This is a genomic window from Peribacillus sp. ACCC06369 (genome assembly GCF_030348945.1).
Lineage (GTDB): Bacteria > Bacillota > Bacilli > Bacillales > DSM-1321 > Peribacillus.
In genome coordinates this window covers 115,344-158,228 of the sequence record NZ_JAUCEN010000001.1, presented here as the reverse complement: position 1 = coordinate 158,228, position 42,885 = coordinate 115,344, and the positions used below count along the sequence as shown (strand labels likewise).

29 protein-coding genes and 3 pseudogenes (1 of these 32 cut by a window edge) are annotated in these 42,885 nt (G+C 38.1%); 25 read left to right on the top strand and 7 right to left on the bottom strand.

The features are described 5' to 3' along the window. A pseudogene (locus QUF78_RS00730) lies at positions 1 to 1,894 on the top strand (hypothetical protein); the annotation flags it as partial. A 23-nt stretch (positions 1,895 to 1,917) separates the two neighbouring features. After that, positions 1,918 to 2,430: an exosporium glycoprotein BclB-related protein gene (locus tag QUF78_RS00725; protein WP_289323250.1), complete on the top strand. Its 513-nt coding sequence runs from the start codon at positions 1,918 to 1,920 to the stop codon at positions 2,428 to 2,430. 1,185 nt (positions 2,431 to 3,615) lie between these two features. Here QUF78_RS00725 and QUF78_RS00720 read toward each other — a convergent pair. From QUF78_RS00720 to QUF78_RS00710, 3 genes are all read right to left on the bottom strand, one after another. Further along, entirely contained in the window at positions 3,616 to 4,212 is a 597-nt protein-coding gene (locus tag QUF78_RS00720) for a class I SAM-dependent methyltransferase (RefSeq protein ID WP_289323249.1), read from the bottom strand. A 90-nt stretch (positions 4,213 to 4,302) separates the two neighbouring features. After that, positions 4,303 to 5,358: a glycosyltransferase WbsX family protein gene (locus QUF78_RS00715; RefSeq protein WP_289323262.1), complete on the bottom strand. Its 1,056-nt coding sequence runs from the start codon at positions 5,356 to 5,358 to the stop codon at positions 4,303 to 4,305. Between the two features lie 906 nt (positions 5,359 to 6,264). After that, positions 6,265 to 7,128 carry a glycosyltransferase family 2 protein gene (locus QUF78_RS00710; RefSeq protein ID WP_289323248.1) on the bottom strand — a complete coding sequence of 288 codons (864 nt, stop codon included), beginning with the start codon at positions 7,126 to 7,128 and terminating at the stop codon, positions 6,265 to 6,267. 1,105 nt (positions 7,129 to 8,233) lie between these two features. Here QUF78_RS00710 and QUF78_RS00705 point away from each other — a divergent pair. The 11 genes from QUF78_RS00705 (at position 8,234) to QUF78_RS00655 (ending at position 23,044) form a co-directional block, all read left to right on the top strand. Beyond that, a complete protein-coding gene (locus tag QUF78_RS00705; RefSeq protein ID WP_289323247.1) occupies positions 8,234 to 9,244 on the top strand; it encodes a CgeB family protein in 1,011 nt (336 codons plus the stop codon). A gap of 214 nt (positions 9,245 to 9,458) precedes the next feature. Further along, on the top strand, positions 9,459 to 10,997 hold the full coding sequence (locus tag QUF78_RS00700; RefSeq protein WP_289323246.1) for a glycosyltransferase: 1,539 nt from the start codon (positions 9,459 to 9,461) through the stop codon (positions 10,995 to 10,997). A gap of 901 nt (positions 10,998 to 11,898) precedes the next feature. After that, the gene (galU, locus tag QUF78_RS00695; RefSeq protein ID WP_148358073.1) at positions 11,899 to 12,801 is read left to right on the top strand and encodes a UTP--glucose-1-phosphate uridylyltransferase GalU; all 903 of its coding nucleotides are present in this window, start codon (positions 11,899 to 11,901) and stop codon (positions 12,799 to 12,801) included. A gap of 1 nt (position 12,802) precedes the next feature. Next, positions 12,803 to 14,125, top strand: coding sequence for a UDP-glucose dehydrogenase family protein (locus tag QUF78_RS00690; RefSeq protein ID WP_289323245.1), 1,323 nt, complete (start codon positions 12,803 to 12,805; stop codon positions 14,123 to 14,125). Positions 14,126 to 14,594: 469 nt separating this feature from the next. After that, positions 14,595 to 16,073, top strand: a complete 1,479-nt coding sequence (locus QUF78_RS00685; RefSeq protein WP_289323244.1) for a glycosyltransferase — start codon at positions 14,595 to 14,597, stop codon at positions 16,071 to 16,073. Next, positions 16,060 to 17,247: a hypothetical protein gene (locus QUF78_RS00680; RefSeq protein ID WP_289323243.1), complete on the top strand. Its 1,188-nt coding sequence runs from the start codon at positions 16,060 to 16,062 to the stop codon at positions 17,245 to 17,247. The genes QUF78_RS00685 and QUF78_RS00680 overlap by 14 nt, the downstream gene beginning before the upstream one ends. 379 nt (positions 17,248 to 17,626) lie before the next feature. Next, entirely contained in the window at positions 17,627 to 18,631 is a 1,005-nt protein-coding gene (locus tag QUF78_RS00675) for an NAD-dependent epimerase (protein WP_289323242.1), read from the top strand. 283 nt (positions 18,632 to 18,914) lie between these two features. After that, a complete protein-coding gene (locus QUF78_RS00670) occupies positions 18,915 to 19,295 on the top strand; it encodes a hypothetical protein (RefSeq protein WP_289323241.1) in 381 nt (126 codons plus the stop codon). After that, positions 19,292 to 20,476, top strand: a complete 1,185-nt coding sequence (locus QUF78_RS00665; protein WP_289323240.1) for a glycosyltransferase — start codon at positions 19,292 to 19,294, stop codon at positions 20,474 to 20,476. The genes QUF78_RS00670 and QUF78_RS00665 overlap by 4 nt, the downstream gene beginning before the upstream one ends. A 93-nt stretch (positions 20,477 to 20,569) precedes the next feature. Next, positions 20,570 to 21,025, top strand: a complete 456-nt coding sequence (locus QUF78_RS00660) for an NUDIX hydrolase (RefSeq protein ID WP_289323239.1) — start codon at positions 20,570 to 20,572, stop codon at positions 21,023 to 21,025. 288 nt (positions 21,026 to 21,313) lie between these two features. After that, positions 21,314 to 23,044: a phospho-sugar mutase gene (locus tag QUF78_RS00655; protein WP_289323238.1), complete on the top strand. Its 1,731-nt coding sequence runs from the start codon at positions 21,314 to 21,316 to the stop codon at positions 23,042 to 23,044. 1,490 nt (positions 23,045 to 24,534) lie between these two features. On the opposite strand, the gene QUF78_RS00650 is transcribed toward QUF78_RS00655, so the two are convergent. Together QUF78_RS00650 and QUF78_RS00640 are read right to left on the bottom strand one after the other, a co-directional pair. Further along, positions 24,535 to 24,915: a hypothetical protein gene (locus QUF78_RS00650; protein ID WP_289323237.1), complete on the bottom strand. Its 381-nt coding sequence runs from the start codon at positions 24,913 to 24,915 to the stop codon at positions 24,535 to 24,537. Between the two features lie 1,029 nt (positions 24,916 to 25,944). Continuing rightward, positions 25,945 to 26,856, bottom strand: a complete 912-nt coding sequence (locus QUF78_RS00640; RefSeq protein ID WP_289323260.1) for a DMT family transporter — start codon at positions 26,854 to 26,856, stop codon at positions 25,945 to 25,947. Between the two features lie 251 nt (positions 26,857 to 27,107). Between QUF78_RS00640 and QUF78_RS00635 the strand changes: the two genes are divergently transcribed. Next, complete coding sequence (locus QUF78_RS00635; protein ID WP_289323236.1) at positions 27,108 to 27,599, top strand: Lrp/AsnC family transcriptional regulator; 492 nt, start codon at positions 27,108 to 27,110, stop codon at positions 27,597 to 27,599. 601 nt (positions 27,600 to 28,200) lie between these two features. Here the strand turns inward: QUF78_RS00635 and QUF78_RS00630 are convergent. Continuing rightward, on the bottom strand, positions 28,201 to 29,175 hold the full coding sequence (locus tag QUF78_RS00630; RefSeq protein ID WP_289323235.1) for a LacI family DNA-binding transcriptional regulator: 975 nt from the start codon (positions 29,173 to 29,175) through the stop codon (positions 28,201 to 28,203). Between the two features lie 462 nt (positions 29,176 to 29,637). Between QUF78_RS00630 and QUF78_RS00625 the strand changes: the two genes are divergently transcribed. From QUF78_RS00625 to ltrA, 8 genes and pseudogenes are all read left to right on the top strand, one after another. Then, positions 29,638 to 30,936 carry an ABC transporter substrate-binding protein gene (locus QUF78_RS00625; protein WP_289323234.1) on the top strand — a complete coding sequence of 433 codons (1,299 nt, stop codon included), beginning with the start codon at positions 29,638 to 29,640 and terminating at the stop codon, positions 30,934 to 30,936. 11 nt (positions 30,937 to 30,947) lie between these two features. Next, positions 30,948 to 31,892, top strand: a complete 945-nt coding sequence (locus QUF78_RS00620; RefSeq protein WP_289323233.1) for a carbohydrate ABC transporter permease — start codon at positions 30,948 to 30,950, stop codon at positions 31,890 to 31,892. Beyond that, the gene (locus tag QUF78_RS00615) at positions 31,892 to 32,740 is read left to right on the top strand and encodes a carbohydrate ABC transporter permease (protein WP_289323232.1); all 849 of its coding nucleotides are present in this window, start codon (positions 31,892 to 31,894) and stop codon (positions 32,738 to 32,740) included. The genes QUF78_RS00620 and QUF78_RS00615 overlap by 1 nt, the downstream gene beginning before the upstream one ends. 120 nt (positions 32,741 to 32,860) lie before the next feature. Further along, a complete protein-coding gene (locus QUF78_RS00610; protein WP_289323231.1) occupies positions 32,861 to 34,102 on the top strand; it encodes an MFS transporter in 1,242 nt (413 codons plus the stop codon). A 21-nt stretch (positions 34,103 to 34,123) separates the two neighbouring features. Continuing rightward, positions 34,124 to 35,587: a glycoside hydrolase family 32 protein gene (locus tag QUF78_RS00605; RefSeq protein WP_289323259.1), complete on the top strand. Its 1,464-nt coding sequence runs from the start codon at positions 34,124 to 34,126 to the stop codon at positions 35,585 to 35,587. Positions 35,588 to 35,647: 60 nt separating this feature from the next. Next, positions 35,648 to 36,658 (top strand): carbohydrate kinase family protein, encoded by a 1,011-nt coding sequence (locus tag QUF78_RS00600; protein ID WP_289323230.1) that lies wholly within the window; start codon positions 35,648 to 35,650, stop codon positions 36,656 to 36,658. A 46-nt stretch (positions 36,659 to 36,704) separates the two neighbouring features. Further along, positions 36,705 to 36,853 (top strand): annotated as a pseudogene (locus QUF78_RS27945) (ROK family transcriptional regulator); the annotation flags it as partial. A gap of 751 nt (positions 36,854 to 37,604) precedes the next feature. After that, on the top strand, positions 37,605 to 38,867 hold the full coding sequence (ltrA, locus tag QUF78_RS00595) for a group II intron reverse transcriptase/maturase (RefSeq protein ID WP_289323229.1): 1,263 nt from the start codon (positions 37,605 to 37,607) through the stop codon (positions 38,865 to 38,867). Between the two features lie 207 nt (positions 38,868 to 39,074). Here ltrA and QUF78_RS00590 read toward each other — a convergent pair. Next, positions 39,075 to 40,434 (bottom strand): annotated as a pseudogene (locus QUF78_RS00590) (IS3 family transposase). A 705-nt stretch (positions 40,435 to 41,139) separates the two neighbouring features. Here QUF78_RS00590 and QUF78_RS00585 point away from each other — a divergent pair. From QUF78_RS00585 to QUF78_RS00575, 3 genes are all read left to right on the top strand, one after another. Next, complete coding sequence (locus QUF78_RS00585; RefSeq protein ID WP_289323228.1) at positions 41,140 to 42,078, top strand: hypothetical protein; 939 nt, start codon at positions 41,140 to 41,142, stop codon at positions 42,076 to 42,078. Positions 42,079 to 42,257: 179 nt separating this feature from the next. Further along, positions 42,258 to 42,518: a hypothetical protein gene (locus tag QUF78_RS00580; RefSeq protein WP_289323227.1), complete on the top strand. Its 261-nt coding sequence runs from the start codon at positions 42,258 to 42,260 to the stop codon at positions 42,516 to 42,518. A 150-nt stretch (positions 42,519 to 42,668) separates the two neighbouring features. Continuing rightward, positions 42,669 to 42,885 carry the 5' portion of a hypothetical protein gene (locus QUF78_RS00575; protein WP_289323226.1) on the top strand. 62 nt of this gene lie beyond the right edge of the window, so 217 of the gene's 279 nt are visible here — the first part of the coding sequence; it begins with the start codon at positions 42,669 to 42,671; its stop codon lies beyond the right edge, outside the window.

Sequence of the window (42,885 nt, the reverse complement as noted above, 5' to 3'; positions counted from 1 at the left end):
CAAGGGCCTCAAGGACCACAAGGCGATCAAGGACCACAAGGGCCTCAAGGACCACAAGGCGACCAAGGACCGCAAGGGCCTCAAGGTGACCAAGGACCACAAGGCGATCAAGGACCTCAAGGACCGCAAGGTGACCAAGGACCACAAGGCGACCAAGGACCGCAAGGGCCTCAAGGTGACCAAGGACCACAAGGCGATCAAGGACCTCAAGGACCGCAAGGGCCTCAAGGTGACCAAGGACCTCAAGGCGATCAAGGACCTCAAGGACCACAAGGCGATCAAGGACCGCAAGGGCCTCAAGGACCACAAGGGCCTCAAGGACCACAAGGCGATCAAGGACCACAAGGGCCTCAAGGACCACAAGGCGACCAAGGACCGCAAGGGCCTCAAGGTGACCAAGGACCACAAGGCGATCAAGGACCTCAAGGACCGCAAGGGCCTCAAGGTGACCAAGGACCTCAAGGCGATCAAGGACCTCAAGGACCACAAGGCGATCAAGGACCGCAAGGGCCTCAAGGTGACCAAGGACCACAAGGCGATCAAGGACCTCAAGGACCTCAAGGCGATCAAGGACCACAAGGCGATCAAGGACCTCAAGGACCACAAGGCGACCAAGGACCGCAAGGGCCTCAAGGTGACCAAGGACCACAAGGCGATCAAGGACCGCAAGGGCCTCAAGGACCACAAGGCGATCAAGGACCTCAAGGACCGCAAGGGCCTCAAGGACCACAAGGCGATCAAGGACCTCAAGGACCACAAGGTGACCAAGGACCGCAAGGGCCTCAAGGTGACCAAGGACCACAAGGCGACCAAGGACCTCAAGGACCGCAAGGGCCTCAAGGTGACCAAGGACCACAAGGCGATCAAGGACCGCAAGGACCGCAAGGTGACCAAGGACCACAAGGCGATCAAGGACCTCAAGGACCTCAAGGTGACCAAGGCCCACAAGGCCCACAAGGCGACCAAGGCCCGCAAGGTGACCAAGGCCCGCAAGGCGACCAAGGCCCGCAAGGGGATCAAGGCCCGCAAGGATTCCAAGGCCCGCAAGGCGACCAAGGCCCGCAAGGCGACCAAGGCCCGCAAGGATTCCAAGGCCCACAAGGTGACCAAGGCCCGCAAGGATTCCAAGGCCCACAAGGCGACCAAGGCCCGCAAGGATTCCAAGGCCCACAAGGCGACCAAGGCCCGCAAGGATTCCAAGGCCCACAAGGCGACCAAGGCCCGCAAGGATTCCAAGGCCCACAAGGCGACCAAGGCCCACAAGGATTCCAAGGCCCACAAGGCGACCAAGGCCCGCAAGGATTCCAAGGCCCACAAGGTGACCAAGGCCCGCAAGGATTCCAAGGCCCACAAGGCGACCAAGGCCCGCAAGGATTCCAAGGCCCACAAGGCGACCAAGGCCCGCAAGGATTCCAAGGCCCACAAGGCGACCAAGGCCCGCAAGGATTCCAAGGCCCACAAGGCGACCAAGGCCCACAAGGATTCCAAGGCCCACAAGGCGACCAAGGCCCGCAAGGATTCCAAGGCCCACAAGGTGACCAAGGCCCGCAAGGATTCCAAGGCCCACAAGGCGACCAAGGCCCGCAAGGATTCCAAGGCCCACAAGGCGACCAAGGCCCGCAAGGATTCCAAGGCCCACAAGGCGACCAAGGCCCGCAAGGATTCCAAGGCCCACAAGGAGACCAAGGCCCGCAAGGATTCCAAGGCCCACAAGGAGACCAAGGCCCGCAAGGATTCCAAGGCCCACAAGGCGACCAAGGCCCACAAGGATTCCAAGGCCCACAAGGCGACCAAGGCCCGCAAGGATTCCAAGGCCCACAAGGATTCCAAGGCCCACAAGGTGACCAAGGCCCGCAAGGCGACCAGGGCCCGCAAGGTAACCAAGGACCAGTAGTAATAACCGCAGCTACTGGTGCTATGATCCCATTCGCATCAGGTGTTGTTCCTATTGAACTGACTTCAGTTCTTGGATTAGCGGAAACTGGAGGTCTCATTGGATTCGGAAGTTCTGTTTCCGGTGTTACTATTGCTGGAGGATTAATAACGATAGCTGTCGGGGACTTCGCATTTGTTGTTCCTCGTGCCGGAACAATCGAATCAATATCTGCATTCTTTAGTGCTACAGTGGGAGTAATATTAAGTGAAGATGTAACTGTTAGAGCACAATTATGGAGGAGTACAACTGCAGGTGTACCTGATCCAAATAGCAGCACCTTTACTCCAATACCAGGCGCCTTTGTAGATTTAGCACCAGACTTTACTCCACTTGTAGCCCTTGGAGATAATGCATCTAATACTAATAATTTGATATCAATACCAGTAAGTGCAGGAGATAAACTATTAATGGTTTTTTCTTTAGAAGACTCAGGTATCTTGGTGCTTCTCGATAGCCTTACAGGTTTTGCAAGTGCAGGTATTGCAATCTCCTAATAAAAAACAGGAATTCTGAATACTCCAATTTTATCTAACAAATGAATTTCAGAAAAACAAAATGGAGCACAATCCTTTTGAAAATAAATTGGCTCAGATTGTAGAGAAAGTTATATTTTTCTCTACAATCTTTTTTTATTTCTGGCTTTAATCCTGACTACCTGACTGCCAAGTTCTTATGGGGTCAGGTATTTTTATTTAAAAATCGATTCCCATCCTGAATGTATAATAAATAGTAAAGATCAGATTCGTTAAATTAGAGGATCGTAAAGCAGCTATATAAAGTAGGGGAAAGTAAAATAAATCTTAACATATACTTTAAAGGTATCTATTCATTTCGGGACAAGTCTTGAGGCGGATTTGAAATAACCAAATCCAATTCATTATTGAGCTCTAACTCATGCTGATTATTTTGGTAAAAAACATTTAACAAATGAAAAATAAAAGCAATGGAATTTCATACTTTGATGATACCGCACTGCTTAAAAAATGCTTGTAATACTCGTATTTCCTTATGTGTTTCATCTACAGACGGGTATCTAGAAAAAACCATATGGGTAAAGTTCTTATTGCTTTCTTTGCCATTCATTTTATCGTAAAGTTCACTTGCTTCTTTAAATAAAGTTAAGAATCTTCTCATCGACTCGCTTCTGTTGCTTGTGTATAGAAAAACCATCATATACAATTTTGAAATTTGGGTATTTAATTCAATTGCAACATTTGCCTTTAATTGTTCAGGGTAAGTGGAGGTTTTAATTGTTACGCACCCACTTTTCGAATCGTGATTTAAATGAAGGATTTTGCATTAACACAGTGGGAGTTAGACCAAAAAGTAAATATAAAAAAAGCGTTGGAAGGAAGAAAGAAGAAAAATATATCAAAGAACAAAAAGAAATATCAAAATTAAAGGAAAAGACCTAAAGAGATGGAGGGAAAAAGATGCGGTTGCATTCGAATGAGATCCAATACGTAGAGGAAAGTTCATCATAAAAGCTAACGATATAACCAAGTGGTTCTTTTTCAGCTGTTCGAGTTTAGTGGAATCATGGCACGGTAAGGAGTAGTCAAAGGTTAATCTTGTACTACTAGTTATAAGATAACACCTTCAAAATTATTATTTAAAGGTGTTATTTATTCTCCTATACAAAGAGCGTAGTACTGCATGCATTGTATTATTTAAAGATTTTAGTTTAATTTACGGATTAGGCGCAAACTGTCGTAATCACAGACATATACGTATTCTTTACTCTCACAAAGTTCATCAACAGCTCTTTTGACATCTAGGTAAGTACTGTAGTCATGAAATGCAATCATGCCTCCGGTTACGACTCTTGGAGCATAAAGTTGTATATCCTGCTTTACGCTTAAATAGCTATGATTGCCATCAACAAAAAGTGCTGAAATAAGCTCAGGGCAATCAACAATTGCTTCATGACTGTAGTTCTTTATTGGAATTACATAGTTCTCTAATTGAAAACCTTTAATTGCTTTTTGAAAATCGTTAAAGTAATTTCCATGATAATCTTTATCAGGAATAAATGGATCAATTGCATATATCGAACGTTTGCGCTCACTAATCCACTTACTTCCGAGACCTAAGGCTGTTGTACTTTTTCCTTTATAAGAACCAATCTCAATGATGTCTCCTTTCAAATGGTCAACTAAAGCTGGTAGATGCAGAAGTGCCGTTTGTTCCAAATGTGTCAACCAGCCATCTACGCTTTCAATGAAACTATACAATTCACTAATCTTTAATTGAGGATAATCTCCTTGTGTATTCAATTTATTTAGTCACCTCTTTTATCGTAGTTTCATACATCCAATAATTATCTAAATAATTTGAAGAGTTACTAAGATTTATAGAAAAGTTTATCAAAATCCATTATTATTCAATGCATTTTTTACTGCTTCCAAATATTGATATCCATACTTCTTATCTGGCTCCAAATATGTTCCTTCCGCCCACTCATTCCAAGCATTGATAAACAAAAATTCACTATTATTTATGTTCACTGCTTTTTGAATTTGTTGGCTTAGATAGTAAGAGAATTTTTCAGGGGTTGACCCTTTAAAAATGAGTGCTCGATTTCCTACTCTGGCCGAGTTATCCCAATCAATAAATGCACCTGGAAATGTCTTTATATTTTTCTTTATATCAGATCTATCTAACATACGTGAACATACTTGATCATAGTCCATCACAATAAACTTTTGTTGATACCCATCCACAGCTCTCCGGAAAGTATAACCACCTCCATGATTCAAAGTGTAACCGGGTTCAAATTCTAGACAAGCATCGAACCCTGCAATTTCAGGAATCGTGAATGCCGCTAAGGTTTTAACAAAGTAAATACCCTCAAGTCCATTTTGTTTAGCTAGATTTTGCCAATATAGTAACATTTCTTCACATCTTGGTATGCTACCGGATCGATATATAGTAAATAAAGGTTTGTTGTCCACCCTGATATACCTTTCATCCTTAAATGCTGTTAGTAGGAAATCAAAGTGTTCTTTCCAATCCTCTTCATCACCATAATCTTGAGGCATTAAGACGTCGTGAATCCACCCATCCCACCTTCTAGTCCATGGTTCATTTGCCCATGAGAGACAGAAGGGAAGATCAGGTTCTCCTGTTCGAAGAACCTCATTAAATGGTTTTTCAAGTAACCTTTTCCCCTTGAACCAATAATGATAGTAGCAAAATCCATAGATACCGTATTTTTTGGCAATTTGTGCTTGCCATTTTCTTGCAGTTGCATCTGTCAAATCATAGTAATAATCTTGATAAGGTTCCCTCGGTTGATTATGTCCAGGAAACAACGTTTGACCTTTTTTTGTATTGGTCCATTCGGTAAATCCTTGTCCCCACCAAAGGTTATTTTCTGGAATTTGATGAAATTGGGGCAAATAGAAGGCTATAAGTTTCAAATTTTTGTCACTCCTATAATAATGTTTAACTAGAACACCTTGTTTCATTATTATTTAATTAATTGGATTGGGTTGACCCATTCAATTGATAATAATGATCTAAAGAGTCCAGTATAAAAGAAATAGGTTTTTTTAGTGATAAACTGAAGAGGATTCTTATTTTATTAATCGTATGGATTTCAGATTACGATATTGTAGTTATATTGGGTTTAAATTGAGATATTCAAAAGTGGAAGTATATACAAATCATTAACCACCATCCAAATAAAGGAGATGTCAAAAAAGATACCAGAAAGCTTCGATTAAAGCCATCCGGTTATATAAGCTTGGTATCATATCAACCTTGCTATCAATAATAGAAAATGGTTAATGGAGAATGCTGGCACAAAAAAAAACGGTGGGATATGAATGTCAAAGATACAAAACTTCAAGTACAAATCCTAGAGCCGCTTTGAAATTGGGCAAAATACATTTTATTAAGAAAACCATTCTTTATCACAAAGTTGGTCGAGTTTGTTCAGACGCCATTTTTGATGTTAGTGTTGTTATTCTTTTAAACCTCTATAATTTGGTTAGTGGATAGATCGTATTCCAAGAGGTTTGGCTCATGGCTTTTGCACACTTGTTTTTAATATGAATGTATTTATAAAGTAGACCAGTACTATTATTCTGAACATGAAATTTTTGGGACGACCCTAAAATTGGAGTTAATTGGTCTATTTCAAGACCATATTATCTGCAAAAGATAGTAAAGTAAGCTTCCTTTACTAACAAGTGTGAATTTAACTATTCTATAAAGGAGTGGAAACATTATTGAAATTCACTTAATAATATCCTCAATGCCTTTTTATCAAATAAATTGCCTTTACTAATTAATGAACAACTAAGCGTCACAAAGCTAGATTTTTAGTCAAGGGTTGTTAATATCATATCAATCTGCTTGATATCTTCTACAAATTCATGATAATTCTTTACACGTTCACGATAAGAGTGAAGAGCAGTTTTGAATAAATGGTTCGTATCAAGAAAACCATCTCCTCGTGAGGCAATCATAATATCTAACCATTCACTAAATGTTTTTAGTCCTAGTGTATTGTTATTTTGATTAGGATGTCTTCGAAAATAACTAAGAGCTTCGGGAATATATACAGCTTTCCCTTTGGAGAGCAATGACAACCAGGCTGCAAGATCATTGATAAGAGAATACTGTTTCCCTTTGTATACTCCATAAAGTTCGGTAAGATCTTTTTTTCTAAATAACACTGTTGTCGGTTCACCGATGACATTTTGACAACGAATTAATGCAAGGTTTCCCAACACCTTTCCGTCAAAGATTCTTGTTTCATCATATAACCTTGCCGTTGCACCAATAGGAGGGAGAAATTGACCTGATTCATCGATAGTTTGTCGATAAGATGTGACAAGTGTAATATTTTCGAATTCATTAAAAAAATAGATCATTTTCGCAATTTTTTCTTTTTGGAAAACGTCATCATCCATCAAGTAATTAATATATTCCCCTGATGCCAAATCATAGCATTTATGCCAATTTTTTAGAAATAAATTTTTTTCGTTTTTATAATACTTAATTTTAGGATTTGAACCTAAATAAGGTCCAAGCATTTCTTGTACTCGATCATCTGTACTATCATCACAAATAATAATTTCGATATTAGGGTAGGTTTGTTCTAATACACTGTCAATCGCTATTTTTAAAGTATCCGGTCGATTATACGCAGGAATGACTACACTAACTAAAGGATTTCCCACAATGACATCCCCCTTGTTTTGTTTTTGAAAGATACATGAAAACTTATTTTGAACTTTGCATGTACTCTGCGTACAATATTATTTCCGGTATGTCTTCATTAGTAAAAGTCCTCCCCAAAAGACCGACCAAGACCCCAATGGTATTTTTTTACCCAATGTGTTCAAATTATTCAGCCAATACTCGTTGTTCAAAACGTGAATGGAGAGGGTCAAAAATACTATATATTAAGATTATTCTATCTCAGATAAATGGGGGATTAACTTTTCTTTTTTTTCAAGGTTAGGACGTAAAAGTGGAGTTTTTTTCATGATTGTATGAATATTCAATTGCTTTCCTAACCTAAATATATTGCTAACGCCAGGGTAATAGACTTCAACTGATTCAAAATTTTATTGATTTTACTGGAAATTACATGCTTGCTTCGTAGCTTTTGCATACTCGATCTTTAATTCACGCCTTTTGTAGACACTTCAAGTCCTTTCAACATAGCGGCACAAGAAATTTACATCGCCATTTCGCTACAAAAGTATCCATTGATATTGTGGTGTTATTAAATTATGACAAGAAGGTTTGAGTTTTTCATTGAGTCATATTTTCTACTATTTCACATATTAATAAGGAAGAATAACGGTGATAAAGATAACCTTTTGTACCAATGGGATTTCTCACTTGCTTTATTTTTTCGTGATTAAGAAGACCTAAAATGTATTATATTTATTTATAAATAAAATGGAAATTGCTTTCCCGAGTTCCAATATGACTTTCATTTCATAATATAGCTAGCCATTGCCGATTCTTGTACGTGTGGAATATTATCTTCGTCCAACCTTGATAATGAATTAAAAACCAAAGATTTGTTGTACTAGCTTGAATGATTTATATAAAAGCATAAGACAAACAAGGCTTGTGTAAAGTTCTCAATTTTGAACTCATGGACTTAGATTTGCTTCAGTGGGAACTAGAAAAGGCAATATTTAAGTAGGAAAAGGAGATAAAAATAGAGATGCTCAAAGAAAATGATATTAAAAATGAATTTAATGACAAAAAAAAAACGGTTACACTGTTGAGCGGAAAGAAGCGGGGGAGGGTCAATCATCGGATTTAATGGTCAAAGATGAGATTGGACTTAATGACAGATTTGATTTCTGGAATAAAAGTGTACTTTATGTTCATTCTAGGCATGGAGATACCTATACAATTATCAATCAAGGAATTATTAAGGAGCTTAGAAATTTAGTGCGTGAAGTATATACAGCCAAAGCAGAGCAAGATGTGGTCAGTCTTGCTGCTGAATTTAGGCCGGACCTTGTACTTGTTTTACTGGGAGATACATTTCCTATTGACCAAGTGAATGCCATTAGGGAAATGGGGATTAAAACAGCGGTGTGGTTTACGGATGACCCATATTATACAGACGTAATGACAAACATTGCCCCCCATTATCATTATGTTTTTACACAAGAGTTAAGCTGTGTATCTTACTATCAACTTTTAGGTTGTCCCCAAGTTCATTATTTACCTCTCGCAGTCAATACAAAAATTTTTCATTATCAGAGAGAGAGGAAGGATAACTTTATAGACGTTTGTTTTATGGGGGCAGGTTGGAACAACAGAATCTCTTTGTTTGACGAAATTGCTCCCTTTCTATCAAAAAAAAATACACTTATCGTGGGGTCACGTTGGGACAGAATGCGGAATTATCATTTACTTTCCGATAAAATCCATTTTGGATTCCTATCTCCGAGTGCATCGGCTCGCCTTATGAATCAATCCAAAATTGTGATTAATAACCATCGTTTATACGATGATACTACGTTATTCAACCGCAACAGTAATAAACTACCGGCCCTTTCAATTAACCCTCGAACCTTCGAAATTTCTGCCTGCGGCGCATTTCAGCTTTCGGATATTCGACAAGAATTACCACGTTATTATGAAATAGGGAAGGAAATTGAAACTTACACATCTCCTTCGGAATTAACTGAAAAGATAGACTATTATTTAAACCATGACGAGGAGAGAAATACTATTGCTCAAAGTGGGTATATTCAAACATTAAAAAGTCATACTTACGCGAAAAGACTAGCAACTCTGTTGAAATTGATATATGGATAATTTCAATTTTTGATTAAGATGTAGGTGGTTCATTCTTGTTGATCATGTTTTAATGTTCAAATTAAATTTGTAACTATGGGATTAGTTTGTTTAAAACTATATATTCGGAAGGAACCTAAAAAATTTACTCGGTATATAATAACGGTAAATTTTCTATCTATAAGTATTCATGATAATTGATACTTAATTAGATATTTATTTTAGGAGGGCAAACATGACAACCAATCATACTCCACTTTTGACAGTCCATCTTTTTGTTTCCAAGAGGAATTCAGGGGATGGATTGGAAGAAATGCTCATGAGACTGGCTGAAAGTGGCATCACAGTGAAGGTGTATGGACCTGAAGATCCATTATTGGATATAAATCCTAAAAATCCTCGTGTTTATGTTTCATTGGGAACGGGGTGGGAGGAATTTAAGGCACTGTATTCCTTACCTGCTCACGAGAAAAAACGTTGGTTACATTTCAATTCTCCAGCAGAAATTCAACCATTCAATTTATTTTACTGCTGGCTCAAACATACCGATCCTCTCCCAGAAAATAAAACACTACCTTCGACTCATTTTTCTTCAGATACTCCCTTAGTGTCCGTGTTCACAGCAAGTTACAAGTCCAAAGAAAAAATTCAGCGACCTTATCGTTCTCTATTGAATCAGACGTACTCCAATTGGGAATGGGTTATTGTAGACGACTCCGGTGATGATGATGAGACATACAACGAAGACTTACTCCCTCTAGACGATCCCCGTGTGAGGAGGTATCGCCAAGATTCCCGTAATGGCTACATAGGGGCAATCAAACGGTATGCGGCAGGTCTATGTACAGGGGAAATTTTAGTGGAAGTAGATCATGATGATGACCTTACTCCTGACTGTCTAAAGAAAATCGTCGAGGCATTTCAACAACACCCTGAATGTGGCTTTGCTTATGGGGATTGTGCAGAGGTGCACGTAGGGAGCCATAATGCTCATTGGTATGGTTGGGATTGTGGTTTTGGATACAGTATACATTATCGAGTCTGGGTACATGAAATGAATCGATGGCAAAATGTGCAAAGACACACTACCATCAATGGGAACACCATCCGTCATTTGGTTGGTTTACCGAATCATCCTCGTGCGTGGAGGAGGGATTTTTACCATCTGATTGGAGGACACCGCGAAGAACTATTGGTTGCAGACGATTACGACATGCTAGTTCGGACGTTTCTTTGTACGAAGTATGTATCGATTCCCGATTTACTCTATATCCAATATCGAAATGAAAATGGGGATAACTCTACCTTTCAGAGAAATAGGCAGATTCAAATCCTCGTAAAAGAACTGAACAGTTATTATCATCAGAGAATCCGCACAAGGTTGGAAGAACTGGATTTACCCGAGGGTGTGCCGTATAGTCGTGTATGGGAGACAACTACAGATAATCCCGCACGAAAAACTGCTCATATCATTAATGAGGAATTATCTAGGGTTTCCATCCTATTTCCCATTCCTCACTCCTGTCCTACAAATGATCATACCCAGTTATTTAAGACTCTTCAAAAGGGAATTGATACCAATTTTAAAGATATCGAAGTCGTAGTTGTTGGCCGTATTCCTGCAGAACTTGAAACCTTTGCGTCGGTGGCTCCGATGGGAGCCATCCGATGGTGGCCGATGGAGGAGAATGATTCATTAGAAACGTGTATCCAATATGCTAAGTTTTGCTCTTCTTGTACGGAGAAAGTAGTAGTAATGCCTGAACCTCAATAAAGGATGATGAGCATTGCTACTATAGGATCTAGTTAATGAATTTGCCCAAACTTAACCATTTCAACATGGATCATACCCTTATTTATCACGCCTGATAACAATTTAATTAAAATGGGGAGGGTTAAATAAACCTTCCCATTTTTTTTGTCGTCTTAATTATTGGATTAAGAATTTATGAGTAAAAGTTCTCCCCTTAAAATCATCATACAGTCAATCATAAAGGGAAGGGAAAGGTGTTTATGAAAAAAAACCTCATTATATTTATCGCTTTTATTAAATGATTTCCCCCCCAATATCAAACTCGAGTCATTCATTCGATATACTTTGGCCCCATTTAAATGTTCTACAACTCCGTTTCTTATAAACCTACTTCATAAAGGTGTGGATCACAGGTTGAATAGGTCTTTTACGTAAATCCTTGGTTGTTATCTGACTCTTTTTCAAGAGCTATGCGATACCATACATGGGGAATTCTTTGTTTGCTTTATATAGATTACTACTATTCGAGAAGCATCTAGGAGTGGTACTTCATAAATAAATGACGTACAGTATTGTTTTTTAATTTAATTTCAATATCACTCTTCAACAAAGAAAAAAAAGGAAATCGTTTAGGCTACTGAACAGCCAAAAAAAAGCTCACACAGACTATCCATATGGTATATCGACCATTACTCCAAAATGATGATAACTCCATTGCATAAAAAGTGTAATGGAGTTTTTAATTTGTCACGTAACCAATTGGTTGTGAGGTGCTAGGCTCGGCCACAGCCGATGGGGATCCTTTCATGTATAGCCTACTAGTCCCATGTTAAATAAAAATGGACTAATAGGGCTACTAACTAGACCGGAAGTTGTCCTTTTGCATATAAAGGATTAATGAATGACGAAAGGGAGGCAGCTTATGAAAATCCGAAAGGCCATTATTCCGGCCGCAGGCCTCGGGACTCGATTTTTGCCTGCAACAAAAGCTCAGGCCAAGGAAATGCTGCCGATTGTTGATAAACCAACGATTCAATATATTGTAGAAGAAGCAGTAGCTTCAGGTATAGAGGAAATTATTATCATAATCGGTAGAGGAAAAAGATCAATAGAGGATCATTTTGATAAATCCTATGAGCTGGAAGATGCACTTTTACGAAAAAATCAGCTCGATATTTTAGAGGAAGTTCAGAAAATATCTAGTTTGGCAAATATCTATTATGTCCGCCAAAAGGAACCGAAGGGGCTAGGACATGCAATTCTTTGCGCGAAAAGCTTCATTGGAAATGAACCTTTTGCAGTTTTGTTAGGAGATGACATCGTTATGTCTGAAACACCTTGTCTGAAACAAATCATCAATGTTTTTGAGTATTGCAACAGCTCCGTCGTAGCTGTTCAGAACGTACCGGAAAAGGATGTCAGTAAATATGGCATTATTAAGCCAAAAGGGACGATGATTGAGCCTAACCTTTTTCATATCGATTCTTTGGTGGAAAAGCCGAAAAGGGAAGAGGCTCCTTCCAGATATGCGATAATGGGGCGTTATGTTTTAAGGCCTGAGATTTTTGAAACACTATCAAAGCTTCCAATTGGACATGGTAATGAATTACAACTTACTGATGCCATAAATGAGCTAAATAAGCAGCAGGCCGTATTAGCATATAACTTTGAAGGAAATCGATATGATATTGGTGATAAAGTCGGATTTATTAAGGCAACAATAGACTTTGCCTTGCGCAGGGATGATATAAGAGACGAGGTTCTTTCCTATTTAAGGGATGTAAATAAGAAAGAAAACCAGATTATAACGAGAGAGCTTGAATAATATGAAAATAGCTGTTTTGGGTACAGGTTATGTCGGGCTGTCCACTGGTGTTTGTTTGTCAGAAATAGGGCATAGTGTCATTTGTATCGATACTGATGAACAGAAAATTAAAAGTCTACGTCAAGGGATTTCTCCAATTTATGAACCGGGTCTGGAGAATTTGCTTGCTCAAAATGCTACAGCAGGTAGACTCCTATTTACAACATCTCATCGAGAAGCGCTAAATGGTGCCGAGATTATCATCATTGCTGTAGGAACACCGCAAATGGAGGATGGGGGAGCAGATTTATCGTATATTGTGCAAGCCGCGAAGGATATTGCTGCGAACCTAGTACAGAGTTCTGTAGTCGTTATAAAGAGTACTGTGCCAGTTGGTACGAATGATTTTATCAAGGAAATTATAGATGAACATTGTGAAGAAAAGGTAACCTTTAATATGGTTTCGAATCCTGAATTTTTAAGACAAGGGTCAGCTGTTATGGATACGATGCAACCAGATCGAATCATCATAGGTTCTGAAAATAAAGAGGCGGCTAAGAAAGTACAAGAAATGTATCGTCCGTTAAATGTACAATTTATACTAACAAGTATTAGAAGTGCGGAAATGATTAAGTATGCTTCTAATGCTTTTTTGGCGACTAAGATTAGCTTTATCAATGAGGTTGCCAATTTATGCGGAGCAGTCGGTGCAGATGTTAAAGATGTAGCAACGGGAATGGGAAAAGATAAAAGGATTGGAGAAGCGTTTTTACAGCCCGGTATTGGTTATGGAGGGTCTTGTTTTCCAAAGGATGTTAAAGCTTTGCTTCATACTGCCAATTTAAATGGCGTACATTTTTCCCTATTAAAAGAAACAGTAGCGATAAATGATTTTCAGCAGGAACTTCTTGTAACGAAAGCGATAAATCGCTTGGGGGATTTAAAAGGGAAAAAGGTTGCAATGCTTGGTCTTGCTTTCAAGCCAGAGACAGACGATATGAGGGAAGCACCATCAATCAAAATTGCGCGTTCATTAACCAAACTGGGAGCAGAAGTGGTAGCTTATGATCCAGTTGCAATAGATAATGCCAAGAACATATTAAGGGATACAATTAGATTTGCCAGCTCAGTCCGCGAAGCGACATTGGATGCGGATGCTGTATTTATTGTCACGGAATGGGATGAGTTTAAACATTTAGATCTGGAGACATTGATGAACACAATGAGCCAACCCATTGTTTTTGATGGTAGAAATTTTCTTGAAGAAGATCAAATCAGAGCTTGCAAGAAAATTGAATATTATCCAATAGGAAGACCAGCAATTGTTATTGGAATGAATGGTTAGCATTTACTAACATCTGTATTAACTCGAACATGATTTTTTTAAGCCCTATTATAAAAGCTCACGCATTCAAAGGGTGAGTTGTTATATAGGCGGGCAAACCTCAATGCAGCACCTTTGATCGTTCTTAGGTGCTTTTTATATTTCTATAAATGAAAAATCTACACCGATCCTTAGAGCCATAGATCAACTTCAACTATGCATGTAGAATGATTATCATTGCTTACCAATAATGTTGTGTCATTCACTTACTTTAATCCTTTTTTGTATGTTTCAAACACATACTCACTACTCACTGTCATTTAGCTTTATCAGCCTATGGCTAATGACCTTCCACAACTTCCATCTCAATTTTAAATGATTCCAAGGAAATTCGATTCCATTTAGTCCATGCGTACCTATAGATTCATACATAATATACTTGAAAAGGACCAGAAAATTTGTTTACTATGCTTGAAAGGAGAGCATTTACTTGCACACAGTTATGCATTTGAATTTAAGGGTTGACCCTACCCAATATATCTCACAGATTCGAGAAGTTCCTGATTATGATTATATTCATATGGTACGACAACCTAAGTATATGATAGATCTTTCCCTTTTGAATGAGAAGGTTCATTATCTCAATGAAATTTTTTCACCCAAAGAATATGTGGAAAGAAATAATATCTCCCTCTTACATGCTCATCATGGTCAATTAGGGATGTTATTACTTCCGTTTAAAGAGGAAACGAACCTTCCGTTGGTAACAAGTATTCGGGGCAGGGATGCAACCCTGGCTAATCAGCCCATTGGCTATCTAGACAACATGAAAATGCTATTTGATCGAGGGGAGCGTTTTTTTCCAGTTTGTCAGTATTTAGCTGATAAGTTAATTGCTTGGGGTTGTCCTCCAGAAAAAATTAGAGTGTTATATGGGGGGGTTGACCTTAACCAATTCAAATACCGAACTCCACATAAAGGTGGCTCTCAAAACATTTTATCCATGGGTAGGTTGGTGGAAAAAAAAGGACATCACATCTTAATGCAAGCTTTTCAAAAGATTAGAGGTAAATTTCCAAATGCAACCCTGACGATTATCGGAAGAGGGGAGCTTGAAGAACATCTTAATTCTTTGGCAAATCAACTTAATTTAGGAGAGTCCTTTCGTTTATTAAATCATCTCCCTAAAGATCAAGTACGAGATCAGATGACCAATGCAGATATATTCTGCGCCGCGAGCTTAGAAGCAGCCGATGGAGATGTAGAAGGAATACCTAATACATTAAAAGAAGCTATGGCGGTTGGCGTACCAGTGATTTCGACCAATCATGCCGGAATCCCTGAATTAATAACAAATCACAAAGAGGGAGTTTTAGTACAAGAAAACAATGTAGATGAATTGGCAGAGGCGCTTGAATTCATGCTAACTAATATAGAGTTGTGGGAAACATTTACAGAAGCAGCTCGTAAAAAAATCGAACAAAACTTTGACCTTGTCCAACAGCTTCAACAACAAGCTGAATTTTATGATGAACTTGTAGCCTCTTATAAAAAAGGTAAACAAAATTCAGCAACATCTCGCAAAAAAGATAAAAAGAATAAAAAAGATAAAAATGATAAAAAAACACAAAAGAAGACTAAACTGCAAGTTATATATGATGGCGAATCAATAAAACCTAGTAAAAATGCCGAAAAGGCTAAAAAAGCCAAAAAAGCCCTAGTTTATATGCAACAGCTTCAACAGCAGACAAAAGATAAAGTCAAAGATGAACTTGTAGCATCCAATAAAAAAGCTGAAAAAGATAAAATTCATCAGAAGGCTAAAGTAGTGGATGAAACAATAACATCTCGTAATAAGGAAAAAAAGGTTCAAAAAGCCGAAAAAATCAAAAAAGCGCTTAATAAAATTCAACAGCTTCAACAGAAGTCTATAGATAAGCAGTTAGGAGGAGATCATGGAGGATTTTAAAACCATTACTGTAACCAAAGGTGAAAAATCTTTGGAAATTGACAATCCCACTTCCTATGCGCTGATTGGAATGGGTGCTCAAGGTGCAGTATTTAAACTATCAGAAGATAAATGTGTGAAAATCTATTCAGACCCGGTACAAGCGAAAATGGAGGAAGAAGCACTTAAAGCGGGACAACATTTACCCTTTATGCCTGTGGTGTATGATACAGGATCAAACTATATAGTCATGGAATATTTTAATGCTCCAACTTTAAAAGAATACCTGAGAAATTGTACGTATATCCCTGATTCTATAGTAAAGAAACTTCTCTATATATTAAAGGAATTGAAACAAGCAAAATTCACCATGATCGATGCCCCTCTCCGCCATATATTTGTCGTTGGTAATGAGGAACTTAAGGTGATTGATCATGTTAATTCCTTCAAAAGAATGCACCCCGTACCATTAAAATTATTACGAGACTTAAAAATAATCCTATTAAAGGACTCGTTCTTAGCCCAAGTGAAAAAGCTCGAACCGGACACCTTCAATGAGTGGGACAATTATTTCAATCAAAATAGTTTGGACTTTAGAAACATTACCGTCCTCTCTGGAGGCTCAGGTAATGGAGTAAAAGTGGATAGCGCTATTACACAAACACTAATTGGAAAAGGGCATCAAGGTGCTGTTTATCGAGTGTCTGAAGACAAATGCGTAAAACTTTACGGGAAAACGGAACATGCAAATGAAGAAAAAAAGGTTCTTTTATCAAGTCAAGACTTGCCTTTTATCCCGAAAGTCTTTGAAACTGGACCCAATTATATTTTAATGGAATATCTATTAGGACCAGATTTAAATACGTTTCTAAAAAAACAGCCTGTACTTTCTGAGGAGATTACAAGACGATTACTCTATATATTGAAAACAATGGAAAAATCAGGTTTCAAACAAATTGATGCCCCATTAAGGCATATTATTATAACCAGGAATGGTTTTAAATTAGTCGATCATGTCTACTCGTTCTCACGTGAACAAAAAAGACCTCTCGAGTTATTTAAAGACCTGAGAGAAAGAAATTTTTTAGATTCTTTTCTAGAACAAGTGAGGGAGATAGATCCTGATACGCATGCTGAATGGACAAAAACCCCAATTCCATTAGATGAAAATGATAATACTCTTGTAGAGTCATAGTAAAATGCCTATTTAATTGTAGGAATCGATTTTAAAAAAGAATCTCCATGGTGTCAAAATTGAATGAAGGGCAACACTTAAACTTTTTCAAAGAGAAAATTATAACCCAGGTGAAAAACAAGGTGAAAAACTTGTTCCGCAATGTTCATCATTTCCAAAATGGAAAACCTTGTTTTTCATTTCCTCATTCAGTCGGGAAAAGTATACGGCCCTCATTGTATTGCACTGCCCATGTAGTGACAGAGGGCTATGATTTACTTGAACTTTACTCTGTCTCAGTAAAGTATCGAATGTATCAATGTATGAACATGAAACTTTACTCCGTGTTCCAGAAAAAATATAAAGATATTATTGTAAAGGAAGGATTGGAATTAATTATATGAACATTTTAGTAACAGGAGCCGCAGGTTTCATTGGTTTCCATCTAACAAAACGTTTGTTAGCTCAAGATATCAATGTTATTGGTGTAGATAATATTAATGATTATTATGATGTTTTTTTAAAGATCAATCGTCTCAGGTTATTAGAAGAAAACACTAATTTCGAATTTCACAAAATGGATTTGTCAAATAAAGAAAAATTAAATCGATTATTTAAAGACAGAACGATTGATATAGTCATCAACTTAGCTGCTCAGGCTGGAGTACGTTATAGCATAGACAACCCGGATTCTTATGTTAATTCAAACCTAGTTGGGTTTGTAAATATCTTAGAGGTCTGTCGACAAAATAATGTAAAGCACTTAATTTATGCATCCTCTAGTTCTGTATATGGAGCAAATACCAATATCCCCTTCTCAACCAAAGACCCAGTGGATCATCCAGTAAGTTTATATGCTGCCACTAAAAAGGCTAATGAATTAATGGCTCATACTTATAGTCATTTATATAATATTCCAACCACAGGACTCCGTTTCTTTACGGTGTATGGTCCATGGGGGAGACCTGATATGGCCTATTACTCTTTTACTAAAAATATTATTGAAGAGAATACAATAAAGGTTTTTAATAATGGCGAAATGAGAAGAGACTTTACTTATATTGATGATATTGTTGAAGGAATAATCCGCTTACTCGATAATCCACCGATATATAACAGTGAATGGGATAGAGCCAATCCTGATCCAAGTTCAAGCTATGCTCCATACAAAATTTATAATATCGGTAACAATAATCCAGTTAAATTAATGGATTTCATTAACACATTAGAGAAACTAATTGGCAAAAAGGCAATAATTGAATTTTTACCAATGCAACCTGGAGATGTTAAGGAGACCTATGCAGATATTTCCGATTTGCATGCTGAAGTGGGATTCTATCCTTCAACAACAATAGAAGAAGGTTTAACTCATTTTGTAAATTGGTACAAAAAGTACAATAAATAAGGAAAAAAGAAGTAATAAAGAATTCGAGGAAACCATCAAGCAAACCACCGTCATTTAGCTGTCGAAATGATACATCCCCGAGTTGGTGATGGGAAAATTAAAATAACATCGATCCCATTTATGAAATGCTGTTATTAGAAAATGCATATGTGAAAAAGATTGCTGAAGACAGATTCGATATTAGTGGATTTGAAGAGTACATGACAGCAAATCAATATAATGAGCAAAAACCCCAAATCAAATAAAAAGAGATGGGTATACGGGTGAATTACATGCAAGCAAAATGAATATTAAAATATGTAAGTTAATAAAAGGAGAAAGTAATTTGAACCATAAAAAAACGAAAACTTCAGTGGTAGTTCTTAAGGAGCATCAATTGTCAGTTTTTCTCACGATGTCCCTTACACGTAATTCTACAAAAGATCCTCTATCCAAATTAAATCCTCTGTTTGAGAACTCCTTTAAAGTTTGTTCTGAAGACCTACCATACAAAGTCATTTATAAAGCTGATTCTATGTTCCTACATGAATTTCACAAGCAAGTGAAACAACTTGCAGAACAAGAAAAAAATAAAAAATTAGGCAGATATCAAGAACTATTAGTTCAATTAGCAGGCGAGAAAAGCAAATATGAATATCTTATGAAAAGGAGTGAGGTGGGATGAAAACCATTGCTTTTTTTGTGAGTGAAAACATCAAAACACATCAACGTTTTATATATAATCAAATCGTAAAAATTAGTCAATATCGCTCAATCGTAATCGGCCCATTCGACAATACCAACCGTACAGAATTCCCCTTTGAAAACTACTATAATTTAAACAAAATTAAAGATCTAAAAAAATTCTTCGAAGAACAAGATATCATAGCCATTCATGCTCATCACGGATCACACGGACAAGAGATATTGCCTATATGTGAAAAATATAATATCCCTTTGATTGTTAGCATTAGAGGACGTGATGGTTCTGACAGACCAGAAATTTTCGAAAGAAATGCTAAGCGATATTCAGCATTAAATAAACATGGTGCACACTATTACCCTGTATGCCAATATCTTGCAGAAGGATTAAGAAGTTTAGGAATTCCGGCTAAAAATATGCATGTGTTATATGGTGGTATCGAATTAGATCTTTTCCCCTATTCTAACCGAACTCTTCCTATAGAAGGCGAAATAAGAGTTTTATCTGTAGGTAGACTTGTAGACAAAAAGGGATTTTTTACTCTCATAAAAGCATTTAAACGGATTTACTCACAATATCCAAATGCTAGACTGCATATTATTGGAGCAGGTGAAGATGAGAAAAAAATTAAATCCACCATTGCAGAATATAACCTTAATGATGTTGTGATTCTTAGAGGAGCTATGGATTCAAAACAAGTTTCGAACGAATTAAAAAAAGCTCATATCTTTTGTCTAGCAAGTCAAACAGCTAAAAGTGGTGATATTGAAGGCATTCCTAACGCCTTAAAAGAAGCAATGGCTAGCGGTTTACCTGTCGTTTCCACTCAACACGCGGGAATCCCTGAATTGATTGAACACCAGAGAACAGGGTACCTAGCTCCAGAAAAAAATGATATTGAGTTAGCAAAAGGCATACAATTCTTTTTAGAACATCCAGAGATTTGGAACGACTATACGGAAAGAGCACGGAAAGTCATTGAAGAAAAATTTGATGTCAATAAACAAATTATTGAGCAACAAAGATTATATTCTCTCGTTAATACAGAGAAAACGGAAACTAAAACAAAAACAAAAACTAAAAAAACGGAAACTAAAACTAAAACTAAAAAAACGGAAACTAAAACGGAAACTAAAACAAAAACAAAGAAAAAGAAAAAATAAATCAAGTAAGGAAAATTTAAAAACAATATTTATCATAACGAAAAAACAAGCTGGATACCCAATAGTTATCATTTAAATAGAAAGAGGAGTGACATGGGCTATATTGAAGATTTACGCAAGCTTGTGGGAAAAAGGCCAGTCATTTTAACAGGTGCAAAAGTATTAGTGTTTAATCCACTTGGGGAGATTTTATTGCAATTTCGAACAGATACAAAGGTTTGGGGATTACCAGGAGGACTAATGGAGTTAGGTGAATCATTAGAGGAAACAGCATTGCGTGAAGTAAAAGAAGAAACTGGTTTAACGATTGGCCGATTACAATTTCTAAAAGTTTTATCAGGTGTAAACTATTTTATTCACTTACCAAATGGAGATCAATTCTATTCTGTTAACGCTTTTTATACAACAAATGAAATTATCGAAGGAACCTTGAAACCTGATGGTAAAGAAGGAAGTGCTGTACACTTTTTTCCAATCAATCAGCTGCCAAAAGATATGGATCCCGATATTAAAAAAGAAATTTGTAATTATTTAAGATTTGGCAAATGAATTTTTCGAAACCAGCCGTATTTTCGCTCTTCTTCCAAAGAATTAATGAAGAACAAATGACGCTCTTTCCAAAGTACTGGTTGGGAATATGAATGAATCAGCCTACTTTAGAAGGGAGGATGTTTGGCGATTCTACAACTCAGTTGCATGATGGAGAACTACACAAGGAAGCTAAAATGTCCTTTAGGAAACCATACTCAATTGATCGCCTACAATGTCTACTAAGGTTAAAGATCGAAGACGTGACAAACAAAGCAAAACATACAGGCTGGAAGGAGATGTTTTTTAATGGATTGGAAGTCTTTATATTCTATTTGGACAAGTTACAGAAATTTAGATAATGAAATGCGTTTAATGCTTGAAGAAATGAAGGATGATGAAATAGCACTTGAAGACGCCTTTTATAAAAATTTGGAATTCGGGACAGGGGGTATGCGAGGGGAAATTGGTCCAGGTACGAATAGGATGAACATATATACAGTACGAAAAGCGACTGTAGGACTTGCTGAGTATATTCAATCGTTTGGAAATGAGGCAAAAACCAGAGGAGTCGTAATTGCTTACGATTCAAGACATAAGTCTCCAGAATTTGCATTGGAGGCAGCCAAGACTTTGGCAACAAAGGGAATTAAAGCTTATGTATTTGATGAATTACGGCCTACCCCACAACTCTCTTTTTCCGTACGTAAACTGAATGCATTTGCCGGTATCGTCATTACAGCAAGCCATAATCCGCCTGAATATAATGGATATAAAGTGTACGGATCAGACGGTGCACAGCTACCTCCTGAAGCGGCGGATCAGGTCATTAATTACGTGAACGCGATTGAAAATGAGCTTTCCATTGTAGTGGAAGAAGAAGAAATCCTAAAGGACAGAGGGCTCATTCAAATCATTGGGGAAGAGCTGGATATTGCTTATAATGAGCGTTTGCTCACTATCCCGGAAGATCCAAAGTTAGCAGATGAAATCGATGTAAAGCTCGTGTTTACACCGCTTCATGGTACAGCCAATAAATCCGTAAAACGTGCTTTGCATGATCTAGGATATCGAAATGTCCATATTGTTAAAGAACAGGAAATGCCCGATGCTGACTTTCCTACTGTTAAATCGCCTAATCCAGAAGAACATGCTGCTTTTGAATTAGCCATCACTCTTGGAAACCGTGTCGACGCTGATTTATTGATTGCCACCGATCCGGATGCGGATAGGCTCGGAATTAGCGTGAAAAATAATGCTGGAGATTATGTCGTATTAACAGGCAACCAAACAGGCGCTCTTTTTTTGGAATATTTAATTTCCCAAAAACAAAAGAAAAGGACCCTTCCAGAAAATGGAGTCGTATTAAAGACCATCGTGACTTCAGAAATAGGACGGGCGATTTCTGAGCAAAATGGTTTAAAAACGGTAGATGTTTTAACTGGATTTAAATTCATTGCTGAAAAAATCAATGAATACCACAAAAGTGGAGAACATTCTTTCCTGTTTGGTTATGAAGAAAGCTATGGATATCTAATCAAAGATTTTGCTCGTGATAAGGATGCCATACAGGCGACCATTCTGGCAGTGGAAGTCTGCGCCTATTACAAAAAGCAAGGGAAAACGATGTACGAAGGTTTGCTGGGTGTTTTTGATAAATATGGATATTACTTGGAAGGTTTGCGATCGTTGACTTTAAAAGGAATTGAAGGTTCCAGACAAATTCAAGCGATTCTCAATGAATTCCGTGAAAATCCACCAGATCAAATTTCTGGTCATAAAGTAGTGGTTCAAGAGGATTATCTCAGTGGGAAAAAATACACGTTTGGGGCAAATAGGGAAGAGGCCATAAAGCTCCCAAAATCGAACGTATTAAAATACTTTCTTGAAGATGGCACATGGGTATGTTTACGACCTTCCGGAACTGAACCTAAAATTAAATTTTATTTCGGTATTCAAGGAAACTCAATGAACGAAGCCAAGGGGAAATTATCAACCGTTATGGAAGACTTTATGAGAAGAATCAATAATTTGCTTTAAAGAAGAAAGGCTCTCATTCAGAGGATCTTCGTAAAATAACTAGGGCCCGCATTCAAATGCGGACCCTTTTTGTCTTTCGATAGATTGGTACTGCTTTCTAAATCTAGCACCCAGCCTCTCCCTTCTTAGAAACAAGATTTCCCGTAAGTCGTCTTATGCCTTTCTGGGCTGAAAAGGGTACGTACTCCAGCAAGGGTTGAATATGAGGAGTGGGTATCGCGGGCTGGTGCTGATATGTATTACTATTCGGTACTGATTGGAGTATTGAGCATATAATATACTATTCCAATCCTCCAATTCCCCCCTATGATAGTAGCCTTGCTGATACCGTATGACGTTACGTAGTACAGTTGTACAGGCCCTAGGATGGGCCTTATGAAAGGTGCTAAATAGGGAGGTTTTTTAAAGAGTCCTTATAGCGCCCCTTTAGAGGCCATCCCCAATAAAGAAAAGTGCCATATAAGATGAAGTTTCAAAAAGTAAAACCAGAACATGGAACATCATACATATACCGTTACATTAAGGGCTAACTGCCATTTCAGGTGTCTTGTTCAAATCACCCTACATCAGGCACCTTTTTTCTAAAGGAATAAAGTGCAGCGAATGGAATGATTGAACTAGCGCATTGAAGTTCTTGGTCTCCTATTTAATTATTTAACTATTCGGAATTGCTTCATAGACCAGTTTTCATTAGGTTTTTTTTACATTTTTAACTGGCTGTAATTTTTGTACCTGAACCCAAAGTTTTTATGATTTAAAGCTGTACTTTCAATTATGTGGAAAACTGTAAAAAAAATTATAAACATGAAAAAACCTTTGTTTATCCTGCAAACAAAGGTTTTTTCTATTTACTTCAAATACCTAGTTGCAGACATGATATCTAGGCTTATCGTTAGCTATACTGGATAATCCGTGCCAGCAAATACAGTTGGACCATTGATGTCGAGTAGTTTAACCGATAGAATGCCATCAACAGTGTAAAATCGATTAAACGGTACCCTAGTAGCTACGGTGTCGTTAATTCAAACGCAACTTAAAACCCTTTGTTACTGAAAAAAATAAATAATCACGACTTTTTACCATAGCATACGTTAGAGATTCTCTTTTCCGGCATTAAGGGGTAGATAATAAGATGGTGGCTGCTGCACCCTCCTCTAAGGCTGCGTCTGAGCCGACCCTAGTGACCTGTACAGTTAATAGATCACATTGGTTGACAACTACACTAGCGGTTGTAGATCCACAACAATTGCCTGGATTTGGTCCTGTTATCGTTACACTAATGCCTGTGCTGACAAAAGTAACACCACAATCGGTGCTTCTAAATATTGTACCTGTTATTGATTGCGCTGCGGTTAATGGTTCATCACGGATACTGAAGACGAAACCTGTAATGGTTGATGTCTGTGCTATAACTACATTTGTTCGTGTAGGATCCGGGTCATCTACACCTAGTCCAAAGAATTGATTGTTGGGAAGTGCGTCATCTGAAGCTAAATAGATAGTACTTGCTCCACCACCTTGTGGACCTTGAGCCCCTTGAGCCCCTTGAGTCCCTTGAGGTCCTTGAGCGCCTTGAGGTCCTTGAGCGCCTTGAGGTCCTTGAGCGCCTTGAGGTCCTTGAGCGCCTTGAGGTCCTTGAGCGCCTTGAGGTCCTTGAGTACCTTGAGTACCTTGAGGTCCTTGAGGTCCTTGAGCGCCTTGAGGTCCTTGAGCGCCTTGAGGTCCTTGAGCGCCTTGAGGTCCTTGAGGTCCTTGAGTACCTTGAGGTCCTTGAGCGCCTTGAGGTCCTTGAGCGCCTTGAGGTCCTTGAGGTCCTTGAGGTCCTTGAGGTCCTTGAGCGCCTTGAGGCCCCTGATTACCTTTTTTATCATTATCAGTTACGTTTACTTTCACTTCAACGTTTTGGTCTACCTTTTGTTCTTGTTTAGAAGAGCATTTGCATTGACTTTGTCCGCAATCCTTACATTTTTTATGATGACATTTGCATTTACTATGACCGCAATCCTTACATTTTTTATCCCTACCCAACTTTGTACCCTCCTTTTATAAAACATTAATTTATCTTATGAATCTAGAATTTTTTTGGATTAGAAAAAACCAAATAACAACACCCATTTTTAAACACAGAACATTTTTAAATACCTATCTCTTGATAACGGGGAGAAAAGATTGAGGTGACATCTGAGGTAAAACAAGCAGAAATCACATTGCGGATCAAGGAGTCAGATATTTACCGGGATAGGTAAAGGAGGTAAATCGGACATTGAAGGATTAAGGGAAAAGAATCCGCACAATTAAAATGCAATTCATCAAGTTAGGAGCCAATATAAAGTACTCATAAATTGTAATATTGCTGACATTTTTAAATTTAGAGCATAACATGTAATAACCAATTTAAGTACCTCTTATTTCGATTCGGATGCGTTACTGCTTTGTCCCCTTTTGATAAAAATAGTAAGAAAAAAGCCGACCTTTATTGGTCGGCTTGTTCAAATGTGATTCCTATTTCAAGGGGACGGTTCCTTTTTTATACTTTGCCTCACACCCCAATGCCCGATCATTGTGTAACTTCCGCGAAATCTTTCGGACGATCAAGTCAAAACAATTGCTGAACGGGATGGAATGATTGGACTAAATGCATTCTCTGCATTGTAGATCCTACACGCCCGGGGATTGACCGATTCATTAACCACGCTTCATACATTGCCGACTGAGTTGGTATATGGCATTTAGGCTTTCGTTTCGATTTCATTGAATACCTTGAAGTAGGGGTAAGGGGAGGCTTCGCCTTCTAGTTTTATTAATGAACAAACAAGCCTGTATCCACCTTGGATCAGGCTTGTTTGTATATAACAAAATTAATCACGATAAATATTACGTTTTAGGACTTTGATTAAAAATCATGCTTGCAATTGCGATTGACTAGAATTCTTGAAAATCACCTTCGCTTTAAAATGTGAGAACAAATAACAGCCTATAATCACAATACAACTACCAATTCCTTGTACCCACGTCATTTTTTCACCTAAAAAGAGAAAAGCTAAAATTGCAGTGAAAATAGGATTAAAATTCAAGAAAATACCTGATGTAGTTGTACCTAACTTTTGTACACCAATGTTCCAAAGTACCATACATGCTACAGTTGAGATAACACCTGTATATAAAATAGATTGTATGAAAGAAGTATTTATATTTGACACTGTAAAATCAGAAAAATTAAACGGGAGAATAACTATAAGTCCAAATATACCAGAATATAATGTTGACATCATGGGTGTTGTTGTTAACATTGCCCATTTGCTACAAACGGAATAAATCCCCCAAACACATACAGCAGCCATCATATATAAATCACCTGTATTAAAACGTAATGAAAGGAATAGATCAATATTTCCTTTTGAAAGTACAAGTATTACACCAAAAAGCGAAAAAAACATAGAAAACATTTGTAGAATATTAATTCTTTCTTTTAAAAAGAAAAATGAAAAAATTGCAATTGAAATCATGTTTAATGTTGATATTAACCCAACATTAGTGGCGGAAGTTTTCTCTAATGCTACAAATTGTAATAGATTAAATAGAACCACACCTGTAATCCCCATCAAAAATAATGGAAGGATTGCACTACGACGGGGAAATATCTTTCTTTCTTTCCACCATACAATTGGCAAAAGACAACTAATAGCAATGATCCACCTTAAAGTCGTCAACGTCATCGGAGAAGCATGTTCGACAAGCGACTTTCCAACGACAAAGTTTCCACCCCATAACAAACTTGTTAAAAGTAATAACGAAAAATAATAATATTGCATTTCATTTTGCTCCTTTGCATCTTTCACTGTTTAAGTAAAAAGATCGAAGCCATTGTGCACAATGACATTTCAATTTTCATAATTAATTATTAATAATTTTAACATTTTAGATCGTTACTTAATATATTATTTTGTATAATAGAAGAAACTTAAAATAATATTAAGAAATATTGCCGATGAACAGAATTAAATTTTGTTTTACTATTGGAGTGATACTATTTTTGGAATAATTGTAAAAGGGGTGACTATAAGTGGAATCTATCGTAAGCAAGGTTCTAGATAATGTTGATATTCAAATTTTAGATTTACTACAAAAGCAAGCACAGTTAAGCAATACTGAGCTTGCAAAGCGTGTCAAATTATCTCCACCAGCTATACATTCAAGGATAAAACGATTGGAAAATGAAGGGTTTATTAATGCACAAGTAGCAATTTTAAACCAGGAGAAGCTAGGTTTTGATTTATTATGTTTCATATTTATTAGTACGAATATACATCAAGCTGAAAAACTGGAAGTTTTGGAAAAGGCATTAGCTTCTATGTCAGAAGTATTAGAGTGTCATTGTTTAACAGGTGAGTATGATTATCTTCTAAAAGTGGCTAACAAAGATCGGAAGGAATTAGAAATATTTATTAGACAGTTAAATAAACTAGGCATTACAAAAATTCAAACTAGCCTAGCTCTCAGAGAAATTAAATATTCAACTGTTTTACCTATATGGGAAGAAAAGTCACGTTCGTAAAAGTACACTTTTGCGAACGTTTTGTTTTTTTATTAAATCGCCTATTTTTAACGTGCGTTAAAGTTTTCAAATACTATCACTTTTAAAGAAGAGGAATATTTACTACTTGACGAAAAGGATACGGAAACTGGTTATAATGCGGAAGAAAGAATTACTTTATTTAAAGCAAAAAAAGATGGAAAGAGGTTAGTAAAAAAGTTCAAGAGAGCAGAAATTTTTGAGATATTAAAAAAGATCCTGAGTATCAAATTTCAGTGGAGGATTTCGCAACAATTTAAAATACAAATATACAAGAAGTAGAGATTGGATCAATTGTCACTATTAAAGAAGTGACATAAAAATATGAAATGCTGCTTAAAATTGTGAGTTCCGCAGAATCACCAACTGGTCACCGAGAGTTAACAGTCGATCAATCAGCAAAGAATGAGAAGTTTTTTAAACAAGAAGAGCCCATGGAGTTAATGCATTCTATGGGCTTCACAGGGGTTAGTGAAAATTTTCCATTTAAAGGGACTTTTCAGTCTCGTTAAAAATAAAAGAGAGATTAATTGGAGTTATCACAAAATTCCCACACTAAAAAACATCATACAAAGACAATAAATTAAGTCGTTCCACCTTCTAAAAGTTTAACAGGCAGATATGTCTCCAACGGAAAATCGTTAAATTCACCTTTAATTTCTTTTAATAAAATATCAATTGCTGTCTTGGCAATTAAATCAATTGGTTGTTGTATGGTTGTCAATTCTGGCAGTAAAACTTGAACTGCTTCTGTTCCATCATAACCGACAACTTTTAATTGAGTTGGTATATCTTTTCCTCGCTTTTTAGATTCAGCTATAACAGATGCCGCGATTAAATCATCACTTGCAAAGATCCCATCTACTTCTGGATGTTCATCAAAAAGCTTAGAGATTACTTCTTGATGACTTTGACCATGTGAAACTTCATATGTAATTGGAAGTCTACTCTGTTCCTTCATAACATCCTCATACGCTTTTCTTCTTAAGTTTGCTGGTGTTTGCAGCTCAATTGGTCCATTTATATGAACAATATACTGACAACCTTTCATTATTAATAATTCTGTAGCTTTTTTCCCTCCGCTATAATTGTCAGAGCCAACAACAGGGATGTTTTTCGATAAGTAGTGGTCAATTGCCACGACAGAAAGATGCTGCTTCTCATAATTTAGTATACCTCGGTTATATGTCACTACGACTACTCCATCTACTTGATTACGTATGAGCATTTCTAAATATTTTTCTTCTTTATCTATACGGTTTAAGCTGTTACAAAGTAACAATTTATAGCCTAATGAAGCACAGATACTTTCAATATGAAAGGTAAGTTCACCGAAAAATGGGTTACTTGAATTTGGGATAATTAGTCCTATTAAATTAGTTCGTTTATTAAATAAAGAACGGGCTAAATCGTTTGGAAAATAATTAATCTCTTCCATCGCTTTATAAACTTTTTCTTTTGTCTTTTCACTTATGTAACCGCGGTTATTTAATACACGGGAAACTGTTGTTGATGAAACACCTGCTCTTTTTGCCACATCGTGAATGTTAGGCTTCATTTCATGTCCTCCTACCTTATTAAGAAACATCCATTATTATTTAACTTTTTTATACTCATTTAAATAAAAGTTTTCATGTTTTTGTCCATTGATTGGAAACTGAGATTTTTTGAGTTGGTTCACAGAGTTATTAAACATTGGCATCAATATTGTATAAAGAGCGAAGGTTTTAAAAATGAAAAACCCATTAATAAACTGTTTAATAGCATATCATAATCTGTCACCTACTAGGAAAACCCTATAATAAAATAATTTCAGATTAGTCTGATCACGCACCCATTTTAGAGAAAAGTACTAATATGTGCAAGAGTTTGAGACAAACTACACGAAAGTTAATGTCTGATTTTTCAAAAAATAACTGTCAATCGGTTGACATATGTAACCGGTTGACATAAACTACTGTTGAAAGCGCTTTTATAAGTTTTTTTAAGACGAAAGACATATGAGGGGGAAGTGAAAGGTATGAAGAAATGGCTACTAGTAAGTATATCTTTATTACTGATGTTTGCTGCGGTGGGCTGCAGCAAAAGCGAAAGCGTTAATAGTGATGGTAAAAAAACGATTACGATGTGGGTACACATATCTGATGATAATGAAGAAGGAAAAGTGTATAAAAAACGGCTAGAAGCCTTCAATAAGAAGTATTCTTCTGACAATATCAAAGCTAAAATTGAATTTATTCCACGTAGCGGAAATGGCGGTGGTTATGAAGACAAAGTAAACGCGGCCCTTACAACTAGCACGTTGCCGGATGTTATTACTTTGGACGGACCAAATACAGCTGCTTACGCGAAATCTGGTGTCATTGCACCATTGGATGAGTATGTAAAAGATCAAGAGGATTTGCTGCCAAGTATTAAGCAACAAGGAACTTATAAAGACAAGCTGTATGCAATTGGTGTCAGTGAATCATCTGTTGGGATTTACTACAATAAAAGAATGTTACAAGAGGCGGGCGTAGATTTGAATACGCTACCAACAGTTGATAATCCATGGACATGGGACCAATTCCTTGCTCTTTGTAAAACGTTGAAAGATAAATATGACAAACCAGCTATTGATATGCAATTACAGTCGAAAGACGAAATGTTGACGTATGCGCTAACCCCGTTTGTCTGGTCAGCCGATGGGGATATCATCTCGAAAGATGGAAAGAAAGCAGAAGGTGTCTTCAATAAAAAACCTACTGTTGAAGCGATGACTTTTATTCAAACAATGTTGAAAGAAGGTTATACGACACGAACGCCAGTCAAACAAGCGTTTGAAACGGAAAAATATTCAATGAAGTTTAGTGGAGTATGGACAGTAACTGATATGAAAACAAACTACCAAAAGGTAGATTATGGCGTTATGCCATATCCAGTATCACCAAAGACAAAGAAACTAGTTTCTCCTTCAGGTAGTTGGCAATTTGCGATGACCCAAACGTCCGAAAATAAAGAATGGGCTGCAAAATTAGTTGACTGGATGACAAACAAAGATTCGAATGTGGAACTGAGCCGTACGATTGCAGCACTGCCAGTCCGATACTCTTCTGAAAAAGTGATGGCAAAAGAGTTCTCAGATCAAATGAATGTTTTCCTGAAACAATTGAAAGAAACAGGACACGCACGTCCCGTTACACCGGCTTATCCGCAAGTCACCCGTGCTTTCCAACAAACAATCGATGACATCAGCTTCTATGATCAAAATAAAGATATCCAAAAAGTATTGGATACACATGCGAAAGAAATGCAATCAGCTATCGATAAGGCAAATTAGAAGGAGGAACTATGAGTAAAATTGGATGGAAAGAAAATAGGAATGTCTATACATTTCTGAGACCAGAGGGAAGAACCAAGAATAGAATTCGGTGGAAAGAAAATGTAGTTGCATATACGTTTTTGGGACCGGCGTTGTTAATATTATCGATGTTCCTTGTTATTCCGTCTATTATGTCAGTCTATTATTCGTTTACGGATTACTATTTATTGACACCAGATATGCGTACATTTGTCGGATTGGACAATTTCATCAATCTATTCCAGGACCCAATTTTTCTGAAAAGCTTGGTGAACACACTGAAATTTGTCGTTTGGGTGATTCCGTTACAGATAGGGGCAGCTCTTGGGCTGGCCCTCCTGTTAAATAAACAACGTAAAGCAAACACGTTTTTTAAAGTAGCTTACTTTAGTCCAGTTGTCATGTCACTTGTCGTTATCTCTGTTCTATGGTTGTATTTGTTGAATCCAAATGAAGGGATTATTAACAACGTCCTCACATACTTCGGCATTTCAGCGCAACCGTTTTTGACAAGTCCTAAGCAGGCGATATTTACAATTGTTGTGGTTTCAGCTTGGCAAGGAGCTGGCTTTCAGATGCTGATTTTTCTAGCAGGACTGCAGAATATCCCTGGTGATGTTTATGAGGCGGCACAGTTAGACGGAATGAATAAATGGCAAAGTTTTATATACATTACGTTACCTTTGTTGAAACCAACTTCAATTTTTATATTTATTACCACATTAATTGGCGCATTCAAGCTGTTGGTTCAACCAATGGTTATGACGCAAGGTGGACCAGTGAATTCCACCATGACGGTTGTCTATTATATTTATCAAACTGGTTTTACGGACCGTATGGTTGGTTATGCCAGTTCAATTGCTCTCTTGTTTGGGACGATTATCGGACTTGTTACGATTACGCAACGTAAACTGGTGAAGGAGGATGAAGACTAATGAGACGGAAATTCGGGCCTCTAACGATTTTAGAATACATTTGCCTGGTTTTGCTCGCAGTGCTATTTATTTTTCCACTGTTTTGGATGGTCGCATCCTCGATGAAGCCAGAAGCGGAAATTTATAACGACATGAGCAACATTAAGGCTTTCCTGCCATCATTTCATCCATCGGACTGGTTTGTATCCTACAAGCAAGTTCTGTTACGATTTCATTTACTAGGTTATATCGGCAACAGTTTGTTTTATGGTTTGTGTGTAGCAATTGGTTCCATAATTATCAATGGGATGGCGGGCTATGCATTTGCTAAACTTAATTTTAGTGGAAAAAAAGTGCTGTTTGGTCTTTTATTGGCTATTTTAATCGTGCCATTTGAAACTATCTTAATCTCTCAATTTACCATTATTCATAGCATTGGATTAGTGGATACACGTCTCGCGGTTATTTTGCCAGCGTTGGCAGGGGCATTCAATATCTATTTGTTCCGGAACTTTTTTATGGCGATTCCAACAGAGATTATTGAATCGGCAAAATTGGATGGGGCAAATACATGGCAAGTTTTCTGGCGGATCATGCTACCGATGTCTAAACCAGCTGTTGCCACTGTTGGAACATTGGCTTTTATCGGAAGTTGGAATGACTATATCTGGCCTCTGATGGTCTTGACAGACAAGTCGAAATTTCCGATCCAAGTAGCGATTACAGCAATTAATAGTACAGATCCGGTTTATACTAACCAAGTCATGGCTGTACTGACGATATCCACCGTTCCATTGATTATTATCTATATTGTGGCTCAACGTTATATTTTAGAGGGGATTGGTGGTTCAGGTACAGGCATTAAATAGAGAGTGTATCATCATTAACAACCATGTATGGACTTAAATTCACATTTCTAATTCTTCTTTTTCATATTGTTAACTAGTTATTCATTTCTTTACACATGTCTAGTAAAAGGAGCAATTAAATTGAAAGTTTCAAAAAAGCTGTATTGGATGTTAAGTGCGTATTTTTTCTTTTTCTTTTTTACTTGGTCTTCTAGTTACTCTTTATTTTCCATTTGGTTAGGACAAGAAATAAATTTAAGTGGGTCAGCTACAGGTATTATCTTTTCTGTAAACGCTATCTTCGCCTTATGTATGCAGCCACTATATGGTTATATATCTGACAAAATAGGTTTAAAGAAAAAAATATTATCTTTCATTAGTTTGCTTCTCGTATTTGTAGGACCATTTTATATCTTCATCTATGGACCATTATTAAAATACAATGTCTTTTGGGGCGCGGTTGTTGGAGGAATCTATTTAGCAGTTGCTTTTCTAGCTGGTATTGGAGCGATTGAATCATATATTGAGAAGATTAGCCGTAAATATGATTTCGAGTATGGAAAATCGAGAATGTGGGGCTCTTTAGGGTGGGCGGCAGCTACATTTTTTGCAGGACAGCTGTTTAATATTAATCCAAATATCAATTTCTGGGTTGCATCTGTTTCAGCAATCATATTAGTGGCCATTATTATGTCTGTGAAAATAGAAATGACGGATCAAGAGATGAATAAAGCTGATTCTATTAAATTAAAAGACGTTGGACAACTTTTTTTATTAAAAGATTTCTGGTTTTTCATGATGTACATAATTGGGGTGACATGCGTATACAGTGTTTATGATCAGCAATTCCCTCTTTATTACGCCTCTTTATTTCCGACTGAATCGTTAGGCAATCAAGTATTCGGATATCTAAACTCGTTCCAAGTATTTTTAGAGGCTGGAATGATGTTTCTTGCTCCGTTTATCGTAAATAAGTTTGGTGTAAAGAATAGTTTAATTCTAGCAGGATTTTTAATGGCCTTCCGAATCATCGGTTCTGGAATTGTTGTTGGGCCAATCGGAATTTCTTCGATGAAATTAATTCATGCTCTAGAATTGCCTATAATGCTAATTGCTATTTTTAAATATTTAGCAGCGAATTTCGATACCCGCCTATCTTCTGTGCTTTATCTAGTTGGTTTCCAATTTGCATCTCAGGTAGGTGCATCTATTCTTTCACCACTTGCAGGTGGATTATATGACAGTGTAGGATTTCGTAACACCTATCTCATCATGGGAATCATGGTTTTTTGTTTTACCATTATTTCAATCTTTACTTTAAAAGGTTCTAAAAAAAGAAAGGGCTTAAATGGCAATGTGGAAAGGTTACGAAAGATAATATAGGAGGATGTTAGGATGTTAACAATTAATAGAATTAAACAGGCTGAAGAGGCACTGAAGAATGCAAAGACAAAAATAAATAATCGTTATCGATTAGGTTACCATATCATGGCTCCAGCTAACTGGATTAATGACCCGAACGGTTTCACACAGTATAAAGGGGAATATCATGCATTTTATCAATGCCATCCATATGATGCAAATTGGGGGCCAATGCATTGGGGCCATATAAAAAGTAAAGATCTCATTCATTGGGAGCATTTGCCTGTTGCTTTAGCTCCTGGGGATGCTTGTGATACAGATGGATGTTTCTCAGGAAGCGCCGTTGATAATAATGGTGAACTAACCCTAATCTATACAGGACATCACTATACAGACAAGGAAAAAGATCTCTTCTATCAAAATCAAAATATTGCGGTCAGTACGGATGGCATAACATTTGAGAAAGTTGGAGAAAATCCGGTTATTGCTAAACCACCAGTAGATAGTGCACATCACTTCCGTGATCCAAAGGTGTGGAAGCACAATGATGCCTGGTACATGGTTTTAGGAAATTCGACGAAGGAGAATGTCGGAAGAGTTATTTTATACCGTTCTTCTGATCTATTGAAGTGGGAATACATTGGTGTTCTTGCACAAAGTGATGGCTCGCTTGGATATATGTGGGAGTGTCCGGACTTCTTTGAATTAGATGGAAAATATATTCTAATGATCTCTCCTCAAGGTATTAAATCAAATGGAGATTTATATAATAATCTATTCCAAACAGGTTATTTGGTTGGAGATTATAATTACGAAACAAACGAGTTTGTTCATGGGTCATTTACTGAATTAGATAATGGACATGACTTTTATGCAGTTCAAACACTATTAGATGATAAAGGTCGTCGAATTGCGATTGGTTGGATGGATATGTGGGAGTCAAACATGCCAACTAAAGCAGATGGATGGTGTGGAGCCTTAACATTACCACGCGAAATAACACTAGGGGATCATAACAAGATTTTAATGAATCCTGTTGGGGAATTAGTCTTATTACGAGATTCTGAACACAATGAGTGTACAAATCAATCCATTTCTGAAAGCTATTTGATAGAAACGAAAGAGGATTTACTTGAAGTGAAAGCTGTGTTTGACTTAACTAATTGTAGTGCTCAATCTGTAGGTCTAAAAATTCGTGGAGTTCACCACGAAGAAACAGTATTAACGTATCACTTAGATAAACAACAGCTAACACTTGATTGCTCCAAGTCAGGAAAAGTGGAAGATGGTGTTAGAAACACAATACTTGAGACAAATAAAGAGCTTTCCCTACGTGTATTTATTGATCGATCCTCCATTGAAATCTTTGCGAATGATGGACAAACGACCATGACAAGTCGTATCTATCCGAATGAAGATAGACTAGGAATTGAGTTATTTACTGAGAAGGGTGATGTACAAGTCAAGGAAATAACCTATTGGAACCTAAAAGACATCTGGAAATAAAATAACAAGGAACAAGGAACAAGTGTCTAGACACTTGTTCCTTGTTTAGGGGTGAATACATTGAAAAAGGTTTTTTGTATTGGTGAGACATTAATTGATTTTATTCCTATTCAAAAAGAAAGATCTTTAAAAGAGGTTACTAGTTTCGAACGTGTTGCCGGTGGAGCTCCTATGAACGTTGCGATTGCAATTGCAAAATATGGTGGGAATTCCGTCATGCTAACCAAGATAGCTAATGATAATTTTGGTGATTATTTAATGGATGTGCTTCGAGGAAATAATGTAGACACTTCCTATATTATTCGAAGCGATGAAGGGGAAACTGGATTAGCCTTTGTATCTGTAGATAATTTTGGAGAAAGAAGTTTTAATTTTTATCGAAAGAATACAGCTGATTTATTACTTTCACCAGATGAGGTGAAGTCAGAGTGGTTTAATCAAGGAGATCTTCTGCACTTTTGCTCAGTGGATTTAGTTGAAAGTCCAATGAAACAAACTCATATAAAAGTGATAGACAGATTTAATAAAATGGGTGGAATAGTAAGTTTTGACCCTAATGTCAGGCTTCCTTTATGGCCTGATGAAGAAAGCTGTCGGCGTACCATACTAAACTTCTTGCCTCTAGCTGATATTGTAAAAGTATCCGATGAAGAATTATATTTTATAACAAATATTAATAAGGAAAAAGAAGCGATTAAATCCCTTTTTGTCGGTAACGTGAAAGTAGTCGTATATACAAAAGGAAGCGATGGCGCAAATATTTATTTGAAAAATGGAGAGGAATATGAAGACAAAGGATTTAAAGTAATTGTTTCGGATACAACTGGGGCAGGTGATGCATTTATCGGAGGTTTCTTATCCGAACTAGTGTCACTTGAAATATCTAATGAAAATCTATGTGAAAGAGTGAGTGAAAATCATCAACGATTACTTACTTTTGCAAATGCAAGTGGAGCACTCACTGCTTCCGTAAAAGGAGCTATTCAGGCAGCACCTGGAAAACGACATGTATTAAATTTTATATCTACTCAACGGGCAGCAACAAAGAGGGGCGAGAATGGAAATCTGTAACAAGTTTTAAACTACCTTACTGTGATCATTATTTATAAGGCCAATCAATCTCATATATATGTATTCCGGTCAAAAAGGTCCAGGTGTAGGAATTATGATAAATGGAGACGTGGTGCGAGGAAGTTGCTTTTTTCTAAGGAGAGGTTTTATTCGTCCCTCGGTATGATGACCGAAATTTTCTGCAAGCTTCGGAAAATGGAAGTGGAACTAAAGAAGCAACTAGCCGTGAGGAAAATGAGATGGATTCAATTAGCTGTTTAGTAGGAGAGAAATACGGGAGTGAAGTTCAACAAAAGATAAAATAAATCTGCAATAGTGAACCTAATAAGAAGGGTTCCTTGTGAACTAACGAGTGCGTTAGCTGAAGATCGGAGCTATCTTTAAGGCAGCTTTTTCGTGCGCCCGGCATGGGTGCAATCTATAGGGTGTGAGTCCCGAGCCATGAAGGCAGTAGTAATGGTTAGCTTAATGCAAGGGTGTCCATGGTGACGTGGAATCTGAAGGAAGCAAGCGGCAAACCTCCGGTCTGAGGAACACGAACTTCATATAAGGCTAGGTATCATTGGATGAGTTTGCGAAACAAAACAAAGTCCTTACTGCCGAAGGTGGTACAGAGTAAATGAAGCAGATAGATGGAGGGAAAGATTGCACTCTTACCCGGGGAGGTCTGATGACAGCCAAGTACACTTGGTAACCTGTCCAGTGATGGACAGCTGAATCATCAGAAGTCAGCAGAGGTCATAGTACTTGTCTACTCGAGAAGATAAGGAAGGACCGAACAGATTAAGGAGGATGAATACTAGGCGTTCGTTATCTGCGAAGAAGCAAACAATTCCTAACGGAACTTATTTGAAGGAAGAAGTGGTGAATACACGGGGAACTTCAAAAGGGTGGAGCAGATAAAGGCACAAATAGACCATTTATCCACGTAGAAAGGATATCAACGATGTTAATGGAACAGATACTAGAGAGGGAAAACTTAATACAGGCATTGAAGCGTGTAGAAAGAAATAAGGGAAGCCATGGTGTAGATGGAATGCCGGTTCAAAACCTGAGACCGCACCTCGCAACTGAATGGTACAACATGAAAACTGCCCTTTTACAGGGTACCTATCAACCGCAGCCCGTCCGTCGTATCGAAATCCCGAAACCAAACGGCGGAGTTCGGCTATTGGGTATTCCAACCGTTCTAGACCGTTTCATTCAACAAGCCATTGCCCAAATATTAACCAGGATATATGACTCAACCTTTTCGGAGAATAGCTATGGTTTTCGCCCTAACAAACAAGGGCACCAGGCGGTTCGAAAGGCAAAGTCCTATATAACCGAAGGTTATACATGGGTAGTGGATATGGACTTGGAGAAGTTCTTCGATAAAGTGAATCATGACAAGCTCATGGGAATGTTAGAGCGGAAAATTGAAGATAAACGAGTTCTCAAACTGATTCGTAGATTCCTTCAAGCAGGCATTATGATAGGCGGACTTTTTCATAAAAGTGAGGAGGGAACTCCGCAAGGAGGTCCGTTAAGTCCTTTATTATCTAATATCATGTTAGACGATTTAGATAAAGAACTAGAGAAACGCAATCTTCGATTCGTAAGGTATGCGGATGACAGTACTATCTTTGTGAAGACACGAAAAGCCGCCAAACGTGCAATGGGAAATATCTCAAGCTTCATTGAAAATAAACTGAAGCTAAAGGTCAACTACGAGAAGTCGAAGTATGATCGCCCTTGGAACAGAACGTTTCTCGGTTTTAGTTTCACGAAGTCAAAGAAGAACCCGAAGGTTCTACTGGCTAAACAAACGGTGAAGAGAGTAAAGAAACGAATCAGGGAAATGACCTCGAGAAAATTACCGAAACCCATGAAACTCCGAATAAATAAGTTAAAGCAATACCTTAGAGGTTGGATGGGTTATTTCGCCCTCATTGATACTCCGAACGTTTTGAAGAATTTAGATTCATGGATTCGAAGAAGACTCAGGATGTGCCTATGGAAGCAATGGAAATTGCCAAGAACGAGAGTGAGGAAACTCAAAGGATTAGGCGCCCCATTTGGAAAAGCGTATGAATGGGGAAATAGCAGAAAGGGTTATTGGCGCATAGCGCATAGTCCTATTCTAGACAAAACCCTTAATAATGTTTATTGGCACCACCAAGGGTTAGTAAATCTATATGAACGATATACAAAACTACGTCAGACTTAAACTGAACCGCCGTATACCGAACGGTATGTACGGTGGTGTGAGAGGTCGGAGGCTAGGCGCCTCCTCCTACTCGATTTTATGCAACTATCGGTGCAACCCACTTACGAAAGGGGAATCCATATTGTTAAGTCTTAGTTCTATAAGAAGAAGTAAAAAAGTCGATTCCTTAACGTGAACTGACCCCCTAAAGTTAGACAGGTTATATCGTTAGGCATCCTGTTGGGCATGAGTTCGGTATTGTACCGGGCTCATGCCTTTTAATTTTGCCTTGATTCGTTTGTGATTATAGTATTCTATATATTTTGCTAGTTCTTGTTTAAAGTGTTCCACACTTTCAAATTCTTTTAGATAAAGAAGTTCCGATTTCATGATACCAAAGAAATTTTCCATAACAGCGTTATCGTAACAATTCCCTTTGCGAGACATACTTTGCGTAATGCCACGTTCCCTAAGGGCATCACGGAATTGTTTCATTTGATAATGCCAGCCTTGATCTGAATGAATAAGGAGAGTATCGTCGTCTGTTAAACGTTCAAAAGCTTGATCTAACATCGTTGAAATGAGTGAGTAGGTTGGTCTTGAACCGATTGTATACGTAATGATTTCTCCATTAAATAAGTCCAATATCGGCGATAAATATAGCTTTTCTCCAAATAATTTAAACTCTGTAATATCCGTAACCCATTTCTCATTTGGTTGTTCAGCTTTGAAATTGCGATCTAAAATATTTAGTGCAATCTTGCCCACAGTTCCTTTGTAAGAGCGATATTTTTTCATACCGACAAGACATTTTAGCCCTAGTTCTTTCATGATACGTTGCACCTTTTTGTGGTTTACTTTGTGTCCTCGATTTCTAAGTTCATCACGAATACGCCGGTAACCAAACCGACCTTCATGTTCATCGAAAACAGATTTAATCAATACTTTCAGTTCTGCATCTGCATCAGGACGACCGAAGTTTTTCACCCAATAGTAATACGTGCTACGCGGAATGTCTGCGAGCTGTATAAGTGCTTTCACCGAGAATGCATTCCTTAATTCATAGACTACTTGTGCTTTGTCTTGTTTGGTGATTTTTCCTTGTTTTGAACTAAGGCATTCAACTTTTTTAAATAGGCATTCTCCATACGTAAACGTTCATTCTCCGCCTGTAAAGCCTCTATTGATCCTTCATCGGGTAATTGAGAATTTGATGTCTTATTATTTTTATTTTTCATGGATGGACGCCCCTTTTTCTTTGATTGTAGGGCATCAAATCCATCTGTTTCATAAGCAACTTTCCATTTTCGAAGCGTTTCATAAGAAGGAATATTAAAATCGCTGCTGTTTTCCTGATAGACGTCCCTTGTTCGTTCATATAATTAAGTACATCTAGTTTAAACTGTGCAGGGTAGGGTGTATAGCGTTTTTCAAAAGCATCATCACCAAAAAGTTCAAATTGTTTAATCCACTGATGGAGTAAACTCGGATTAACACCAATAGATTTAGCAATGGTTTGTCCTCCCTCATTACCATCTATATATTGTCTTACTGCCTGTATTTTTTCTTCTGAAGAAAATCTCGCTATAAAAAAACTGCACCCCAATTGTTAGGTGTGTCTAACAATTGGGGTGCAGTTCACATAGAGGAGATCGACTTTTCAGGTTGGAATTTATTTAGCGTATATTTTCTAACAAACTTTCGGCAAATTTTCTCGGGTTGCGTTCATGTCGCAATTTTGCGATCAAATAAAGGTTTTCATATCCAGTCAGTACACCGTCAATGGTGGAATTCTGAGAACTAAAAAAAAGCCGATTACATCCTTAACGTGGTGAAAATTGGCTATTTTTGTATCCAGATCCCCTTAACGTTGTAAATTCGCGTTTTGCTGAAGGTACCCCATTGCCATCAAGTTAAAGTTTTGTAGTACCCCCAGAACGAAATTTTGGACTTTCTTGTAACTTATACTCAATTTATCGTTTTGGAGGTGACCTATTTTCGCGGCTTGATGGGCATGTGGCGGTACCCCTTTGTTCAAAAATGGGTCATTCCATCGCCTTTTATCCAATCCAATTAATTCAGGATTCATAAGATAAAGTAATGTTTTGTGAAAAGGAGGATAAAAAATTGGGTAAGGATAAAAAAGATAAAAAATGTAAAGATTGTGGACATAGCAAATGCAAATGCGATCATAACAAATGTAAGGATTGCGGACATAGTCAATGCAAATGTGATTCTAAACAAGAACAAAAGGTCGAGCAAAACGTTAATGTGGAAGTAAACGTATCTGATAATGATAAAAAAGGACCACAAGGGCCTCAAGGACCACAAGGGCCTCAAGGACCACAAGGGCCTCAAGGACCACAAGGGCCTCAAGGACCACAAGGCGATCAAGGACCGCAAGGGCCTCAAGGACCACAAGGGCCTCAAGGACCACAAGGCGATCAAGGACCGCAAGGGCCTCAAGGACCACAAGGGCCTCAAGGACCACAAGGGCCTCAAGGACCACAAGGGCCTCAAGGACCACAAGGCGATCAAGGACCGCAAGGGCCTCAAGGACCACAAGGCGATCAAGGACCGCAAGGGCCTCAAGGACCACAAGGCGATCAAGGACCTCAAGGACCACAAGGCGACCAAGGCCCACAAGGCCCGCAAGGCGACCAAGGACCACAAGGCCCGCAAGGCGACCAAGGCCCGCAAGGCGACCAAGGCCCGCAAGGTGACCAAGGCCCGCAAGGCGACCAAGGCCCACAAGGCGACCAAGGCCCACAAGGCGACCAAGGCCCACAAGGCGACCAAGGCCCACAAGGCGACCAAGGCCCACAAGGCGACCAAGGCCCACAAGGCGACCAAGGCCCACAAGGCGACCAAGGCCCACAAGGCGACCAAGGCCCGCAAGGCGACCAAGGCCCACAAGGCGACCAAGGCCCGCAAGGATTCCAAGGCCCACAAGGCGACCAAGGCCCGCAAGGATTCCAAGGCCCACAAGGCGACCAAGGCCCACAAGGATTCCAAGGTCCACAAGGCGACCAAGGCCCACAAGGCGACCAAGGCCCACAAGGCGACCAAGGCCCGCAAGGCGACCAAGGCCCACAAGGCGACCAAGGACCGCAAGGATTCCAAGGCCCACAAGGCGACCAAGGACCGCAAGGATTCCAAGGCCCACAAGGTGAATGTGAATGTATTTCGAGATATTGTAACGTTTTTCGTACTGACTCCCAAGGAGATGTAGATCCAAATGAACCAGTAATATTTGATACAGAAGGTGTTTGTACAGAAGGCTTCGTACATGCGGAACCAACATTCGATACAATTACAGTAACTAATGCAGGAGATTATTTAATAAATTATAGCGTAATTTTTAGAAATGATGGTGGTATACCTGTTTCTCCAACAGAAGGGGCTTACGGCGTGCAGGTAAGTACCGATGGTGGTGCGACATTCGCAACATTAGTAGCTAGTAGGTTTGGTATAGGAGTTGATCTACCGTCAGCTTCGCCTTTAAATACTAATCTTCAAGTAAATGGAGAATTTATCGCTTCGTTAGATGCGGGTGATCAAATCCGTCTTGTCAATATTGGTACTTCAGAGCATCATTTAGCAAATAGTATTGATGGAGCTACTGTCAATAGTGCTGCATTAACAATTGTACAATTAGATAGTACGGCATAAAATATTTTTAGAAGAAGCTGTTCAAAGACCGAATAAGGTTTTTGAACAGCTTTTCTCTTTTTAACAGGCAATCGGTTTAAAAAATAATACATTGTTTATTGTAAAATAACCTGACTGGAGGAACAGGAATGAAAGGGATTATTTAAGCAGGTGACGACCAACCTTTTCTCTTTCGAGCAGAGGGAAGAAGAAGTCGAGGTGACTTCAGAAGAAAAACGAGCGGAGAACACCCTACGTATCAAGGAGTCGGAGATTTTCTGGGGTGAGGTATTCCTGCATGATATTTCCCCGTACTTGATGGATGAAGAGTTGACGGGCGAGGATTTACTGGTGATTTTGTTTATGGACTTTCTGAAAAGGATTAAAG

Excerpts from the sequence above, each read along its gene's own strand:
- QUF78_RS00725 (WP_289323250.1), top strand. The coding sequence starts at position 1,918 with ATGATCCCATTCGCATCAGGTGTTGTTCCTATTGAACTGACTTCAGTT.
- QUF78_RS00705 (WP_289323247.1), top strand. The coding sequence starts at position 8,234 with ATGGTCAAAGATGAGATTGGACTTAATGACAGATTTGATTTCTGGAAT.
- QUF78_RS00700 (WP_289323246.1), top strand. The coding sequence starts at position 9,459 with ATGACAACCAATCATACTCCACTTTTGACAGTCCATCTTTTTGTTTCC.
- galU (WP_148358073.1), top strand. The coding sequence starts at position 11,899 with ATGAAAATCCGAAAGGCCATTATTCCGGCCGCAGGCCTCGGGACTCGA.
- QUF78_RS00690 (WP_289323245.1), top strand. The coding sequence starts at position 12,803 with ATGAAAATAGCTGTTTTGGGTACAGGTTATGTCGGGCTGTCCACTGGT.
- QUF78_RS00680 (WP_289323243.1), top strand. The coding sequence starts at position 16,060 with ATGGAGGATTTTAAAACCATTACTGTAACCAAAGGTGAAAAATCTTTG.
- QUF78_RS00675 (WP_289323242.1), top strand. The coding sequence starts at position 17,627 with ATGAACATTTTAGTAACAGGAGCCGCAGGTTTCATTGGTTTCCATCTA.
- QUF78_RS00670 (WP_289323241.1), top strand. The coding sequence starts at position 18,915 with ATGAATATTAAAATATGTAAGTTAATAAAAGGAGAAAGTAATTTGAAC.
- QUF78_RS00665 (WP_289323240.1), top strand. The coding sequence starts at position 19,292 with ATGAAAACCATTGCTTTTTTTGTGAGTGAAAACATCAAAACACATCAA.
- QUF78_RS00660 (WP_289323239.1), top strand. The coding sequence starts at position 20,570 with ATGGGCTATATTGAAGATTTACGCAAGCTTGTGGGAAAAAGGCCAGTC.
- QUF78_RS00655 (WP_289323238.1), top strand. The coding sequence starts at position 21,314 with ATGGATTGGAAGTCTTTATATTCTATTTGGACAAGTTACAGAAATTTA.
- QUF78_RS00650 (WP_289323237.1), bottom strand. The coding sequence starts at position 24,915 with ATGATAAAAAAGGTAATCAGGGGCCTCAAGGCGCTCAAGGACCTCAAG.
- QUF78_RS00640 (WP_289323260.1), bottom strand. The coding sequence starts at position 26,856 with ATGCAATATTATTATTTTTCGTTATTACTTTTAACAAGTTTGTTATGG.
- QUF78_RS00630 (WP_289323235.1), bottom strand. The coding sequence starts at position 29,175 with ATGAAGCCTAACATTCACGATGTGGCAAAAAGAGCAGGTGTTTCATCA.
- QUF78_RS00625 (WP_289323234.1), top strand. The coding sequence starts at position 29,638 with ATGAAGAAATGGCTACTAGTAAGTATATCTTTATTACTGATGTTTGCT.
- QUF78_RS00620 (WP_289323233.1), top strand. The coding sequence starts at position 30,948 with ATGAGTAAAATTGGATGGAAAGAAAATAGGAATGTCTATACATTTCTG.
- QUF78_RS00615 (WP_289323232.1), top strand. The coding sequence starts at position 31,892 with ATGAGACGGAAATTCGGGCCTCTAACGATTTTAGAATACATTTGCCTG.
- ltrA (WP_289323229.1), top strand. The coding sequence starts at position 37,605 with ATGTTAATGGAACAGATACTAGAGAGGGAAAACTTAATACAGGCATTG.
- QUF78_RS00585 (WP_289323228.1), top strand. The coding sequence starts at position 41,140 with ATGATAAAAAAGGACCACAAGGGCCTCAAGGACCACAAGGGCCTCAAG.